The sequence below is a fragment of the Tabrizicola sp. genome (assembly GCF_036781545.1).
Taxonomy (GTDB): Bacteria; Pseudomonadota; Alphaproteobacteria; order Rhodobacterales; family Rhodobacteraceae; genus Tabrizicola.
Map to the genome: position 1 here is coordinate 1 of NZ_DAIQAT010000009.1, position 53,516 is coordinate 53,516.

Consider the following 53,516-nt stretch of genomic DNA (forward strand, 5'->3'; position numbering starts at 1 on the left):
CCCGCAATCGTGGATAGAAAAAGGAGACTTCCATGAAACGCATCGCACTTGTGCTTGCCCCGTTCGCTCTGGCTTCGGCCGCCTTCGCGCAGGCTACCCTGCCGGATGTGCCGGACACCGATGGCAACGGCAGCTGGTCGCTGGTCGAGCTTCAGGCAGTCTGGACGGATCTGACCGAGGACAGCTTCAAGGCCATCGACACCAATGCCGACGGCAACGTCGATGCGACCGAGTTGCAGGCCGCGCTGGACAGTGGCGCGATCAAGGCGCCGGAAGCCGCCACCAACGGCTGACGCCGCGCCTCGTCGTTCGACTTCGTCTTCTCCTCGGGCCTTGCGCGAGGGGGGGCGAAGTCACCGACGAGCGTTGCTAAAGCCCTGCCGCCAAGCGCGCGGCCTGATCAATCGCGCGCTTGGCATCCAGTTCGGCGGCCACATCCGCCCCGCCGATCAGATGGTGGGGGATGCCGCACCGGTCCAGCTCTGCCGAAAGCTTCCGTTCCGGCTCCTGCCCTGCACACAGCACCACGGCATCGACGGCAAGCAGTTCCAGCTGGTCGCGGTTTGGCCCGTGGCTGATCCACAACCCTTCCGGCACGATCCGCTCGTAGTTCACCCCGCCCTGCATCCGCACCCGTTTCATCGCCAGCGTGGCCCGATGGATCCATCCGGTCGTCTTGCCCAGATGACGCCCCGGCTTTTCCGCCTTGCGCTGCAACAGATGCACTTCCCGTGCCGGCGGCTGCGGCTGCGGCCCCTCGGGGGCTAGCCCGCCGCGGTCCTGCCATGGCGCGCTGACCCCCCATTCCTGCCGCCAGAGACCTGCGTCCAGCGTCGGGCTGACGCCATCCTCCACCAGCGTCTCGGCCACGTCGAAGCCGATCCCGCCCGCACCGACCACCGCCACGCGGCGGCCCACCGGCGCGCCCTTCAGCACGTCGATGTAGGACAGCGCCTTCGCCCCACCCTCGACCGGAATCCCCGGATCGCGCGGCGTGACGCCGGTGGCGATCACCACCTCGTCGAAGCCCTTCAGGTCCTCCACCGTCGCCTCATGCCCCAGTCGCAACGCGATCCCCGGCGCGCGCAGCATCGTGGTGAACCAGTCCACCAGCCCGTGAAACTCCTCCTTCCCCGGCACCCGCTTCGCCAGGTTCAACTGCCCGCCGACTTCGGCTGCCTTGTCGAACAGCGTGACCTGATGCCCCCTTTGACTGGCAACGATGGCGGTCATCATCCCCGCTGGCCCCGCGCCCACCACGGCCACCCGCTTCACCACCTGGGCGGGCGTATAGAGCAGTTCCGTCTCATGGCAGGCGCGCGGGTTGACCAGGCATGAGGTCAGCTTGCCGCTGAACGTATGGTCCAGACAGGCCTGGTTGCAGGCGATGCAGGGCGCGATCTCTGCCGCACGGCCTGACGCCGCCTTGACCATGAACTCGGCATCCGCCAGCCAGGGCCGCGCCATCGACACCATGTCCGCCACGCCCTCGGCCAGTAGCCGCTCTGCCACCTCCGGCCTGTTGATCCGGTTCGAGGTGATCACGGGGATCGAAACCTCCGGCCGCAGCCGCGCCGTCAGATGCGCAAAACCCGCGCGAGGGACCGAGGTGGCAATTGTCGGCACCCGCGCCTCGTGCCAGCCGATCCCGGTGTTCAGCACGGACGCCCCCGCCGCCTCCACCGCCTTTGCCAGTTGCACGACCTCGTCCCAGGTCGAGCCCTCCGGCACCAGGTCGATCAGCGAGATGCGATAGACCAGCACTGCCCCCGGCCCCATCGCCGCGCGCACCCGTCGCACCACCTCGACCGGCAGCCGCATCCGGTTCTCGTAGGGTCCCCCCCAGCGGTCCGTGCGGCGATTGGTATGGGTGACGAGGAACTGGTTCAGGAAATAGCCCTCCGACCCCATCACCTCGACGCCGTCATACCCAGCCTCGATGGCCCGCGCCGCCGCCGTGGCGATATCGGCGATCTGGGTCTCGATCCCCGCCTCGTCCAACGCGAGCGGGGCAAAGGGCGAGATCGGCGATTTCACCGCCGAGGGGGCCACGCAGTCCTTGCCATAGGCATAGCGCCCCGCATGCAGGATCTGCATCGCGATATGCCCGCCCTCGGCATGGACCGCCTCCGTCACCCGCCGGTGGTTGCCGATATCCTCGGCCGAGAACAGCCCCGCCGCGCCAGGAAACACCCCGCCTTCGCGGTTCGGTGCCATGCCCCCGGTCACGATCAGCCCCGCCCCGCCCCGCGCCCGCGCCGCATAGAAGGCCGCGACCCGGCCCCAGTCCCCCGTCTCCTCCAGCCCGGTATGCATCGAACCCATCAGGCTGCGGTTGCGCAGGGTCACGCCGCCCAGAGTGATCGGCGACAGAAGGTGCGGATAGCTGGTCATGGCGGTCTCTCCTCGCCGGGCAGAATGGCGAAGGCCGATCCTGCCGTCATCCGGAACGCGGCGTCACCGGCATCTTTCCTCGGCAGGAAGAGGGACGTGCAGCGGGATGGCCATGCTTTCCCGGCGCCAGCCGCAGACGAAGTTCCTCGCGGGCAATCCCCCGATGGCTTCACTCGAATCCGCCCTACAGCACCACCACTTGCGCGGGGTCCAGAAGCCAGGGCGCGATGATCCCGCAGGTCTCGGCCAGCGGCAGCAGGCTCTCCGGGACCTCCATCCCGATCACGCGGGCCATGAACTCCGCCCGCGCAGCGCAGCGCCGGGCGACGTTCGGGTGCGTCCGCGCCAGCGCCTCACGCAGGGCCGCGTCCGCGATGACATAGCCGTCCTCCATCCGGGTCGATCCCCAGCCCGGATGCGCCGGGATCACGTCCATCTGCATCGCCATGCCCGAGGCCAGCGGAATCTCCGACCCCGGCATGATGGGCGAGGACATCCATTCGTCCAGCCCGATCAGATGGCCGGGGTTCAGCGTGATGCCGAACCGGTCCGGCAGCCGGTCGTCGATCATCGCCCAGACCGCGCCGCCGGTGACGCCCGGCCGCATCATCGCGCACCAGCTGGACATGGCGCGGGCGTAGGGAAAGACGAACTCCTCCAGATACCCCGCCGCTGACGCAGGCAGGTCGCCCTCGCCCCGCGCCATCCAGCCCGCGCGGCAGATGTTCGACCCCCAATGCGCGATGTTGAAGCTGGCGGGCACGCCGCGACAGACCCTGTCGCCCACCGGCCCCGACAGCCCCGGCGTGTCGCCCATGGCAAAGGTCACATGGCAGCCGAGCGGCAGGCCCCCGATCCGCGCCGCCTCGACCGCCGCGAAATCGGTCATCCCCTCCTGAAGAGCAAAGACCATCCGCTTCAGCGCAGAAGCCGCCATGTGGTTGGAAAACTCCAGCCGGGCGATGTCGTCGACGTCGACCCGCGCCCGCAGCCCATGGCCGGGATGCATGAAAAGTGCAGTGGCATTCTCCACCCGCCCCGCCCGCTCGCGCAGCGGATCGGCCAGGAAGGCCGGGATGTCCAGTGCCAGCGCCGGGTCCGCGCCTAGCGGCAGCTCCTCGGCGCCATACCACTTCCAGCCCACCGCGCCGACCCTGGCCCCTGCCGGGATCGCCTCATCCAGCCACTCCCAAAGCCGCCGCGAGCCCCTCGGCTGGCTCGGCAGCGACAGCGAGGCGCAAAGCCCGGTCCGAACCCGTCCCGCCATGACAAGCGGCGACACCACCGTATAGGCCAGACATTCGTTCCCCGCGATCAAGAGCGCATCGCCCTCGGTCACGACCAGCACCGCCTCCTCGAATCGGGGATCGAATCCCGTCAGCCAGTGCAAGTTCGCCGCGTGCTCCCGGTCGCCATAGACCACCAGCGCCTGATACCCGGCCCCGGCCATCGCGCCCCTGACTGCGGCCAGCCGTCCCTCCGCCTCTGCCAGAGTGAAGGTGGGCGGCAGGTCCGGCGTTCCGTTGTCGGGCCAGTCCAGGCGCTGCAATCTGCTCATTCCGGCCTCCTCTCGCTGCTGCAAGACTGGACCAGGACACCTTGGCAAGGCAACGCCCATCACCTTCCTTGCCAATCCTGCCGCCCCCGCCTATATCACCCCGCGAGAGGTTGGCGCGGGCAGGCGCCTCGCCAACCCGGTCAGGTCCGGAAGGAAGCAGCCGTAACGAGCCCCGCTTGGGTCGTTGTCCAGCCTCTCACCCAATCACCCCCTACGGCGCGTGGCGCATCATGGTCGCCTCGGCGCGGTCTGGTCCTGACCGCATTTCGAAGAGGCGCCAGGGCAAGCGCTTGTGGCGCAGGTTGCAGCCCCGTCAAGGCCGGATGTCGACGCAGCCTTCTGCGAATTTCGCGCTGCAATGCGCGATCAGCCGTCGGGTATCGGCGGGCGTCCAACCCTCGGGATTGGTGACCTGCACCCAGGGGCCGATGTAGTCCCGCGCAAAGTAGGTATGGCCGTAACCGGGAGGGGCGCCGAAGGACAGCGCCATGTCCAGTGCCAGCTGGAACTGGGTGACGATCGGCACGAAGACGAAATAGTCGGACATGTCCGCAGCGGCCGGTTCACGCATCCACTGCGGGGCACGCCAAAGCGAGGCCGGATCGTAGAAGACCACCGGGTCGCTGGAATACTGCAGGAAGACGATCCGCATGTTGCCCCATTCCCCCTTCGCCTGCGAGGCATCCGCTGTATGCGAGGCGTAGCGGATCAACGATCCTTCCCCGATCTTGGGCAGAACCCAGGGGCTGCCGGGGTTGCGCTGGTTCTGGACGTAGTTCCAGAACCCGGACGGAAACGGCGGGCCAGCCCAGAAGGCGCCGTCGATCGGGTCGTCCAGCAGGCGGAAAATGTTCGTAGCATGCATCGACGACCAAGCCCCAAGGCTTAGGCCGTGGACATAGAGGCGCGGGCGGCTCTCGCGCGGGAGCGTCTTCCAGTAGCCGTGGACGACGTCCTGCAGGGCTATGGCCTGTTCCAGACCGGCATTGGTTTCCAGAATCAGGGCAAGGGGGGATTGCAGGTAGGAATACTGCACCGCCACGGTCGCGATATCGCCGCCGTGCATGAATTCGACCGGGTCCATGGCGCCGGGGTCCATCCAGCCGGTGCCCGTAGGACTGGCTATGATAAGGACCTTGCGCTCAAAGGCGCCAAGCCGCTGCAGTTCGGCTAGCGCCAGCTCGGCCCGCTCACGCGGGGTGTCGCCATTGGCGCGGCCGACATAGACGCGGATCGGGTTCAGCGCGGGCCGTCCCGTGAAGGCCTGGATGTCTGCGGCATCCGGGCCGGTGGTGATGTAGTCCCGCCCGGGCTCGCCAATCGCCGCCCAGTCGACAAGGGATGCCGCGCTTCCTGTCTTGCGCGGGTCGTCCGGCGGGGGCGGCGCTTTTTCGAAGAGGACTTGCGCGGTCTCGTAGCTTTCGTCGAGGCCCGCCACCACGCTATCCAGGATGCCGTCCCGGGTCACGACAAACAGGATCACCACGACTGCGACGAAGCCCAACACATTCGCCCGCCGGGGGGGCATCACGCGGTAAAGCCGGGACCGGATCAGGCGGAAGAACGAAGCGACCAGTCGGCCCAGCAGGAAGGCAGCGGCGAATATGGTGGCTGCGATCAGGATGATCGTTGCCAGATTCAACGCATCGGCGGGTTCCATTCCCATTTTGGCGCGCAGATCGTTCTGCCACCGCAGGCTGGACCCGAGGACCCAGAAAAACACCGCGCCGAGTCCTGCCGCGGCAATCCAGGTCATGATCTGCGCTGGTCGCCCGGACAGCCGGGGCAGGTCGGCGGCGCGCCAGAGAAGCGCGACGATCTGGCCCGCCAGATAGCCCATCGCCATCATCAGGCCGCCGAGCACGCCCTGAACCTCGGGCCCGCGGGGGATCAGCGACGGGGTCAGCGATGCTGCGAACAACATCAGCCCTATAAGCAGGCAGGGAACCGAGAGCGGCCCGATGATCCGGGCAAGAATGGCCTTGGTCATGCGCCTCTCCAACTCTGCCGTGACGGTCCTGCGAGGTGTTGCCCGGCCTTTTCCACATTGCATATGGTCAAGATGTTATGCCCGGGCTTTCGACTTGCCGACACTGATTTCAGGATCGCGTCAGATTCTCGTCTGAGGGAGCCCGCTAAATGAAGAATGCCCTAGCGCTCAAGGGCCTGGTGCCAGAGAAAGCTGGCACGAATGGGGAAGGCCCGATCTGCAAGTCCAGGGGGCCCATTCCTTTCTGCAATTTCCCGGGTCTTCGGCCAGGAGACCGGCGCGTGTCGGCGAGTGGCTAAGCCACCCGTCGTCCCTGGACCCAGACTCCGCGCACGGCTCCGGCACTTCCAATCCTCGAAACCCGGACGAGGTCGGCCCGTGCCTCCAGGGCGATCTTCCCCCGATCCAGCAGTCCCACGGCCTCGGCGGGGGCTCTGGTGACGGTGGAAACCCCACGGGAGATGTCGCCCCACAGATCGCCCAGCATCAGCGCGGCCGAGAGGAGCGATGACGGCACGTAATCAGAGGAGATGATGTCCAGAAGCTCGGCCTCGGCCAGATCGGCGGCGGCGACATTTCCGGAATGGCTGCCGCCGCGGATGAGGTTGGGCGCCCCCATCATCACCTTGATGCCGTGATCGTTGCAGGCCCGGGCGGCCTCGACGGTCGTGGGGAATTCGGCGAAGTGCACGCCGTGATCTGCCGAGCGGGCGACATGGCTGACGTCGGTGTCGTCATGGCTTGCAAGGACAGCGCCGTAGCGGCGGGCGGCGGAAACGGCGGCGGCTTCGTGGGTGGCGCCATGTTGGGCCGACAGTGCCTTCTGCGTCCCCACATGGGTCTCGAACTCGGCCTCGCTGATGCCGTGCTTGCCCATGACATATTTGCGCAGCTGGGTCAGGTCGCGGAACTGCCGCTCGCCGGGCGTGTGGTCCATCAGGCTCACGATGCCGATCCGGTCTTCGGGACCGAACTTGTCCAGCTCCTCGACCAGGGTCTCGGAACAGACCTCGGCCCTCAGGTGCAGGAAATGGCTGATCTTCAGCGCGCCCTCGGCCCGCAGGTCCAGGATCTCGTCCGCCAGGGCACGGGCATATTCGCCGTAGTTCGCCTTGGCGTTCGACACCACCGACCCCACGCGCAGGGCATCGAAGACCGTGGTGATGCCGACACTGGCCAGTTCCGCATCATGCGCGATGATCGCGGCGGCATGGGGCCAGTCGACCTTGGGCCGGGGCTCGATATGGCGTTCGAGGTTGTCGGTGTGCAATTCGATCAGGCCGGGTATCAGCAGGTCTTCACCGCAATCTTCCGCACCTGCGGGCACGGCCCGGCCTTCCGTAATATCCACGATCCGGCCATCGACGATCCGAATCTGCCCGTGCAAGATTTCCTCCGGCAGAACCAGGGTGGCATTGGCAAGGATGGTTTCGCGGGTCATCTGGTCCTCTGGGGTCTTGCAGTGGGAAATTCGCTGGCACCTGGTGACATGGTCCCGTCACACCGGTGTGACAAAAGCCGTCTACCCCGACCCGCATGGACCAGATGAAGCGCTATGCCGTCTACTATGCCCCACGTGATGGGGTCTTTGCCTACCGCGCCAACGAATGGCTGGGCCGTGAGCCCGGCAATGACCGCGACCTGCCGCAGCCGGTGCTGGCGGGTATTGGCGACCCCCATGCCATCACCGCCGAGCCGCGGCGTTATGGCTTCCACGGGACGCTCCGTGCGCCCTTCCGGCTGGCCGCGGAGGTGACGGAGGCTTCCGTGCGCCACTGTGTGGCCGAGCTTGCCGCGCGCCTTGCACCTGTCACCTGCGAAGGGTTGCAGGTCGAGGTGCTGCACGGCTTCGTCGCGCTGACGCCGGTGGGGTGCGAGGCGGCGCTCCTTGATCTTGGCGCGGCGGTAGTGGAGGCGACGAACGCCCTGCGCGCGCCCTTGAGCGAGGCCGAGATCGCCCGGCGTCGCCCGGATCGGCTTTCCCCCCGCCAGCGTGACCTGTTGGAGCGTTGGGGCTACCCTTTCGTGATGGAGGAGTTCCGCTTCCATCTGACGCTGACCGATCAGTTGGAGGCTCCCGGACCGGTCAGCGCCGCGCTGAAGATGTTCTTCACCCCTGTCCTGCCGCGCCCCTTCGTGATCGACGAGCTGTGTCTTTTCGGCGAAGACCAGTCGGGCCGCTTCCATCTTCTGCATCGCTACGCCCTCACCGGTTGAAGCGCAGCCAGGAGGCGGGCGGTCCCGGTCTCGGGCGTCGCGTCGTTCACCACGGCCTGGAATGCGATCCCCTCGGGCATCTGGAAAGCGGCGCGCGACAGACGGGCGCGGATATCCTCGGGCGTCTCGCGGCCACGAGCGGCAAGACGGGCGGACAGCACGATGTCCGGTGCGGTGACGAGAATCACGCGGAGCAGGGGGAATGTGCGGACGGCCAGAGGCAGGGCCGCCCGGCTACCGTTGAAGATCACGTCCCCGGGGCCGGAGACCTGGTCCTTGGGGATACCATAGGACAGGCCATGCGCCTGCCAGGTCAGGGCAAAATCGCCGCGCGCCTGACGGTGGGCAAAATCCTCCGGGGTGACGCCCTCGAAATCCTCGCCCCCGGCCTCGGTCGGGCGGGTGATGACACGGCGGACGAGGCGGAGGTCGGGCCGGGCGGTCATCGCCCCCCGGATCAGCGTGTCCTTCCCGGCGCCCGAGGGACCGACGATGGCAAAGATCATGCGGCAGCCTCAGGGGTGAAGCTGATGACATCGACCAGCCGGTCGCAGACCCGTGCCCGCGCGCCTTCGTCGTGGAAGATGCCCAGGATCGCTGCGCCGCGTGCCTTGGCTTCTTCGATCAGGGTCAGCACGACCTCCCGATTGGCGGCGTCGAGGCTTGCGGTGGGTTCGTCGAGGAGGAGCGCGGGGTAGGAATGGGCAAAGCCGCGCGCGATGTTGACCCGCTGTTGCTCGCCGCCCGAGAAGGTGGTGGGCGAAAGGGCCCAGAGGCGTTCGGGGATGTTGAGGCGTTCAAGAAGGCTCGCCGCCCGGTCGCGGGCCTCGGTTGCCGGGGTGCCGAGGACAAGGAGGGGCTCGGCCACCACGTCCAGCGTGGGGACACGGGGGACGACGCGCAGGAACTGGCTGACATAGCCAAGGGTATGGCGGCGAAGCGCGATGATCTGGCGCGGCTCGGCGGTGGCGACGTCGGTATCGCCCACGACAAGGCGCCCCCCGGCGGTCAGGTAATTGCCGTAGACCATCCGCATCAGGGTGGATTTGCCCGCACCCGACTGGCCGGTGAGGCCCACGCATTCGCCAGCCGATACGGTTAGCGACGCCCCGGCCATCACCGGGATCACCGCGCCGCCCTGATTGTGCAGGGTGAAGGACTTCGACAGGTTCTCGATACGGATCATGGGTCTACACCTGCAGGACGGAGGACACGAGAAGCTGCGTATAGGCATGCTGCGGATCGTCCAGCACCTGATCGGTCAGGCCCTGCTCCACCACCCGGCCCGACTTCATCACCATCAGCCGGTGCGCCAGAAGCCGCACCACCGCAAGGTCATGGGTCACGATGATCACCGACAGGCCCAGGTCCCGCACCAGCCCGCGCAGAAGGTCCAGAAGCCGCGCCTGCACGCTTACGTCAAGGCCGCCGGTAGGCTCGTCCATGAACACCAGCCGCGGCGAGGTGACGAGGTTCCGCGCGATCTGCAACCGCTGCTGCATCCCGCCCGAGAAGGCCGAGGGGCGGTCATCCACCCGGTCGGCGGCAATCTCGACCCGGCCCAGCCAGTCCACGGCCTTGCCGCGGATCTGCCCATAGTGCCGCGCCCCCACCGCCATCAGCCGCTCGCCCACATTGCCGCCCGCGCTGACGCCCATGCGCAACCCGTCGCGCGGATTCTGGTGGACATAGGCCCAGTCGGTGCGGCCAAGCCGCCGGCGCTCGGTTTCCGACATCGCCAGCACGTCACGGCCGTCGTAGCTGACGCGACCAAGGTCCGCCCGCTGGTGCCCTGCAAGGCAGGACAGCAGCGTCGACTTGCCAGAGCCGCTTTCGCCGACGATGCCCAGCACCTCGCCGGGGTAGAGATCGAAGGACACATCGGCGCAGCCGATCCGCGGCCCATAACGCTTGGTCAGCCCCTCGACCTTCAGCAAGGGCTGGTCGGTGGCAGCCACCTTCTCCATCACCGTCATGCCGCTCCCTCCGGCTCGGGCGCCCAGAGACGCCCCTTCATCCCCCGCGCGCGTCGCCCGGCGCAGTAATCGGTGTCCGAGCAGACGAACATCCGCCCGCCCTGGTCGTCGGTGATGACCTCGTCGAGGTAACTGTTCTTCGCGCCGCAGAGGTCGCAATCATGCGGGGCCTTCGAGGTCTCGAACGGGTGGTCGTCGAAATCGAGGCTCACCGCCCGGGTCCAGGGCGGCAGCGCATAGATCCGCTGCTCGCGCCCTGCGCCGAACAGCTGGATCGCCGGACTGCCCGCAAGCTTCGGGTTGTCGAACTTGGGGATCGGCGAAGGATCCATCACATAGCGCCCCTCGACCTTCACCGGATAGGCATACGAGGTCGCGATCTGGCCGTGCCTTGCGATGTCCTCGTACAGCTTCACATGCATCAGCCCGTATTCCTCCAGCTCGTGCATCTTCCGCGTCTCGGTCTCGCGGGGCTCCAGAAAGCGGAGCGGTTCCGGGATCGGGACCTGATAGACAAGGATCTGTCCCTTGGTCAGCGGCGTCTCGGGGATGCGGTGGCGGGTCTGGATGACCGTGGCCTCTGCCGTCGCCTCGGTCACCGCGACCCCGGCCGTGCGCTGGAAGAAGCGGCGGATCGAGACGGCGTTCGTCGTATCGTCCGCCCCCTGGTCAATGACCTTCAGCCGGTCCTCGGGCACAAGGCAGGCCGCCGTCACCTGCACCCCGCCCGTCCCCCAGCCGTAGGGCATCGGCATTTCGCGGCTGGCGAAGGGCACCTGATAGCCCGGCACCGCGATCCCCTTCAGGATCGCCCGGCGGATCATCCGCTTGGTCTGTTCGTCGAGATAGGCGAAATTGTAGGCCTCGGCTGCAAGATGTCTGGTCATTCCGCCGCCTCCTGCATCGCCCCGGCCTCGGCCCGCAGCTTGCGCACCAGTTCCAGCTCGGCCTGGAAGTCGACGTAATGCGGCAGCTTGATATGTTCGAGGAACCCGGTGGCCTGGATGTTGTCGCAGTGCATCAGGACGAATTCCTCGTCCTGCGCGGGGGCGCCGGTGAAATCCTCGCCCAGCTCCTGCCAGCGTAAGGTCCGGTCCACGAGGCTCATCGCGATGGCCTTGCGCTCGGACTGGCCCATCACCAACCCATAGCCGCGGGTGAACTGCGGCGGCTCGGTCTTCGAGCCCTTGAACTGGTTCACCGTCTCGCATTCGGTCAACTCGATCTCGCCGATCTCGACCGTGAAGCCCAGCTCGGGGATGTCGACCTCGACCGCGACCTTGCCGGTCCGCAACTCACCGACGAAGGCATGGGTCCGGCCATAGCCCCGCTGGGTGGAATAGGCCATCGAGAGCACGAAGCCCTCGTCGCCCCGCGTCAGCGCCTGCAGGCGCAGCGCCCGGTTGGCAGGCAGTTCCATCGGCTCGCGCGTCAGGTCTGGGGGCATCGTCTCGGAGAGCGCCTCTTCTTCGATAAGCCCATCCCGGTTCAGGAAGTCGGTCACATGCGGGACGTGGCTTTCACTTTCAGCGCTGCCTTGTCCCACAGGAGGAGAGGGCACCTTTTCGTTCGGTGTCGTGCCTTCGGCCATCAATGCAAAGTCCAGAAGACGGTGCGTATAGTCGAAGGTCGGCCCCAGCACCTGCCCGCCCGGCAAATCCTTGAAAGTCGCCGAGATGCGCCGGTCCACAGCCATCGCGCCGGTATCCACCGGGCGTGAGGATGCCAGGCGCGGCAGGGTGGTACGGTAGGCGCGGATCAGGAAGACCGCCTCGATCAGGTCGCCACGCGCCTGCTTGATCGCCAGCGCCGCAAGGTCTGGGTCGTAAAGCGAACCCTCGGCCATCACCCGGTTGACCGCCAGCTTCATCTGCTCGCGGATCTGGGGGATCGTCAGCTCCGGCACCGAAGGATCGCCCCGGCGCTCCTCGGCCAGCCACTCATGCGCATTGTCGATGGCGCGTTCGCCACCCTTTACGGCCACATACATCAGATTGCCTCCACGCGGGTGGACCGGGGCAAGCCGGCGATGCGGTCGCCGGCGGTGAAAAGCGTATCGAAGCCCAGGGGGAACAGCGCACGGTTGGCCCGAAAGGCCGCTGTCTCCGGCAGGTTCAGCCAGGTTGCCGTCTCGATCCCCGGGCCGGTCAGGCAGGCGCCGTGGTTCACCAGCCGGTCGCATTCGACGATCAGCGTGACCGAACGGTCGGGATAGTCGGGCTGGCCAATCCGGAAGCGGGAGACTGGCTGCAACGCCCCCCAGGTGCCAACTGCGAAGTCTGCCTCTTCGGCCGTGGCCAGCGGCGCACCGATGTGGAAAGCCACCCAGTCGCGCACAGCGGGGCAGTCGGCCCCGCCCGCAAGGTGCAGGCGCGTTGTCGGGTCAGTAAGGACCAGAAGCGCGACACCCGCCGCGATGGACAGGGGGGCGGGCGGTGTCGCCCCCTCGACCCGCCGGATCGTGCCCGGTCGCGCCATCGCTTCCAGAAGCTCGCGAAAGGCGCGGGCGGACTGGACGGGGGCCTCGGTGAAGCCGCCCTCAAGCACGTCGGCGATCATTTGTCCTCTCCCCGGACCATGGTGAAGAAATCGACCTTGGTGCCTGCGGCCTTCGCAGCACGGGCCGCGCGGGCGGCCCAGGCTTCAGCCTCCAGCGGCTGCAGCACCCGCACCATCAGGTCAGCGGCCTGCCCGGTCTGCATCAACGCATCCACCGCCGCCGCCCGCAGCGCGTGATCCTTGTCGCGGCCCTGCACCCAGGCGTGCCCTGCCTCGCCCGTCTCAAGCCTGACCGAGGCGCGCGTGACCGTCATTTCGCCAAGGTTGAAGGCCGCGCCGGTGGCACCGACACGCCCCCGCACCATCACCGCGCCGATCTCGGGCTGGCGAAGGACGGCATGCGCCGGAAGATCCGGCACAAGCGCAGCCAGCCGGGCTGGCGAAGCCTTGGCAAGCGTGGCCATCCAGGTCTTGCGGGCCAAGGGCGAGGCGTCGGTCATTTTTCATCTCGACAGGTTAAGGGGGTTGTCTAGGATACTAGACAACTATACAAATAATACCTGACGGTGGGCCGTCGGCCAACCGGAGAGTTGTGAATTTTTAGTGACAGGATAAGCTCTTGAAGGAAGCCATCTGGTCCGCCATCGCGGCGGCGCTGACCGAAGAGATCGCGGCGGGTCATTATCGTCCCGGCGACCGGCTGCCCACCGAGGCGGCGCTGGCGGCGCGCTTCGGGGTGAACCGCCACACCGTCCGCCATGCGCTTGCCGCGCTTGCCGAGCGTGGCCTCGTCCACTCCCGGCAAGGTGCTGGGGTCTTCGTGGCGCAGCGGCCGACTGACTATCCGCTGGGTCGGCGAGTCCGCTTCCACCAGAACGTGCTCGCCGCCGGGCAGACCCCCTCGCGCCGGATCAGCCGGACCGAGACGCGCCCCTGCGATCCCGGGGAAGCCCGTATCCTCCGCTTGAAGCCGGGCGATGCGGTGCATGTGGTCGAGGGAATCTCGCTGGCCGACGGGCAACCCATCGCAGTCTTCCGGTCGATCTTCCCCGCCGCCCGGTTTCCGGGTCTGCTGGCCTCGGTCCGCGAGACGGGCTCGATCACCCGTTCCCTCGCAGACGCGGGGCTCACCGACTACACCCGCGCCGAGACGCGGCTGACGGCGCAGCTGGCCGATCCGGTGCTGGCGGTGGGTCTGGCGGTGCGACCGGGGGCCGCTGTGATGCGGACGGTGGCGGTGAACGTGGATCCGGCCGGGACGCCCGTCGAGCTGGGCACGACCTGGTTCGCGGGCGAGCGGGTCACGCTGACGGTGGCGGATCAGCCCTGATATCTCTCCAGGAACGCCTCGGCCTTCAGCGACCGGAAGTCGAGAAGGGCGGCGCGGAGCTGGGCGTGGTTCCAGTCCCACCAGGCGAGCGCCATGAGGCGGTCGGCGATGCCGGGCGCGAAGCGGGGACGGAGGGGTTGGGCCGGGATGCCGGCCATGATCATGTAGGGTGGCACATCCCTGGTCACCACCGCGCCGGAAGCGATGATCGCCCCCGCGCCGATGGTCACCTCGGGTTTGACGATCACTCCATGACCCAGCCAGGTATCCGGGCCGATCACGGTGCGGCGGCCGGCGCGGTGGGCCATGAAATCGGCATCGTCGGCAATGTCGTCCCAGTAGCGGGTCGAGCGGTACAGGAAGTGGTGCAGGCTGGCGTTTTCCATCGGGTGGTCGGTCGGGCCGATCCGGGTCAGCGCGGCGATGTTGGCGAACTTGCCCACCGTGGCGTTGGCGATGTCGGACAGGCGGTCGCAGTAGGCGTAGGCTTCCAAAGTCGAGTTGAGGACGCGGCTGCCTTCGCCCACCTCGGTCCAGGGGCCGAAGGTGGAGTTCACCACCTGGCAGCCGGGATGAATGACCGGGCCATCGGCGGACAGGCGGTGCCCGCGCGCGGGCACTTGATCGGGGTCAATGTTTTCAATGCGTTGCTTCTGGGCATTCATGATCTTTTAACCTTCTGCAGCCCGCCCCATCCCGCCGTCAGCCTTGCGTGCCCTTGATCAGCTTGCGGCGCAGCCAGCCGGAGAGGCTGTCCATCGCCATGACCATCAGGATGATGAGGACCATGTAATAGGCGACTTCCTCCCAGTCCTTCTGCGTGATGATCGCCTGGGTGAGGAGAAGCCCGATGCCGCCGCCGACTATCGCGCCGATCACGGTCGCGCTGCGGGTGTTGGACTCCAGATAGTAGAGGATCTGGCTCAGGAGGACGGGAGTGACCTGGGGGATCACTCCGAACCGGGCGCGCTGCAGGCTGTTCGCGCCGGTGGACTGGATGCCTTCGACCTGTTTCTCGTCGATATTCTCCAGCGCTTCGGAGAAGGTCTTGCCGAAGGTGCCGGTATCGGTGATCGCAATCGCGATGGCGCCGGTCATCGGGCCGGGGCCGAAGGCGCGCGAGAGGATGATGGTCCAGATCAGGCCATCGACACCGCGGATGAAGTCGAAGACCCGGCGGGCGGCGAAGCGCAGGGGGCCGAGGGGATTGAAGTTCCGTGCGGCAAGGAAACCCAGCGGCAGGGCCACCAGCGCGGCGGTCATCGTGCCGAGGAAGGCCATGAGGATCGTCTCGAAAATCGCCCAGGCCACGTCGCCGTGCCGCCACATCTTGTTGGTCCAGAACTGGCTGGCCATGTAGCCGAGGTTCGACCGCGCCGGGTCGATCCGGTCGGCGCTGGTGGCAAGGGTGAACAGCTCGGTCCAGGATTTGCCGTAGAACGGGCTGTCGAGGGTGAAGAACCACAGCTCCCAGCCGGGTTCGTATTTGAAGGTTTCGACCTTCGAGCGGCTGTAGCTGAAGCGACCGTGGTCGGTGGTGGCGCTGACCTTGTTCTCGGAGACGGAGATCCAGTCGGGGATCGGCTGAGGCGCGGTCAGGACGGGCTTGCCGGCGACGGGGTGGATGTCGATGGTGCCGTAGCCGGGAATGACATAGCGCGCGCCCTGATCGTCATAGGTCACGATGTGGCCGTCGCCGAGGTCGATGGCGGTGGTGGTTCCGCTGATCATGACCCAGTCGGGGAGCATGCCGTCGGGGTAGGTGCCCTTGGCCTCGCCCTCAATGGCCACGGTAACGCGGTCGCTGCGGTTGTCGCGGGTGACATGGGTCTTGTACGACCAGAAGTCGCCCAGAAGAATCGCGGCATTGTCGAAGCGGGCACGCTGCATAAGACCGGCGATGTCGAAGCTGATAGCGGCATAGACGAGATAGGCCAGGATCGCGGCGGGGATGGCGAAGGCCATCCGGGTCCGGGACGCAAAGCGGCGGGTCACCGTGTCGGCGAGGCTGGGGGAGAGGGTGGCGGTCATCGGGTCGCCCCTTTGGATGATGGCGTTGGCGCGCCCACCCATCCCTCCCTCACGCGGGGGGAAGGAAGCGAGAGGTGGACACGGGCGCGCGGTAGACGGGCCGGGAGCCTCCGTTCTCCGTTGGTGGGGAGGGGACGGGGGTGGGGGGCTGCGGCGCAGATGTGGCGCATCGGTCAGCTCCCCCGGACCAGCTTCTGCCGGTAGCGGTCGGAGATCTGGTCGATCACGACGATGGTCAAGAACAGGAGGGCGAAGATGGCGACGACCTGATCGTAACGGCCCTGGCCCCATTGCATGGCGAGTTTCAGGTCGTAACCGATGCCGCCCGACCCTACGAACCCCAGGATGGCCGAGGCGCGGACGTTGATCTCGAACCGCAGGAGCGCGTAGCTGAGCCAGTTCGGCGCGACCTGCGGCAGGACGCCCAGCCACATGCGCTGGCCCCAGGTGGCGCCGACGGAGGCCAGGCCCTCGACGGGCTTGAGGTCGGCGTTTTCGGCCACTTCGGAGAAGAGCTTGCCGAGGGCGCCGCCGGTGTGAAGCGCAATGGCGATGACCGCGGGGACAGGGCCGCCGCCGAGGATGAAGATCAGCACCAGCGCGATCACGATTTCCGGCATCGCGCGCAGGGCGTCCATCGTGCGGCGGAACACCGGGATGAGGGCGGGCCAGCGGGCAAGGCCGCGGGTGGCAAGAAGCGAAAGCGTCATCGCCATCAGGGCGCCGACCAGCGTGGCGACGGCGGCGATGTTCAGCGTCTCGATCAGGGCGGGGATATGGGCGAGGAAGATGCCGGGCAATGCCGCCCGCTTCACCCAGGCTTCCGAGAGCACCTCGGAGGGGAAGGCGAAGATCTGGCCGAGCCCGTTCAGGAAGCCGCCGGCATTGCGGTCTTCGGCGAGGTTCCAGCCCGAGGCCATGAGCGCAACGAAGACGACGAGGAGAATGCCGCCATACATCCGCTTGCGACGGACCATGTCGAGATAGGCCTCGCGCGGGTCTGCAAGGTTCGGGCGGCGGCCCGGTTCGGGCCCGAAGGCGGCGTCTACCATGTAGCGGTCCGGGAAAAGGGAAAGGCCGGACCCCGGGGAGCATCGGGGTCCGGCCGGAAGGGAAGGATCAGCTGCCTTCCTGCAGACGCCGGGCGGCGAGGATGCCGTCATAGGCCGAGGCCTCGACCGGGACGAAGTCCTTCGCCTCGCCGGCGGCCACGCCATAGGCGCATTCGGCATCGGTTTCCCACAGATCGGCGGTCAGCTTGGTGACCTTGTCCTTCACGTCCTGCGGCAGGGCCTTGCGGACGACCATCGGGCCTTCCGGGATCAGGGTCGAGCGCCAGATTTCCACGATGTCGTTCATGTCGACGAGGCCCGCGTCGGCGGCCTTGCGGAAGGCGCCCGAATTGTAGCCGTCTTCCCAGTTGCCGACACCATCGGCCCAGGACACGCCCGCGTCGAAGGTGCCGTTGGCGACGCCGACGATGGTCTGCTCATGCCCGCCGGACATCTTCACTTCCTTGAAGAACGAGGGCAGGTCGCCGTAGGTGGCGGTCAGTTCCGCGCCGGGGACGAGATAGCCCGAGGTCGAGTTCGGCTCGGCGAAGGCGAAGACCTTGCCCTTGGCGTCCTCGATCTTGGTGATGCCGGAGTCCTTGCGGGCGAAGGCGATGGAATAATAGCCGGTCGAGCCGTTGGAGTTTTCCTTGGTCAGCTTGACCTCGACGGCTTCCGGGTCGGTCAACTGGATCTTGGCATAGGCGCTGGCACCGAGCCAGGCATAGTCGAGCGTGCCGCCGAGCAGGCCCTGGATCACGCCGTCGTAGTCGGCGGGGGTGAAGAGCTTGACCGGGACGCCGAGCTCGGCCTCGATCTTGGCGCGGAGGCATTCGTTCGAGGCCAGGCGGTCCTGGGCGTTCTCGCCGCCGAGGATGCCGATGTTGAATCCCTTGATCTCTTGCGCGAAGGCCGAGGTGGCCATGAGCGAGACAAGAGCGGTTGCAGTCAGCAGCTTTTGCATGGGGTCTCCATGAGAGTTAGGGCCTTGGCGGCCGGGAAGGATCGGGCGGGTCACGACAGCATGAGATCCGCGTAGCTGCGGTCCGGGCTGGTGTCGGAAGGGATGGCGGTCGAGGTGGCGGCCTCGTTGAAGTTGGCGTCGGCGCCGTAGATGTCGCGGGCGACGCCGGTGGACAGCTGGTCGGGCGTGCCGTCGAAGACGATGCGGCCGTCGCGCATGCCGATGACGCGGTCGCAGTAGCGGCGGGCGGTGTCGAGCGTGTGCAGGTTGGCGATGACCATGCGGCCGTCCTCGACATTGATGCGCTTGAGGGCGTCCATCACCACCTGCGCGTTCATCGGGTCGAGCGAGGCGATGGGCTCGTCGGCCAGGATGATCTTGGGGTCCTGCATCAGCGCGCGGGCGATGGCGACGCGCTGCTGCTGGCCGCCGGACAGGGCCTCGGCGCGCTTGGGCGCCTGTTCGGCGATGCCGAGGCGGTCGAGGATTTCCAGCGCCTTCAGGATATCCGCGCGGGGCCAGAGGTTGAACATGGTCTGGAGCGTGGAGCGGCGGTTCAGGATGCCGTGCAGGACGTTCGAGGCGACATCCATCCGGGGCACTAGGTTGAACTGCTGGAAGATCATCGCGCAGTGCGATTGCCAGGCGCGGGCCTCGGCGCCCTTCAGGGCGAGGACGTTGCGGCCCTCGACCAGAATTTCGCCCGAGGTGGCGTCGAGGAGCCGGTTCATCATGCGCAGGAAGGTGGATTTCCCGGCGCCCGAGCGGCCGATGATGCCGACGAAGGCGGGACGGTCGATCTGGAAGCTGATGCTGTCGACGGCGGCCTTCTGGCCGAACATCCGCGTCACGCGCTGCACATCCAGCATCGATGATCCCTTCGCTTTGGTCTGGGACGGTCCTAGCGGGCGGATATGACAGTCGTCCGAAGGGTGAGTGAACCTTGTGTGACGGCTACCACCTGATGTGGCTGGGCCAGATGTAGACCTCGTCTGGGTCAGCCAGCGCGGGGACGGCCAGCGCCATGCAGCGGCGGCGAAGCTCGGTTGCCACCTGGTCGCGGTCGATCCGGGCGAGGTCGGAGGCTGGGACCGGCGCGCCGATCCGCAATTCGACCGGCTGGCCCATCCGGCGGCGGGTTTCGTGGAAGACCAGCGCGACGCGGAGCGGATAGGAGGTGCGGCTCGCGATCTGGAAGAGGCGCGAGTTCTGGCCGGAGAAATGCACCGGCAGCGTGGTCACGCCGGGGATCGTCGCCAGCCGTCCGACGAAGGGATGCCAGGGCGAATCCACCGCGCGGCCCCTGAGCGGCCGGTTCGCGGTCGCGACGCCGCCCGCCGGGAACACCGCGACGACCTTGCCCGCCTGGAGAAGCGCCGCGGCCTGCCGCCGCGTCTCGGCCGTCAGCCTGCGCGCCTCGGGCGTGCCGGAGAAATTGACGGGGAGCAGGTGGGGATCGACCTCGGGGACGCGGCAGAGCAGGCTGTTGGTCAGGATGCGGACGTTGCCGCGAAGCTGCATCGCCAGATGGCCGATGGTCAGCCCGTCGACCACCCCGAAGGGATGGTTCGCCACCAGCAGCAATCCGCCCTTGGCCGGAACGGCCTGAAGATGCTCCGCGCCCGCCGCTATGCGGGGCTGGATCCGCAACTGGCCCAGGGCGCCCGCGAAGACCGGGACGCCGGGGGCGCGGTCGCTCCAGGCCCAGTTGAGGTAGAGGCGACGCAACTTCGGCTGCCCCGTCAGCATCTCGACCGCGCGGATCAGGCTGCGGCGGAAGAGCGACTGGCCCGGGTGGGAATAGGTGAAGTCGACCTGCGGTGCGACCGGGAGACTGTCGAAGTTGGCGAGCGCGTCGAGCATCCTGGGCTCTCCTCAGAGGGCGGGTTCGGGTTGAGGGATCGAGGGCAAGGCGGAATAGCCCGGACGGCCGGAGACCCAGGTGCGCAGCGGGGCCGGGGCGTGGCCTTCGGGCCAGTCGAGGAGGAGGAGGTCGGCGCGCTGGCCGGGCGCAATACGGCCCCGGTCGGCAAGGCCCATGGCCCGGGCGGGATTCAGCGAGACGAGGTTCCAGAGCGCAGGCAGCGGGGCCACCCGGTCGGCGTGCAGGCGGACCATCGCCCCCAGCATGGCCGGGTAGAAGTAGTCGGAGGCGAGGATGTCGCAGAGGCCCCGCGCAATCATCTGCGCCGCGCCGGGGCTGCCGAGGTGGCTGCCACCGCGCATCGCATTCGGCGCGCCGAGGACGATGGCATCGCCCGCCTCGCGCGCGGCAAGGAAGACGCGGTCATGCATCGGGAACTCGGCAACCATTGCGCCGAGGCCGCGGTAATAGCCGCGGGTTTCGGCCTGGCTGTCGTCGTGGGAAAGCATCGGCGCCTTGTGCGCCCCGGCCAGCGCGGCCATGCGGGCGATATGGGCCGGGACCTCTGCGCGCCGGGTCCATACGCCGGTCAGGAGGGCCGCGTAGTCTTCGGGCGAGACATGGGCGCGGCGGGCCTGGTCGGCCATCTTCTTCAGGAAGCGCGGGGCGTCGAAGGGCGTCACTGGATAGGGATCGACCTGGTCGAAGGGCCGATCCTGCACGGCCAAATCCGGATGCAACAGCATCGAGGTCGTATGGTCGTTGAACGCCAGCGCCGGACGGTCGGGGCCGGAGAGGACATGGGCGATCAGGGGTTCGGCCTCATGGCAGAACGTCTCCCACCGCAGTTGCAGCCGGTTCTCGGCAGTGAGGCGGGGGCGAAGGCGTTCCAGCGCGCGGACGATCTGCCAGCCGGTGTCGACGCTGCGCAGGCCCGGTTCCCAGGACAGGGTGAGGGCGTGGTAGGCGGTGGCGATGCCGTTCGAGGCAAGCTGGCGGTCGGTTTCCAGAAGCGCGGTTTCGACCGGGACCATGACGCCGGGGCGCGGCATGACCTGCCGCTCGAAGGCGTCGCCATGAATGTCGACGAAGGCCGGTGCCAGCAGGCGCCCGCGGGCGGGAACGAGGCTCGCCCCGTCGCGGGCCACGTCGATGCCGGTGATCCGCCCGCCCTCGATGCGAACCGAGGCGATCTCGACCCGGTCTTCCAGAATGACGCGGGCGCCTTCGATCAGTTCCGCGGTCATGCCAGACGCTCTGCCAGAAGATGCCAGTGCCAGGAGCCGGGCTTGACATGGGGCCGGTCGAACAAGGTGAAGACCTCGAACCCCCAGAGAAGCGATACGAGATCGGCGCCCGTGCAGAAGTAATGCGGATGGACCTTGTCGCCTTCGCTCTCGAAGACCCAGGTGTTGCGGCTGATCTCACGGCCCCTGGCCTTGGCCTTCTCGACCGGCAGGCGGCGGGCAGACAGCATTGTCGCCATGAATGTGCCGCCGGGCCGCAGGACGCGGGCCACCTCGGAGAGCGTGCGGCGCACGACGGATTCGTCGCCGTGGTAGATGACGTTCCAGGCCAGAACGTGGTCGAAGCTGGCCGTCTCGAAGGGCAGGTCGGTCATCGGGGCCTGCACCGTGTCGATGGTCAATCCCTTGGTGAAGGCCGCGGCGCCGACAGCGGCCATCGCGGCCTCGGACGCATCAAGCGCGGTGACGTGGTGTCCGGCTTCCGCAAAGGCCAGCGCGTGGCGGCCGATCCCGGCGCCGAGGTCCAGGATGCGCGCCCCTGGGGGGAATGTGCTGGCATGGTCGACGACCCAGGGCTCGGGCATCGCCCAGGGCGAAGTGCCGTCGGCCTTCTGCCATTCGGCGTTCCAGTAGAGATGCGCGGTGTCGGTGAGCATGTGGTTCATATCAGCTTCCTGCGGATCCAGCCCGAGCCCTGCTCGACGGCGATGACGAGGACGAGCATCATCAGGATGATGGCAAGGGCCTCGTCGTAGTTGAAAAGGTCGAAGGCGACCTTGAGGTCGACCCCGATGCCGCCCGCGCCGACAAGGCCCAGGGCGGCGGAGCCGCGCACGGACTTTTCCAGCGCAAAGAGCGAGGTGGCCGTGAAGGAGGGAAGGCAGGCGGGAATGATGGCCGAGCCGATGATGCCAAGGCGCGAGGCCCCGATGGCGCGAAGCGCATCCTGCGGGCCGGGGTCGGTTTCCTCCATCGCCTCGGCGAAGAAGCGGCCCGCGAAGCCGATCTTGTCGACCATGATCGCCATGACGCCGGCGGCGGGGCCGAGGCCGACGATGATGATGAAGATGATGGCCCAGACCAGATCCGGCACCGTGCGGAAAAGCGCGATGAGGGCCCGCGCGGCGTGGCGGACCAGCGGGTGCGGCGAGAGGCGGTCGGTGGCGAGGATCGCGAAGGGAAGTGCGAGGATCAGTCCGAGGAAGCACCCCGCGACGGCCATCTGCAGGGTTTCCAGAAGCTTCCAGCCGATGGGCACGATCCGGGTGAAGTCGGGCGGGAACATCCGTGTCAGCATGCCCGAGGGCGCGAAGAGCCGCGCGATGCCGCTGCCCAGCTTCTCGGGTGCGGGGGCCGTGGCGGCGAGCGACGTGACGACCAGTGGCAGCACGGCCAGGAGCGCCGCGTATTCCACGAAGCTGCGGTGCTGGAAGCGGGCGGGGGCAAGCGTGGTCATGCGGCCTCCGCATGGTCGAAGAACTGGCGCAAGCTGGCGGCATTGGCGCGCTGGGTGGCAAGGTCCAGCGCGATCCGGCCGTTTGCGAGGCCGAGGATGCGGTTGGAAAAGCGCAGGGTGTGTTCCAGCCGGTGCGAGATGACCAGAAGCGACAGCCCCTCTTCGCGCACCAGGCCGAGAAGGAGCGACATCACCTCTTCCCCGGTCTGCGGGTCCAGGCTCGCGTCGGGCTCGTCGGCAAGGATGAAGGCGGGGCGCTGCATCAGCATCCGGGCGATGGCGACGCGCTGCTGCTGCCCGCCCGACAGGCTGTCGACCCGCAGCAGCGCGCGGTCGGCAAGGCCCACACGGACAAGGCAGGCCATCGCCTCGTCCCGGACGGCCGCCGGGGCCAGCGACTGCGCCCAGGTGCGGGGACCGGACATCCGCGCCTGAACGCCGTGGATCACGTTCGACAGGGCCGAGAGGCGGGGCACAAGGTTGTGGCGCTGCCAGACGATGCCGACCTCGGCCCGCAGGCGGCGGAGCGCGCGGGGCGGAAGCGCGCGGATGTCCCGGCCGAGCATGCGGATATCGCCACCCGAGGGTTCGATCAGCCGGACGAGGCAGCGCAGGAGCGTGGACTTGCCCGAGCCGTTGGCGCCGATCAGCGCCGTCGCCTGGCCGGGGGCGAGCGCGAAGCTCAGGTCCTGCAGCACGGTGCGGCCGTTGAAATCCTTGGTCAGGCCCCGGACGGCAAGGACCGGCTCTGCCAGGGCAGAACCGGCCAGCGCCTGCGGGGGAAGCGGCGCATTCATCCGAGGCTCACTCGCCGACGAATTCGGTGAATTCGGTGATGCCGATGTTCTCGAACATCTTGCGCACCACGTCGTAGTCGGCGTCGGTCACGTTGGGGTTGAACGTGCCGCCGATATACTTGGCGTTCTCTTCGGTCGAGGTCAGCGCCGCCAGCATTTCGGCGCCGTGGTCGGCGAAGGTCTTGCGGACGGTGTCCACCACTTCGGGCGAGACCTTGGCCGAGGCGAGGAGGATGTCGTCGGGAAGCTGATCGCCCTTTACGAGAACCCGGAACTTCTGGTCGGGGAACTTCTTGCTGATCTTGTCGAAATGGGTGCGGTTGAGGCCGACCCCGGCGATATCGCCCTTGATCAGGGCCTCGACCGCGACGTTGCGGTTCAGGAAGACCGGCTGGTAATCTACCGCATAGGCCAGCCCCGCCTTGGCCAGCAGGTCGACCGGGCCGAGGTGCTGCGAGGTCGAGCCGATCTCGCCGAACGAGATGGTCTGGCCCTTCAGGTCGGCGGGCGTCTTGGCAGGGCTGTCCTCCAGCACCACGACGGTGGAGTAGTAGTCGGGGCGCACCCAGGTCACGACCGGCTGGGCATCGAGGCGCGCCTTGAACACGACATATTCCGCCGGGCCGGTCAGAACGAAATCGATCTGGTCCGCCGCCATCGCCTCGACCGCAACGGTGCGGCCCGAAACCGGGAAGAATTCGACCTTCAGGCCCGAGGCGGCTTCGAACGCCTCCTTGAACGGCCCCATCTCGCGCTGCAGCGCTTCCATCCCGTCGATGTCGGTGACGGCGAAGCGGATGGTCTCCTGAGCGGCGGAGGCGGTTGCCGAAGCGATTGCAACGGCAAGCAGGCCGGAGGCGAGAAGGTGTTTCATGGGGCGACGTCCTTTCAGTGAGCTGAGCGGACGGCTAGCAGTCAATGACTACAGTGGCGCGAAGGAGAGATCACAGGACTGCGACAGTCCTCAGGTGTCGTGGTCACGTCCGGCTGTGCAACGCGAGACCGGTGCGCAGGTCATTCCTTTTCCAGCGTGAAGACCGGCACGAAGCTCGCAGGGGCGAGCGAGCTTTCGGCAATGGCGTTTCCCACGGTATCCGGCGTCACGATCGAGATCGGCGGACCGGCATGGCGGACCGTCAGGCTGCCTTCCAGCGCCCGCACGGCCATTTCCAGGGCCAGCCGCCCCTGGACGACCGGCGAATCCGTGGGTGCGGCCAGGATGCGGCCGCGCGCGAGGCCCCGGTACACGGCATGGCTGAGATAGGTCGATACGACCGAAACCTTTCCCTCCAGCCCGTGCGCGCGCAGGATGGGGACGGCGGCCTCGGCCATGGGGCCGCTGCCGACGAGGTAGTCGATGTCGGGCATGGCCTCCAGTGCCTCCTCCACCAGCAGCACCTGTTCCTCGGTCCCGGTGTCGCCGAAGCGGGTCATGACGATCTGGGCGGAACTGTCGGCCAAGGCGGTACGGAAGCCGGCCTCGATGAAGCTGACCCAGCCCGCGCCGTGCGGGCCGGGGAACCAGGCGACGGTCACCGGCGGGCTGCTCCGGGGGTGACGTTCGGCCAGGAAGCGACCGGCCGCGGCGCCCATTTCCGTCCAGGGGACGCTGGCCTTGGCGGTGATGCCGCTGTCGTCGATATCGTTGACCGCGGCGATCACGGGCTTCAGCCGGGCGATCCGCTCGACCTCTGCCGTCAGCCCGGTGTAGGAGACCGTGCCCACGATCACCGCGTCGAATTCGTCGCTGGCGCAGCCCTTCAGCTGTTCGATCTGACGCGTGAGATTGGGGTAGCCCCCGGCCTCGAACACGTCGAAGGCAACGCCCAGGCGGCGGGCTTCCTCGACCATTCCGTAGTTGACCGACAGCCAGTAGGCATCCTTCAGATGCGGGTAGAGGATGCAGAAGCGCCAGGGTTTGGCCGCGTGGTCCAGCGGGATATAGTCGATGGGCACCGCCGGGCTTGTGTCATCGAAGGGAATCGAGCGTGCCTCGAGCTTCCAGACTTCGGCCTGCGCCGGTGGGGCGATAGCCGCCGCCAGAAGTGCTGCCGCCAAGGTCTTGCGCATCGCCTCTCCCCTTTCGCGGATAAGGTGATAGCCTGCCCGCATGTTTGATCCCCGGGGGCGAACCTTGCGGAAGTTCGGCTACAAGTCGAGTCTTGGCGGACGGCTGGTGATGGCCATCGTGCTGATCGCGGGCTTTCCGGTGGCTACCGGGGTTCTGGGCTGGTTCGAGCTGAAGGATGTGGCGGCCAACCAGTCGCGCGTCGTGACCGAGGCGATTCCGGCGATCTCCGAGGTGCGGGGCGTGGCGGAAGAGACGAGCCGGGTGGTCGCGGTCGCGCCCGAGTTGGCGGCGGTGACGGACGAGACGCAGCGGGCCGAGCGGGCGGCTTTTCTTTTCGATCAGGCCGGTGCGCTGCGCTCGCGGCTTCTGCGCCAGGAAGGGCTGCCAAAGGACGCCCTGGCCAATGCGCTGACCGCCGAGGCGGGCCTGCGCGAGGCACTGACCACGATCGACCGGCTGGTGCGGCAGCGGATCAGCCTGATTGCGCGGCGGAAAGACCAGCTTGACGCGGGCCTCGCGGCGGCGGCGGAACTGACGGAGATCGCGGATACCTTGGTCGCCAACGCCGAGATGGGGGCGTCTGCGGTCATCTCCAGCCTCTACGACATGGAGGGGCCGGAGCCTGAGCACGCCGCGACGCGGCTCGACACGTTGGACAAGCTGATCGAGGTCGACCTTTTCCAGCTGGGGTTGATGTTCGAGCTGCGGTCGCATGCGTCCGAAGTCGGGCTTCTGTTGAACCGGGTCGCCGGGGTCCAGTCGCCTGACGAGTTGCAAGCCTTGCGCGACGAGCTTGCCGCACGGGTCAAGGTCATCGCGAGGCGGCTGACTTCGGTACAGGATCCGCGCCGGGCGGACAGGGTGCGGGTGCTGCTGCGGGGGATCGGGGCCGCGCGCGCCGCGCCGCCCGAGGGCGCGGGTCTCTTCGAGACGGCGGCCCAGGTGCTGGAGCTGACCGGGCAGATCGCGAAAGCCGAGACTGATCTGCGCCAGGCGGCGCTGGAGCTGGAAAGCGCCGCAGCCGCGCTGGCGGACCGGATCGAGGAAAACGCGGTCGCCTCGGGGCGGTCGGCGCAGCAGGGCGTCCTAGCGACGCAGCAGCTGTACACCTTCTCGACCCTGCTGGCGCTGGTGATGTCGATGGGGGTGCTGTGGTTCTATGTCCGCGGCAACCTGATCCGGCGGCTGGATACGCTGTCGGCGCGGATGACCGGGCTGGCCGAGGGCGAGCTGGGCGAGGAAATCCGCCGCTCGGGCACCGATGAGATCGCCGGGATGGAGGGCGCGGTCGAGGTTTTCCGCCAGCAGGCCATCGCCAACCGCGAACTGGCGGCCGAGCGCGAGCGGCATCTGGAAGAGCTGCGCCGCCACCGCAGCGAGTTGCAGCAGCTGGTGGACGAACAGACCGAGCAGCTGCGGGGAGAGGTGGCCGCCCATGACGCGGCCCGCGACCGGGCCGAGGCGGCAGACCGGGCGAAGTCGGAATTCCTGGCGATGATGAGCCACGAGATCCGTACCCCGATGAACGGCGTGCTGGGCATGTTGCGCAACCTGCCGCGAGACGGGCTGACGCGCGAGCAGGTGGCGCGGCTGGAGGCGGCGCTGGCCTCGGGCAAGGGGCTGATGGGCCTTCTGAACAGCATCCTGGACTATTCCAAGCTGGGGCAGGGGCAGGTGGCCGACGAGATCGTGGATTTCGACCTGGCCCAGGCGCTGGCGGAGATCGCGCTTCTGATGGCGCCCATGGCCGAGGAGAAGGGGCTGCGGCTGGTGACGGCGCTGCCCGAGGTCGCGCTGCCGCCCCTGCGGGGCGATATGGGCAAGCTGCGGCAGATCCTGTTCAACCTGGTGTCGAACGCGGTGAAGTTCACCGACCGGGGCGAAGTCCGGATCGCCGTGGCGTTGCAGGGCCGGCCAGACGCCGACCCGCTGCTTCTGCGCTTCACGGTCAGCGACACCGGGCGTGGGATCGCTCCCGAGGCGCTGGAGCATATCTTCGCGGCCTTCCAGCAGGAGAATCCGCAGACCGCGCGGACGCATGGCGGAACCGGGCTGGGGCTGACGATCTCGCGGCGGCTTGCCGGATTGATGGGGGGCGTCCTGACCGTGGAAAGCCAGCGGGGGCAGGGGGCGACCTTCACCCTGCGACTGCCCTTCGACCGTGGGGCGGCGCTGCCCGCGCCAAGGGCGGCTTCGGCGCCGGACCTGCCGCCCCTCAGCGTGCTGTTGGTCGAGGATCACCCGGTCAACCAGGAGGTCGGTATGGGCTTCCTGACGGCGCTGGGCCACCGGGCGGTGATCGCCGCGACCGGCGAGGCGGCGCTGGACATGCTGGCGCGGGGCCGTTTCGACGCGGTGCTGATGGACGTCAACCTGCCGGGCATTTCGGGCATCGAGGCCACGCGCCGGTTGCGGGCGTTGCCGGGGCTGGCGCGGCTGCCGGTGATCGGCGTCTCGGCCCATGCCCAGCCCGAAGACGTGGCGGCCTGCCGTGCCGCCGGGATGGACGAGGTGGTGTCGAAGCCGCTGTCACCCGAGGCGCTGGCCGCGGCACTGGACCGGCTGTGCGGGACGGGAATCGCCCCCGCGGTACGCGAGACCCTGGCCGATCTTGGCCCCGCGGCGACGCGCGATCTGGTGCGCCTGATGCTGGACCGGATGGGTCCGGAGGTGCAGGCGCTGGCAGAAGCCCTGCGGACGGGCGCGGCGGGGGAGGTCGAGCACCGCGCGCATCAGCTGAAGGGCGCCGTGGGCAACTTCACCCTGCCGGAACTGGGCAAGGTGCTGGCCGCCCTCTCGCGCCGGGGCGCCAGACCGGGGCCCGAGGCCGTGGACCCCCTCTTGGCCGCGGCGGTGTCGGCGGAGCGCGAACTGATCCGCTCGCTGCAGGCGCTGGACGATCTGGCGGGGGTCAGGACAGCGGCGCAGTGAAGACGTAGCCCTCGCCATGCGAGGTGCCCAAGATGCGCGGCTGCTTCGGGTCGTCGCCGAACTTCGCCCGCAGCCGCTTGACCATCACATCCACCGTCCGGCTGCCGGTCAGGCTTTGCCGATGGGTGATGCTGGCCAGAAGCCGGTCACGCGAGAGGACGATGCCGGGGTTCAGGACGAAGGTGCGCAGAAGCTCGTATTCCCCCCGCGTCAGCTGCACGCCCGTCCCGTCGGCCCCGGCCACATGCCGGGCGGCGGTATCGAAGGTGAAGCCCGCGAAATGCACCACCCGCCGCGTCAGCTGCCGCATCGCCGCCGTCCGCCGCAACAGGTTCTTCACCCGCGCCAGCAACTCGCGCCGGTTGAAGGGCTTGCAGACATAGTCGTCGGCCCCGAGCTCCAGCCCGACGATCCGGTCCACGTCATCGGTGCGCCCTGACAGGAGGATGATCCCGATCTCGGACCGGGCCCGCTGTTCGCGGGTGATCTCCAGCCCGTCCTTGCCGGAAAGGTTGATGTCCACGATCAGAAGGTCGGGGTTTTCCTGCGCCAGCGTCTTTTCGGCCGCCTCGGCCCCGGCGCAGGCGGTGACGCGGTAGCCGAAGCTTTCCAGATAGCCCCCCAGCGCGGTGCGAGTCACCGGGTCGTCCTCGATAATGACGATATGGGCGGCAGGGGTCATGCAGGCGGCGTCCCGGGAAGTGGCGCGGCCTTGTTAACATTCTGTAACAACATTCTCCAGCCCGTTCATCGCAGGGGTCTGACACGTTCACATCCAGCCCATAACCTTGCCTCTCAGGAAAGCGATCGACTTTCCGAGGAAACGTCGGCGCCGCCCACGGCGCGACCTGAACAGGGATCGAACACATGAAACTGACCGGACTGCTTCTTGGCGCCGCGACCCTCGCTCTGACCGCGCCCGCCTTCGCCGAAGATTCTTCGGACCCGATCATCATCCCGACCCACAACTGGTCGAGCCAGATCGTGATGTCGAACGTGGTGGGCCAGATCTTTCAAAGCATGGGCGATTCTGTCGAATACGTCTCGACCGACAGCCAGGCCGTGTACGAGGCGGTGCGGCTGGGCGATGCCACGCTGGAAGTGGAAGTCTGGGAAGGCGCTTTCGGCAAGTCGTTCCGCGCTGCGGTGGAAAAGGGCGGCATCCACGATGTCGCCACCCATGCCGGCATCACCCGCGAAGACTGGTGGTATCCTATGTGGACGAAGGAGGCCTGCCCGGGCCTGCCCGACTGGAAGGCGCTGAACGATTGCGCGGCCAAGTTCGCGACCCCGGAGACCGGCGACAAGGGCCGCTTTCTGGGCGGGCCGGTGGACTGGCTGAAGCACGACCAGGAAAAGGTCGATGCGCTGGGGATGAACTTCGTGGTGGTGAATGCCGGGTCGGCGGCGGCACTTTGGGCCGAGATCGCGGCGGCGGAAAAGGACAAGACCCCGATCGTCGTCTTCAACTGGACCCCGAACTTCGCCGAGGCGGTCTGGCCGGGCGAATTCGTCGAATTCCCGGCCTGGGAAGAGGGCTGCGACACCGATCCGTCCAAGGGGCCCCTGCCCGACAAGACCTTCGACTGCGGCAACCCGGCCAACGGCTATCTGAAGATCGCGGCCTGGGACGGGATGAAGGACAAGTGGCCCGCCGCCTATGCCACCCTGCAGAAAGTGAGCTTCACCAACGCCCAGATCGCCGAGATGGCCAAGCTTGTCGATGTCGACGGGATGGAGCCAGAGGATGCCGCGACCGCCTGGCTGGAAGCGAACGAGGCGGTCTGGAAGCCCTGGACCGAATGATCTCCGAAGTCACCTCAGGGTGATGACTCACCTTGCCACCCGGAGTTTCCCTTCCGGGTGGCCTTTTCCATCGGAGGCTTCCCGTGATGACAAGCGATGTGGTGATTTCCTGCCGGAACGTCTGGAAGGTGTTCGGCGACCATCCCGAACGGCTGGGCTCGCGCCTGACGCCGCAGACGACGATGGAGGAGTTGCGCGCGACGAACCACATCGCCGCCGTGCGCGACGTGTCGCTGGACATCCGGCGCGGCGAGATGCTGGTGGTGATGGGACTTTCCGGATCGGGAAAGTCGACCCTGGTCCGCTGCCTGGCGCGGCTTCTCGACATCACTGCGGGCAAGGTCGAGGTCGAGGGGCGGGACATCGGCAAGCTGACCGAACCCCAGCTGATCGAGCTGCGCCGGAAGAAGATGGGCATGGTGTTCCAGAGCTTCGGCCTGCTTCCCCATCGCACGGCGCTTGAGAATGTGGCCTTCCCGCTTGAGATGCGGGGGCAGGACCGCGGGTCGCGGATCGCGCGGGCGCGGGACGTGCTGGAACTGGTGGGCCTGAAGGGCCGCGAGGGCTATTTCCCGCGCGAGCTGTCCGGCGGCCAGCAGCAGCGCGTCGGCATCGCCCGGTCGCTGGCGGTTGAGCCCGACATCTGGTTTCTGGACGAGCCGTTCAGCGCGCTCGACCCGCTGATCCGGCGCGAGATGCAGGACGAGTTCCTGCGGCTGAAGGGGATGCTGGCCAAGACCATCGTCTTCATCACCCACGACTTCGACGAGGCCCTGCGGCTGGCCGACCGTATCGCCATCATGAAGGATGGCGTGGTCGAGCAGATCGACACGCCGGAGCGCATCGTCATGGCCCCCGCGACGCCCTATGTCGCCAAGTTCACCGAGGCAATCGACCGCACCCGCGTGGTCCATGCCGGAGCGCTGGCGCTGCCGGTCGACGGCCGCGCCGTCGAAGGCGAGCCGCTTCCGGCTGGCGAGACGCTGCATGCGCTGGCCCGCCGAATCGTCGGCGACAGTCGCGCCTTGATCCCGCTGTCGGACAAGCGCGGCATCGCGGGGCTTCTCGACCGCAAGGCGGCGCTCGACCTTCTCTTGGGGCCGGCGGCATGATGGCGGCGACACTTCCCGAAACGCCGTTCCGCCTGGACCAGAAGCGCATCGCGCAGGCGATCCTGCTTGCCGCGCTGGTGCTGGTCGTCTGCCGCAATGTCCTGCCCGCGAGCCTGGTTCGCCTGCCCGAGGGTCTGGTTCTTCCCTTTGCCGACTGGATCAACGCCGCCTTCGCCTTTGCCCGTGACGATCTGGGACTGATGGCCTTCACCCGCGCCTTCTCGGACATGGTGGAGTTCTGCCTGGATGTGACTGCGAACCTTCTCTACGGCAAATCGCGCTGGCCCCATGTCGGGCCGATTCCCTGGGTGGTGATCGCCGCGACTGCCGGGATGGCGGGCTATGCGCTGGCGGGCTGGCGGCTGGCCGCGCTGGCTGCCGGGAGCTTTGTCTGGATCGCCGTGATGGGCCAGTGGAAATGGGCGATGGAGACGCTGTCGGTCATCGTCGTCGCCGCACCGCTTTCGGTGGCCCTGGGCCTTGCGCTGGGAACGCTCGCCTGGCGCTTCCGGACGGCCGAGCGGCTTCTGAACCCCATTCTGAACATCGCGCAGTCGCTGCCGCATTTTGCCTACATGATCCCGGTCGTGGTCTTCATCGGCGTGGGACCCAAGGCCGGGGCCATCGTCACGGTGATCTTTTCGGTTCCGCCGATGATCCGCATGACCTTGCTCGGCCTGCGCGGCGTCTCGCCCGAGATCATCGAAAGCGGCAAGATGAGCGGCGCCACCCGCTTGCAACTGATGACCCGCGTCCGCCTGCCCGCCGCCCGAACCGAGATCCTGATCGGGGTGAACCAGGTGATCATGCAGAGCCTGGCGATGGTCGTGCTGGCCAGCTTCATCGGGATGCCGGGACTGGGGCAGAAGCTTCTGCAACTCCTCCAGGCGTTGAAGATCGGCCTTTCCTTCGAGATCGGCGTCACCATCGTGCTTCTGGCCATCGTGCTGGACCGGATGTCGAAGGCCTGGGCCGTGAAGCAACCGGGACATGTCGATGGCCCCTGGCTGCATCGCCACCGCCTGCTGGTGATCTGGCTGGCCCTTGTCGCACTGGGCTTCGCGATGGCCTGGGCGCATCCCTATTTCGCCGAGGTCGAACGCAAGCAGGCCCTCAGCCTGTCGGGGCCGGTCGATGCCGCCGTCGGTGACTTCATCCAGTTCATCGGCCCTGTCACGGATTGGCTTCGCTGGTTCCTGATCAGCTGGGTGCTGATCCCGCTGCGCAACGCCTTCCTGTGGCTTCCGACCTCGGCCGTCCTCCTTGCGCTTGCCGGGATCGGCTGGCGGGTCGGTGGCCTGCGGTCGGCGCTGGTCTGCCTTGCATTCGCTGTCCCGATCGCGCTTTCGGGCTGGTGGGACCGGGCGATGATCACCGCCTATACCGTCTTCGTCTCGGTCTCCCTTGCGCTGCTCATCGGTGTGCCGCTGGGGCTTCTGGGGGCCGGGACAGAGACCCGCGCGCGGCGCTTTCTTCTGGTCTGCGACACGGCGCAGACCTTCCCGAGCTTCATCTACCTGATCCCGGTGATCATGCTGTTCGGCGTGAACGACGTGGCCGTCGTCGCCGCGGTCGTGGTCTTCGCCACGGTCCCCATCGTGCGCTACACCATTGAGGGGTTGCGGAGCATACCGCCCGAAATCGTCGAATCCGCCCAGATGTCGGGCGCGAGCCCGCGGCAGCTTCTGTGGCACGTCAAGCTGCCCCTGGCGGTGCCGACGCTGGTCGTGGGTGCGAACCAGTCGATCATGTTCTCGCTTTTCATGGTGATCATCGCGGCCTTCATCGGCACGCAGGATCTTGGCCAGGAAATGCAGCGCGCGCTGTCGTCGACGGATGTGGGGAAGGGACTGGTCCTTGGGCTTGCGGTGGCCTTCATGGGCCTGATGGCGGACCATCTACTGCTTTCCTTCGCTTCGCGACGGCGGTCTTCGACAGGCAACGCCTGAGCTCCTGCCGTCCGGGGTTTCCACCGATCGCGTTTTCTCGCTAGGCTCTGGCGATGAGCCGCCGCCCCTATGATCTTCCGTCGCTGAAGGCACTGGCTGCCTTCGAGGCCGTGGCGCGGCAGCGGAACGTCACCCATGCGGCGGCAGAGCTGAACGTGACGCCCGGCGCGGTCTCGCGGCAGGTGCGACAGCTGGAGGCTGACCTGGGGGCCACGCTGATGCTGCGGCGGCATGACGGGATCTCGATGACCAGAGAGGGCGAGGCGGTGGCAGCCAGCCTGTCCGAGGCCTTCCTCAAAGTGTCGACCGCGCTGCAGCAGGTGCGCGAGTCCGACCGGCACCATGTCGCGATCCTGTCCAACATGGCGACGATGCAGCTGTGGCTGATGCCCCGGCTGGGTGCGTTCTGGCGCCAGCATCAGGATATCGTGGTGGAGCATGTCATTTCGGAGCGCAGGCAGGAGGGACTGCGGCCGGACATCGACCTTTCGCTGCGCTACGGCGACGGCAACTGGCCGGGGGAACATGCGGCCCGGGTGCAGGACGAGACGATCATGGCGGTGGCAAGCCCCGGTTTCCTGGCGGCCCATCCGGTGGCGGGCGCGACCGAACTGGCGGCGGCGCCGCTCTTGTCGGTCGAGGGGCCGGACTGGGACTGGATGACCTGGGACGGATTCCTGCAGGCCGCGGGGGCCGTGCTGGAACGACCGAACATCCGCCGGTTCAATTCCTATGTCATCGCCCTGCAGGCGGCGCTGGATGGGCAGGGGATCGCGCTTGGCTGGTCCAGCTCGGTCAAGCCGCTGATCGCGAAGGCAGAACTCGTGCAGGTCACGACGACAGAGATCGCCGATCGCTTTGCGATCCATGTCACCTGGTCGTCCAGCCGCCCGCTGCGCCCGGAGGCAGAGGTCTTCCGCGATTGGTTGCTGTCCGCTCAAGCGTTGAGCTGACCTCAACGCTCCCCGGAAGTTTCCTCGCTTGCCTGAAGCGGGTGGGGGCCGTCATCTGAGGCACCGGCAAGCGTCCGGTGCTGACGAACGGGACCCCGATGATACCGAAGACGATGACCGCCGTGCTGCTGACCGGCCATGGGGATACCGACAGGCTGGTGCTGCGCCACGACGTGCCGGTGCCTGCGCCGCGGGCCGGAGAGGTGCTGATCCGCGTCGCGGCCTCGGCGGTGAACAACACCGACATCAACATGCGGATCGGCTGGTATTCCAAGAAGATCGGGGTCGAGACATCGGCGGCGGGCGGGATCGAGCCGGATGCGGAAGATGCCTCGTGGTCCGGCGTGCCGCTGCATTTCCCGCGCATCCAGGGTGCCGATGTCTGCGGCCATGTCGTCGCCGTGGGGGCGGGTGTGGACCCAGGCCGCATCGGCGAACGGGTGCTGGTGCGCAACATGCTGCGCTCCTACGTGGATTTCCGCCCCTACGAATGCTGGACCTTCGGCAGCGAGATCGACGGCGGCTTCGCCCAGTTTACGGTCGCCCCCTCGCGTGAGGTCTATGCGGTGAACTGCGACTGGTCGGATGCCGAGCTTGCCTCGATCCCCTGCGCCTGGTCCACCGCTGAGAACATGCTGCACCGGGCGGGTGTCGGGGCCGAGCGGGTGCTGGTGACCGGCGCGTCGGGCGGGGTCGGATCGGCGGCAGTGCAACTGGCCAGGCGGCGCGGGGCGACCGTGATTGCGCTTGCGGGTGCCGCCAAGGCCGATGAGGTGCGCGCGCTTGGCGCGGATCAGGTGATCGACCGCGGGGCCGATCTGGTCAGGACGCTTGGCCGCAATTCCATCGACGTGGTGATCGACATGGTGGGTGGCCCGGGTTTTCCGCAGCTTCTGGACGTGCTGCGCCCTGGAGGCCGCTATGCCGCCGCCGGGGCCATCGCGGGGCCGATCTGCAGCCTTGATCTTCGCACCGTCTATCTCAAGGACCTCACGCTTTACGGCTGCACCTTCCAGGAGGACGCGGTCTTCGCCAACCTGATCCGCTACATCGAGGCGGGCGAGATCCGCCCCGTTGTCGCCCGCACCTATCCGCTGGCGGAAATCGCGCGGGCGCAGGCGGATTTCCTGACCAAGGCCCATACCGGCAAACTTGTCCTCATCCCCCCGAAGGTGTCCGAATGAAGATCGCCAAGATCGAGCTTTTCAACGTCCATCTGCCCTATTCCGGCGGCATCTACCTGTTGTCCGGAGGCCGGGAATATACCGGGTTCGACGCTGCCATCCTGCGGATCGAGACCGATACCGGGATCGAGGGCTGGGGCGAGACGACGCCCTTCGGTGCGACCTACATCGCCGCCCATGCCCGGGGCGCCCGTGCCGGGATCGAGGAGATCGCCCCGCATCTCATCGGTCGCGACCCGCGCCAGCTGGACCGGATCAACGACAGGATGGACGACGCGCTGGTCGGCCACCATCACGCCAAGACCCCCTTCGACATCGCCTGCTGGGACATCCTTGGCAAATCGGTGAACCTGCCGGTCTGCGAGCTTCTGGGCGGTGCCACCGGCAAGCGGCTGCCGACGATTTCGTCGATCTATGCGGGGCCGCCGGACGAGATGCGCCAGCGCGTCGCGGCACACCGGCAGAAAGGCTATCTGGGTCACTCGATCAAGATCGGCGCGCTCGACAGCGAGGGTGGCCCGGCGCTGGATGCCGAACGTATCGCCGCCTGCCTGGCCGACCGTCGCCCGGGCGAATTCTTCCTGGTCGACGCCAATGGCGGAATGATCCCGGAAACCGCGCTCAGGATGCTGCGGATGCTGCCGCAGGGCCTGGACTTCGTGCTGGAGGCGCCCTGCGCGACCTGGCGCGAGACGGCATCCCTGCGCAAGCGCTGCAGCGTGCCGATCATCCTGGACGAGCTGGCCGAACTGGACGGCGACATCGCCCGAATCCTGGCCGAGGACATCGCCGACGGCATCGGCCTGAAGATTTCCAAGGCCGGGGGGCTGACGCGCGGCCGCCGTCACCGCGACATCTGCCGCGCGGCGGGGCTGACCCTCAGCGTGCAGGACACGGTCGGTTCCGCCATCGCCTTCGCCGGGATCGTGCATCTGGGCGCGACCGTCCCCGAACGCAACCTGCGTTGCGTGCTGGACTGCCGCGACATGGTCACGCTGGAGACCGCGACCTTCGACGCGCCGGTGCAGAACGGCGGTGTCCTGGCCCCGAACGCCCCCGGCCTGGGCGTGACCGTCAACCGCGACATCCTTGGCGATCCGGTCGCGAGCTGGAGCTGACCCCCGACGGAAAGAGCGCGGCTGAACGCGCCGAGACGACGAAACCCCAACATGGAGACCGCAATGAAACATCTGACCCTGACGACCGCGCTGGCGCTGCTTGCGGCGCTTCCCGCGCTGGCCAACGACCGGCCCGGAGAGGGCGTGACCGTGCGCCCGGTGATCCAGCCCGCGCTGGAAGAGATGTTCCAGGCCCGCATCATCTTCCGCGCGCTGGAAGATCTGGGCTACACCGTCGCCACCCCGAACGAGGTGATCGCCCAGCAGGCGCATCTGGCCGTCGGCACCGGTGACGCGGACTTCTTCACCGACACATGGGACACGCTGCATGCGGCCTTCGTCGAGGAAGCGGGCGGCGATGCGGTGATGACCAAGGTCGGCATCCTCTCCAAGGGAGCGCTGCAGGGCTATCTGGTCGACAAGGCCAGCTACGATGCCGGGATCACCGACATCTCGATGCTGAAGGACCCGGCAGTGGCGGCCAGGTTCGACGCCGATGGCGACGGCAAGGCCGACCTCGCCGGTTGCGTGCCCGGCTGGGGCTGCGAGCGGGTCATCGAACACCAGCTGACCGAATATGGCCTGCGCGACACCGTCACCCACAACCAGGGCGAGTACAACGCCATCATCGCCGATGCCATCGCCCGCCATGCCGGTGGCCAGCCGATCCTGTACTACACTTGGACGCCCTATTGGGTGTCGGGCGCGCTGGTTCCCGGCAAGGATGTGGAATGGCTGTCGGTGCCCTATACCTCATTGCCCGACGGCGGCACCGGCGTGACCGAGTTCGAGGGCAAGAACCTGGGCTTCGCCGTCGACAACCTGCGGATCGTCGCCCGCAACGACTTTCTGGCTGCCAACCCCGCCGCGGCCAAGCTGTTCGAAGTGGCCGAGATCAGCATCAACGACATCTCTGCCGAGAACAAGCTGATCTCGGACGGCGAAGACAGTTCGGCCGCCATCGACAAGCATGTCGCCGACTGGATCGCCGCCAATCGGGCGACCTACGACGGCTGGCTGGCCGAGGCACGTCAGGCCGCAGAATAATCCTTTATCCTGCCGGGCCGTTTCCGGCAGGTTCCTGTCGTTGCCCACTTCCAAACCCGGGAGCTTCCCGTCAGATTGCGAAACGTGCACGGGAGCTGGCCAAAGCCTTCGTCACGGGAAAGGGGAGACCTGCAGATGACCACGATGACCGCCCGGTCCGAAGGAGCGACATTCCTGCCGCTTCTGGTCATGCTGGGGCTGACGCATTTTCTGAACGACCTGATCCAGGCGCTGATCCCGGCGATCTACCCGATCCTGAAGGCCGAGTTCGCGCTGGACCTGGTGCAGATCGGGATGATCACCCTGACCTTTCAGATCGCCGGGTCGCTGTTCCAGCCGCTGGTAGGGCTTTACACCGACCGGCGCCCGCTGCCGTATTCCTCGGCGGTGGGGATGGGCTTCACGCTGGCGGGCATCACCGCGCTGGCCTTCGCGCCCAGCTATGGGATGATCCTTGCTTCGGTCGCCTGCATCGGCATCGGCTCGTCGATCTTCCACCCCGAGGCGACGCGGATGGCGCGCTATGCCGCGCAGGGACGGGCCGGGTTGGCGCAGGGCATCTTCCAGGTCGGCGGACAGGCCGGCGGGGCGGTGGCGCCGCTGGTCGCGGCCCTGGTCATCGTGCCCCTGGGGCAGGTGAGCCTCGCGGGCTTTGCGGTGGCGCCGATCCTTGCCATGCTGCTCTTGATCCGCATCGCGGGCCAGCACGACCGCCTGCGCGCGGCGTTCCATACGGCGGCAGAGGCGGCGCGGTCCCGCGCGACGTCGGCGCTGACGCCGCGCCAAGTGCGGCTGGGGCTTTTGATCCTGGTCGTGCTGATGACCTCGAAGCTGGCCTATCAGGAAAGCTTCCGGTCCTTCTACACCTTCTATGTCATCGAGACCTTCGGCGTCTCGATCCCGCAATCCCAGATCCTTCTCTTCGTGATCTTCATCTCCTCGGCCATTGGCGCGCTTCTCGGTGGCATTGTGGGGGACCGGATCGGGCGGCACCGGATCATCTGGATTTCCATCCTTGGCCCCCTGCCGATGACCCTGCTTCTGCCGCATGTCGGGCTGGCGGGGACGGTCGCGCTGACCGTGCTGATCAACCTGATCATGGCCAGCGCCTTCGCCTCGATCATGCTGTACGCGATGGAGCTGATGCCGGGCCGCATCGGCCTGATCGGCGGGGTCTTCTATGGCCTCAACTTCGCGCTGGGCGGGCTGGCGGCGGCGCTGTTGGGGGCGCTTGCCGACCGGATCGGGCTGCATGAGGTCTATGTGATCTGCTCGTTCCTGCCGCTCGTCGGGCTTGTCGCCTGGTTCCTGCCGAAGACCGAGGCCTGACGGCCTACGCGGCGACGGTGTGCTTCTGCTGTCGCGCGACCCGGGTTTCCTGCGGTGCGGCGCGCTGCCCGCTTGGCAACCCCAAAATCCGCTGCTAGCGTGATTTCGCTTTGGTCCGGGCGGCTTGCCGTCCGGTTAATAGGGAACGTGGTTCGGCGTAGCCAACAGGCACCAAATCCACGACTGCCCCCGCAACTGTAGGCGGAGAGCGAAGCCGGAATACGCCACTGCGGCCCCAAGGGCTGCGGGAAGGTCCGGTCTAGCTGCGACCCGCAAGTCAGGAGACCTGCCAAGGCATTCACCCTGTTCGGACGCGAGGGGCGTTCGGGCTGCGGACCTTCCGCACGTGGTGACTTCACCGTCTGCGGGGGGCTTCCGTCCTCTCCTGACATTCGTTCGGACTGCGGCCCTGCGGGGCCGTTCTTGGGGGGTATAAATGAACCGCTTCGCTCTGCTGGCCTCGGTGGCCGCATTGTCCTTTCCTGCTGCACAGGCCAGCGCGGAAGATGTCTTCAACCTTGGACAGATCATCCTCTCCGGCGGGCTCTCGCCCATCGAGGCCGAGAAATATGGCCGCGCGGTCAGCGTCGTGACCGCCGAGGAGATCAAGGAGCGCGGCATCACCAGCGTGAAGGATGCCTTGCGGGCCTTGCCGGGCGTCTCGGTCAACGGCTCGGGCATCAGCTTCACCCAGGTCCGCATCCGCGGCGGCGAGGGGAACCATACGCTCATCCTGATCGACGGGATCGCGGCTGCGGGGGGCGACGGCGAATACATCCTCAGCGGCCTGGAAACCGCGAACATCGAACGGATCGAGGTCCTGCGCGGGCCGCAATCGGTGTACTATGGATCGAATGCCTCGGCCGGGGTCATCAACATCATCACGCGCAAGGGAGGCGAGGGCACCACGGCCCATGCCAGCCTGGAAGTCGGGGCCGGAACCATCGCCACCGCCTTCCTTTCGCGGCGCAATGAGCGGGGCGGGGTGTCGCTGGCCCTCTCCCGCACGGTGGACAAGGGTTTTGACGAATCCGGGGACGGCGGCGAGAAGGACGGTCTGAACAGGACCACGGCGATCCTGTCGGGCGACTATCTGGTGACGGATGTGCTGAAGCTGGGCTTCACGCTGCGGCGGTCCAAGGAAGACTACGCTTATGACAGCAACAGCTTCGTGGCGACCGACGCCGCCTCCTATGTCGTGGACGACCCGACCCAGTTCGCCGACCGGGACGAGCGCACCGCGGCGATCTTTGCCGAGCTTGCCATGCTGGACGGGCGGCTGACCCATCGTCTTGCCGTCGAGAAGACGCAGAACGAGCAAAGCAACAACGGTGGCGCGGCGACCGAGACGACGACCGATGCCCTGAAATACCGGCTGAGCTACGGCATCGACGGCACGGTCGAGGATGCCAGCCATCTGCTGAACTTCCTTCTGGAGAACCGGGAGGATTCCAGCAGCTCGAACCCGGGCTACAAGCGCGAGGCAACCTCGGCGGCGGTGGAATACCGCGGCAGCCTCGCCTCCGGCCTTGACCTGCAGGTGGGGGTCCGGTTCGACGACAACTCGGTGTTCCGGGATGCGATGACCTGGAACGTCGGCCTGTCCTACAAGCTGGCAAACGGGATCCGCCTGCACGGCTCGGCGGGGACCGGCGTGGTGAACCCGTCCTATTTCGAGCTTTATGCGGCGGCCTTCGGCTACTTTGGCAACCCCGACCTGCAGCCTGAACGCAACCGCAGCATCGACTTCGGCGTCGAATTCCCGGTCTTCTCGGATCGCGGCACCTTGGACGTGACGCTGTTCCGCGAGGCGCTGACCGACGAGATCACCGCCGTCAGCACCGGCCCCGGGACCTTCTCGTACATCAACCAGGCGGGCGACAGCGACCGGCAGGGGGTGGAAGTCCGTGGGCAGATGCAGGCGACCGACGACCTGTCGCTGCGCATGGCCTATACCTACCTTGACGCAAGCAATCCCGACTCCAGCGTGGAAATCCGCCGTCCGCGCCACGAGCTGACGCTTGGCGCAACGCTGGCGGCCTTCGGTGGCCGCGGCTCGGTCTCGGCGGACCTGCGCCATGTCTCCGGCAACTACGACACCCAGTTCTGGGGCGCCTACGAGACGGTCGAGCTTCCCGCTTTCACCACGGTCAACCTTGCCGCCGGCTATGATCTGAACGACCGGGTGCGGCTGACGGGGCGGATCGAGAATGTCTTCGACACGGACGCGACCGATGTCTGGGGCTATGCGACCCGGGGTCGAGCGATCTATGTGGGGATCGATGCCAATTTCTAGGAACCTGATCCTGGCGAGTCTTCTGGGGGCGCTTTGCGGCGCCCCCCTGATGGCCGAGGTCCCGCAGCGGGTGGTGTCGATGAACCTTTGCACCGACCAGCTGGCCATGATGCTGGCGGCGCCCGGCCAGCTGCTTTCGGTGTCTCACCTTGCTTCCGACCCGCGCGGCTCGGCCATGGCCGACGAGGCGAAGGCCTATCCGCCGAACCATGGGTTGGCCGAGGAGATCTATCTCATGCAGCCCGATCTGGTGCTGGCAGGCTCTTTCACCTCGCGCGCGACGGTGGCGATGCTGCAGCGTCTGGGCGTGCGGGTCGAGATTTTCGAGCCCGCCTACGGGCTGGACGAGATTCCGGGCCAGATCCGGCGCATGGGCGCGATTCTGGGGCGGGAGGACGAGGCGCAGACGATGCTTGAGACCTATGAAGCCGATCTCGCCGCCTTTCAGGACGAGGTGACGCGCAACCCCCGCGCGGCGATCTATGCCGCCAACGGCTATACGCAAGGCGACCGCAGCCTGTCGGGGCAGATCCTGATCGCGGCGGGCTTCGCCAATGTGGCCGAGGAGGTTGGCTTTTCCGATGGCGGGATCATGCCTTTGGAGCAACTGGTGATGCTTGCCCCGGAAGCGGTGATCACCAGCCGCCCCTATCCGGGCAATTCCCGCGCCGAAGATGTCATGCTGCATCCCGCCCTGATCGCCAGTCAGGACGATCTGGCGCGCGGCACGTTTTCCGACCGCGATTGGGTTTGCGGCACGCCCTTTGTTCTGCGGGCGGTGACCGAAATGGCTGCGCTGCGCCGCGCCTTGACCTCAGACAGGGGCAATTGATGCGCCTTTTCCTCGTTCTTGCGGCTTTGGTATTCATTCTGTTTCTGGGTGCGCTGGTCATCGGCCCTGCAGGCATCGGCCCGATAGAAAGCCTGCGGGCGCTGGTCTTCGGTGGAGAAGGGCCCTTGCCTCTGGTCATGCAGGAAATCCGCCTGCCGCGCGCGCTGTTGGGGCTGATGATCGGTGCCGCGCTGGGCCTTGCCGGGGCCGCGATGCAGGGCTATCTGCGCAACCCGCTGGCCGATCCGGGGCTGATCGGCGTGTCGGGCTCGGCCGCGCTTGGCGCCGTGATCGCGCTGCAGACCGGCGTTGCGGCAAGCACCACCCTGGCCCTGCCTTTCTCTGCGCTGGCGGGGGCTGTCGTCGGTGTGGTGCTGGTCCTGGTGCTGGCCGGGCCGCGCGGTGGATCGCTGACCCTGATCCTGGCCGGGATCGCGATCTCGGCGCTGGCGGGGGCCTTGACCTCGCTGGTGCTGAACCTGTCGTCCAATCCCTTCGCCGCGAACGAGATCGTCTTCTGGATGATGGGCTCGCTGGCTGACCGGTCGATGACCCATGTCTGGATCGCGCTGCCGCTGATCCTTGCCGGATCGCTGGCTCTGGTGACACTGGGACGGGGCCTCGATGCGCTGACCCTGGGCGAGGACGCGGCCGAGGCGATGGGCGTCCGGCTGACCCGGCTGCGGCTGGTGCTGATCTTCGGCACGGCGGCGGTGGTCGGAGCCTCGACCGCCGTCGCCGGGGCCATCGGCTTTGTCGGGCTGGTGGTGCCGCATGTGCTGCGCGGCTTCGTGGGCGCGCGACCGGGGCGGCTCCTCTGGGCCTCGGCGCTTGGCGGGGCGGCGATGCTGCTGGCCGCCGACATCGCTGTCAGGGTCGTCCTGCCCGGACGCGATCTGAAGCTTGGCGTCCTGACCGCGCTGGTCGGTGCGCCGCTGTTCCTGCACCTAATCTACCGCACGCGGAGGGCGGCATGACCCTTCTGTCCGTCGAGAATCTGGGCGTGTCGCGGCGGGGTCGCCCGGTGCTGCAGGATGTTTCCCTGCAAGTCGCCGAGGGCGAGCTTGTCGGGCTGATCGGCCCCAACGGCGCGGGCAAGACCACGCTGATGCGGGCGGTGCTGGGGCTTCTGCCGCATTCCGGCCTGTCCTCCCTCGCCCAGCTTTCGCCGCGCGACCGGGGCCGCCGCGTCGCCTGGATGCCGCAATCGCGCGAGATCGCCTGGCCGGTCTCGGTCGAGACGCTGGTCACGCTGGGCCGGATCCCGCATCTTGCGCCCGGCCAGCGCATCACCGAGGCCGACCGCTCTGCCATCGACCGCGCCCTGGCCCGGATGGAGCTTCAGGACTTCCGCCAGCGGCAAGCCACCGCGCTGTCCGGCGGCGAGCAGGCGCGGGTGCTGATTGCCCGCGCGCTGGCACAGGAAACCCCGCTGCTGATGACGGACGAGCCGATTGCCGGTCTGGACCCCGCGCACCAGATCTCGACCATGCGGGCCTTTGCGGCGCTTGCCGCCGAGGGTCGGGCCGTGATCGTCTCGCTGCATGACCTGGGCCTTGCAGTCCGGCACTGCTCGCGACTGATCGTGGTGGACGGGGGCCGCATCGTCGCCGACGGCCCGCCGCTTTCGGTGCTGACGCCCGACCGCCTGCGCGCCAGCTTCGGCATTTCTGCCTGGTTCCAGGATACCGACCAAGGTCCCGTCTTCCAGCCGCTGGAGGTTCTGGGATGACAGCCGTCATGCTGGAGCGGCCCTGGCTGATCTTCGATCTCGGGCAGGAGATGCAGGTTCTCAGCTGGGCGCTGAACCGGCCGGGCTTTGCCATGGCACGGCACATCCTGTGGCGCGAGGTCCGCAACGCCGACCTGCCCGAAGGGTTCGACGCGCGGGGCTGGCTGATCGACGAGGTACATCACCGGGGCCTGCCCGATGCCGTGGCCTTCCTCACCTCGCGCGATGTCACGCGGCACCACCGGGCCAGCGCGACCATAGGCGAGGATCAGGCCGATTGCCTGGCGACCGTGGGTTTGGCGAATGCCGAGCGCGTGGGTCAACGCCGGGATTTTGCCGCGCAGAACTGGGGCACGATCAACATCGCTGTGCGTCTGACGCGGGGGCTGACCCAAGCCGGTCTGATCGAGGCCCTGAGCATCGCCGCCGAGGCGCGGACCGCCGCGATCATCGACGCTGCCCTTGCCCTGCCCGGGGGGCTTGCGACCGGGACCGGCACCGATTGCCTCGCCATCGCCGCGCCGCCGGGCGCTTGCGACCATGCCGGGCTTCACACCGCCGCGGGCGAGGTGATCGGAGCCGCAGTCTATCGTGCGACGCTTGAGGGCGCACGCGCCTGGCAGGCAGAGCGCCAACACCAGAGGGGATGACTGATGGAACCTGACCTGCAAGAGATCGTCGAACGCGGTCTGGCCGATGCCGAGACCGGCTGGAACATGGGGTCATTCGGTGCGGTGGCCGAATTTCACCATGTCGGGGATGAGGTGCCCCAAGCCCTGGCCGCACCGTTGACCCAGGTCACGCAGCGCGGCGGTGTGCGGATCGCGCGGCTGGCCGGGGTGCGCCCGCTGGCCTACGAGATGCTCAGCCCCAAACCGCATCGCTGGTCGCAGGCCGTGGCGCTGTGCCTGCCCGAGGCCGAGGCAGCCATGCAGCGCCGTGATGTGCTGACCGAGCTTGGCCCCGACAGCCAGGCCTTGCGCCCCGGCGACCGGGAGGCAGTGCTTTTCGATATGGGGCTTGCCCAGCCGCAGGTGGATTTCTGCATCCGTACGGCGGACCCCGAGCTTCTGGCCGAGTTGCGCGCCCATGCGGGCCGGTCGCTGTTCGACCATGACAACCCGGTGATGATGGCGATCCTCAAGGCGCATCCGCATCGGGTGGCGCTGACCCGGCTGGGGCGGGTTGAGGTCTATCAGAAGATCGGCGGGCCGGACACCGGCGGGGTCTCGCCCGAAGGGCCGCATACGCATGTACTGCCGAAGCTCCTGCGCGCGGGACGCACCCATTCCGCCAATGCGCCGATTCCCGCGGGCTGGGTGCCCTGCGCCAGCTTCCACCCGGAAAACCCGGTCATCGGTCGCATGGGCGAGGAGAAGGATTTCGACCCCCGCAGCTTCGATGCCTTTCAAGCCCTGCTGCGCGCTTGGGGGCCGGAGGAGTACCTTGCCGCCAAATCCGCCGTCTGGGCCGAACTCGCCGCCGGTCGGGGCCCTGAGAGCTTCACCGCGCCTGCCAGCCGCACCGGCCGGACCGGCCTGCGCAACGGCTTGCGTCAGTGGCGGCGCATGAAGGGCGACAACGATTGTCTTGCTGCTTGGACGGCGGCTTTCGACGCCTCGGCCGAAGCCGATGACAGCGCCGAGGATGAAAAGCCGGGCCACTGATCGACCGGCCCGCGGGACACGGCGTCAGAAATCCCAGTCGGCATCCTCGGTCGCCACCGCCTTGCCGATGACATAGCTGGACCCGGAGCCCGAGAAGAAATCGTGGTTCTCGCTGTCGGGGCTGAGCGCGGCGAGGATCGCCGGGTTCACCTCGCAGGCGGCGGGCGGGAACAGGGGCTCATAGCCAAGGTTCATGAGCGCCTTGTTGGCGTTGTAGTGCAGGAAGGCCTTCACGTCCTCGGTCAGGCCGATGCCGTCGTACAGCTCGGCGGTATAGCGCGCCTCGATGTCGTAGAGGTCGAAGATCAGCGCGAAGGCATAGTCCTTCAACTCCTGCCGCCGCGCCTCGCTCTCGCGCTCCAGCGCGCGCTGGAACTTGTAGCCGATGTAATAGCCATGCACCGCCTCGTCCCGGATGATCAGGCGGATCAGGTCGGCGGTGTTGGTCAGCTTCGCGCGGCTGGACCAGTACATCGGCAGGTAGAAGCCGGAATAGAACAGGAAGCTTTCCAGGAAGACGCTGGCGATCTTGCGCTTCAGCGGGTCGGCGCCGGGGGCATAATCGCCCAGGATCAGCCGGGCCTTGGCCTGCAGATGCGGGTTCTCCTCGGACCAGCGGAAGGCCTCGTCCACCTCCTTGGTCAGGCAGAGGGTGGAGAAGATCGAGGAATAGGACCGGGCATGGACCGCCTCCATGAAGGCGATGTTGGTCAGCACCGCCTCTTCATGCGGGGTCTGCGCGTCGGGCAGCATCGCGGGCGCGCCGACCGTGTTCTGGATCGTGTCCAGAAGCGTCAGCCCGGTGAAGACCCGGATGGTGAGCTCCCGCTCTTCTGGCCGCAGGGTCGCCCAGGACTGCACGTCGTTCGACAGCGGCACCTTTTCCGGCAGCCAGAAGTTCACCGTCAGACGGTTCCAAACCTCCAGGTCCTTGTCGTCCTGCAACCGGTTCCAGTTGATCGCAGCAGGCACGCGAAGCGGGGTGATCAGGTCTTTCATCGCGGCCTCACAAGGTGCAGGAAACACAGCCCTGCACTTCCGTCCCCTCGAGGGCGGCCTGGCGCAGGCGGATGTAGTAGATCGTCTTGATGCCCTTCTTCCAGGCGTAGATCTGCGCCCGGTTGATGTCGCGGGTCGTCGCCTCGGCCGGGAAGAACAGTGTCAGCGACAGGCCCTGGTCGACGTGTTCGGTCGCCGCGGCATAGGTGTCGATGATCGCCTCCGGCCCGATCTCGTAGGCGTCGCGGTAATAGTCGAGGTTGTCGTTGGTCATGAAGGCCGCCGGATAATAGACCCGACCGATCTTGCCCTCCTTGCGCACCTCGACCTTGGCGACGATCGGGTGGATCGAGCTGGTCGAGTTGTTGATGTAGCTGATCGACCCGGTGGGCGGCACCGCCTGAAGGTTGCGGTTGTAGAGGCCGTGGGTCATCACGTCGGCCTTCAGCTTCGCCCAGTCCTCGCGGTTGGGCAGGCTGATCCCCTCGAACACACGGGCCACATCGGGCAGCGTCGGCAGCCAGTCGCGGCTGGTGTATTTGTCGAAGAACGACCCGTCGGCATATTTCGACCTGTCGAAATCCTTGAAGGTCGCGCCATGTTCCTGCGCCAGGAGGCAGGAGGCGCGGATCGCGTGATAGGCCACCGCGGCGAAATAGACCGAGGTGAACTCCACCCCCTCGGCGCTGCCGTAGTGGATGCGTTCCCGAGCCAGAAAGCCGTGCAGGTTCATCTGGCCCAGCCCGACCGCATGGGCCTCGTCGTTGCCGCGCCGGATTGAGGGAACGCTGTCGATGGCCGACATCTCGGAAACCGCGGTCAGCGCACGGACCGAGGTCTCCACCGTCGCGCCGAAATCCGGCCCGTCCATGGTGGCTGCGATGTTCAGTGACCCGAGGTTGCAGGAAATGTCGGTGCCCATCCGGGCATAGGACAGGTCCTCATTATATTCCGAAGCCTCGTTGACCTGCAGGATTTCAGAACAGAGGTTCGACATGGTGATGCGCCCCGCGACGGGGTTGGCGCGGTTCACCGTGTCTTCGAACATGATGTAGGGGTAGCCGCTCTCGAACTGGATTTCGGCGAGGGTCTGGAAGAATTCCCGCGCGTTGATCTTCTTCTTCTTGATCCGCTTGTCGTCCACCATCTCGGCATATTTCTCGGTCACCGAGATTTCCGAGAACGGGACGCCATAGACCTTGGCCACGTCATGGGGCGAGAAGAGGTACATATCCTCGTTCCGCTTCGCCAGATCGAAGGTCACGTCGGGGATGACCACCCCCAGCGACAGCGTCTTGATCCTGATCTTCTCGTCAGCATTCTCGCGCTTGGTGTCGAGGAAGCGCAGGATATCGGGGTGGTGCGCGTTCAGGTAGACCGCCCCGGCCCCCTGCCGCGCGCCCAGCTGGTTGGCGTAGCTGAAGCTGTCCTCCAACAGTTTCATCACCGGGATCACGCCCGAGGACTGGTTCTCGATCCCCTTGATCGGTGCCCCCGCCTCGCGCAGGTTGGTCAGCATCAGGGCCACGCCGCCGCCCCGCTTCGACAGTTGCAGGGCCGAGTTGATCGAGCGACCGATCGACTCCATGTTGTCCTCGATCCTGAGGAGGAAGCACGAGATCAGCTCCCCGCGCGAGGCCTTGCCGGCGTTCAGGAAGGTGGGCGTGGCAGGCTGGAACCTGCCCGAGATGATCTCGTCCAGGAACCGCAGGGCCAGTGCCTCGTCGCCCCGCGCCAGCGTCAGGGCGACCATCACCACCCGGTCCTCGTAGCGTTCCAGATAGCGCTGCCCGTCGCGGGTCTTCAGCGTGTAGGAGGTGTAGTATTTGAACGCCCCCAGAAAGGCCGGGAACCGGAACTTGCGCTTGTAGGCCTCGTCCCAGATCTTGCGCTGGAAGTTGCGCGAATACTGGTCCAGCACCGCGGCCTCGTAATAGCCCTCGCTGACCAGATAGCCGAGCTTTTCATCAAGGCTATGAAAGAAAACGGTATTCTGGTTGACGTGCTGCAGAAAATACTGCCGCGCCGCCATGCGGTCGGCCTCGAACCGGATGCGGCCCTCCGCGTCATACAGATTCAGCATCGCGTTCAGCGCGTGATAGTCGAGCGAGGGGTTCAGGCCGCCGTCGGGCATTCCATTCTCCAGAACTGGTCAAGCCCGGCGCGGATGCGGGCGATGTCGGCCTCGGTTCCCGCCAGCTCGAAGCTGGTCAGCCAGGGCACGTTGCATTTCTCGGCAATCACCCGGCCCGACAGCGCGAAGGTCTGGCCGAAATTGCGGTTGCCCCCGGCGATGACGCCGCGCAAGAGCGCGCGGCGGGCCGGGTCGTTCAGGAAGGCGATGACCTGCTTCGGCACCGCGCCCCGGCCAAGGCCATCGGCGTAGGTCGGGCAGATCAGCACATAAGGCTGGCCGGGCGCAGGCATGGGGTCGGCGGCCCGGACCGGAATGCGCAGGGCGGGCAGGCCCAGGCGATCCACGAAGCGTGCGGTATTGCCCGAGGCCGAGGAGTAATACACCAGCCCGCCCATGTCGATCAGGCCAGGCGGCCGATCATGTCGGGCCGGAACCCCGCCCAATGTGCCTCGCCCGCCACCACGACGGGGGCCTGCCGGTAGCCCATCGCCGTCACCCGTTCCATCGCCTCGGCATCCGCTGTCAGGTCGATCAGGCTGTAAGCAATGCCCTTGGCATCCAGCGCGCGGGTCGTGGCGGTGCATTGCACGCAGGCGGGTTTGGAATAGACGGTGATCATGCTCTCTGTCCCTTGTCTTGTGTGTCTTGCGGGAAGGAGGCATGGACGAAAGGGGCTAAAGCCCTTCCAGTCACGCCCCCGTGCCCGCCGCACGGTTTCGTCTCTGCTGTCAGGGCCGGTCTCCTGGCTTGCGGGTCGGGGCTTGGCTGGTCTTCCCAAGGCGCACAGGCCCCAGTGACGTTTCAGCTTCGCTCGCCGCTTACAGTTGCGGGGGCAGCTCCGGTATCGCACCGGCTTCCCGTTTCACCCGCGAGTCGCCCCGCGAGAACCTTGACCCCAGCATTAGGCATTTGTAACGCCGGGAAGTCAACATCTTGTGGCGTCTATTCCGCCGCAATCTTGACCTCGCCCTGCGGGACGTAGTTCAGCACCGGCGCCAGCCAGCGTTCCGCCTCGGCCAGGCGCATCCCCTTGCGCGCGGCATAGTCCTGCACCTGGTCGCGTTCGACCTTTGCGACGCCGAAGTAATAGGCGTCAGGGTGCCCGATGTAGAGGCCCGAGACCGAAGACCCCGGCCACATCGCCATGCTTTCGGTCAGCTGCACGCCCGTGGTCGCCTCGGCATCCAGCAGCCGGAACAGCGTGAGCTTTTCGGTGTGGTCGGGCTGGGCCGGATAGCCCGGCGCGGGGCGGATACCGCGATAGGGCTCGCCGACCAGTTCGTCAGGCGCGAAGCCCTCGTCCGGCGCGTAGCCCCAAAGCTCGCGCCGCACCTTCTGGTGCAGCATCTCGGCCATCGCCTCGGCATAGCGGTCGGCCAGAGCCTTCACCAGGATCGCGGAATAGTTGTCGTTGGCCCGGTCAAACCGCTCGGCGATCTCGGCTTCCTCCGGTCCCGCGGTCACCACGAAGCCGCCGACATGATCCGCCACCCCGACTGGAGCGACGAAATCGGCCAGTGCCACGTTCGGGCGCCCCGCGCGCTTCGAATGTTGCTGGCGCAGTGTGTGCAGCGTTGCCAGCGAGGTCCGCCGGTCCTGGCCGGTATAAAGGAGGATGTCGTCTCCGACGGCATTCGCGGGCCAGAACCCGACCACGGCTTGCGGTTTGAACCACCGCTCTGCGATGATCCGCGCCAGCATCGACTGCGCATCCGCGAACAGCGCCCGCGCCGCGTCACCCTGTTTCGGATCGTCGAGAATCTTCGGATAGATCCCCTTCAGCTCCCATGTCTGGAAGAAGGGCGTCCAGTCGATGAACCGCGCGATTTCCGCCAGATCCCAGTCCTGGATCACCTGCGTCCCAAGGAACCGGGGCGGGCGTGGGCTATAGCTCTGCCAATCGATCTTCATCGCATTGGCGCGGGCGGTGGCAAGGGGGACGCGCTCCTTCGCCCGCTCGGCACGTTCGTGGCGCTCGGCCACTTCGCGGTATTCGGCGCGGATGCCTTCCGTGAAACCGGCCTTCTGGCTATCCGACAGCAGGCTGCCGACCACGCCCACCGCCCGGCTGGCGTCCAGCACATAGACCGCGGGGCCGGAATAGCGCGGCGCGATCTTGACCGCCGTATGCACCTTGGAGGTGGTTGCCCCGCCGATCAGCAGCGGGATGCGGAAGCCCTCACGCTCCATCTCGGCGGCCATATGGACCATCTCGTCCAAGCTGGGCGTGATCAGGCCGGAGAGGCCGATGGCATCAACCTTCTCGGTCCGTGCGATCTCGAGAATCTTCTGTGGCGGCACCATCACGCCCAGATCGACGATCTCGTAGTTGTTGCAGGCGAGGACCACGCCGACGATGTTCTTGCCGATGTCATGCACGTCACCCTTCACGGTGGCCATCAGGATCTTGCCCGCCGACTGCCGCCCGGTGCCGCCGGTCAGGCGCTTCTCCTCCTCCATGTAGGGCAGGAGAACCGCCACCGCCTGCTTCATCACCCGGGCCGATTTCACCACCTGCGGCAGGAACATCTTGCCCGCGCCGAACAGGTCGCCCACCACGTTCATCCCGGCCATCAGCGGGCCCTCGATCACGTCCAGCGGACGGGAGGCGGCCAGTCGCGCGGCCTCGGTGTCCTTCTCGATGAACTCGGTGATGCCGTTCACCAGCGCATGTTCCAGCCGCTTCTCCACCGGCCAGTCGCGCCAGGCCAGGTCGCGCGCCTTTTCCTCGCGCGCGCCACCCTTGTAGCGGTCGGCCAGTTCCAGCAGCCGGTCCGTCCCGTCGGGGTGGCGGTTCAGGACCACGTCCTCGCAAGCCTCGCGCAGCTCCGGGTCGATCTGGTCGTAGACCGCCAGCTGACCCGCGTTGACGATGCCCATGTCCATGCCCGCCCCGATGGCATGATACAGGAACACCGCGTGCATCGCCTCGCGCACCGGCTCGTTGCCGCGGAAGCTGAACGACAGGTTCGAGACCCCGCCCGAGATATGGCAATGCGGCAGGTTCGCCCTGATCCAGCGGGTCGCCTCGATGAAATCGACGCCGTAGTTGTTGTGCTCCTCGATCCCCGTGGCGACGGCAAAGATGTTGGGGTCGAAGATGATGTCCTCGGGCGGGAAGCCGACCTCCTCTGTCAGGATGCGATAGGCCCGGGCGCAGATCTCGGTCTTGCGGGCGAAGGTGTCGGCCTGGCCCTGCTCGTCGAAGGCCATGACCACCACAGCCGCGCCATAGGCGAGGCACAGCCCGGCATGGTGCCGGAAGGCCGCCTCGCCCTCTTTCATGCTGATTGAATTGACGATGGGCTTGCCCTGCACGCATTTCAGCCCGGCCTCGATCACCTCCCATTTCGAGCTGTCGATCATCACCGGGACGCGGGCGATGTCCGGCTCGGCGGCGAGGAGGTTCAGGAACTCCACCATCGCCTGCTTCGAGTCGATCAGCCCCTCATCCATGTTGATGTCGATGATCTGCGCGCCGTTTTCGACCTGGTCGCGTGCCACCTCCAGCGCGGCGGCATAGTCGCGGTTCACGATCAGCTTGCGGAACTTCGCGCTGCCGGTGACGTTCGTCCGCTCGCCGACGTTCACGAAGGGAATGTCCGGCGTCAGGACGAAGGGCTCCAGCCCCGACAGGCGCAGGTGGCGGCTCAAGCGACGGCCCTCGGCGTCTGGCCCGCGACGGCGTCGGCGATCGCGCGGATATGCTCGGGCGTGGTGCCGCAGCAGCCGCCGACCACGTTCACCAGACCCTCCTCTGCGAAACGGGCGATCTGGGCGGCGGTCTGGTCCGGGGTTTCGTCATACTGGCCGAAGGCATTGGGCAGCCCGGCATTCGGATAGGCGCAGGTGAAGGCGGTGGCCACACCCGCCAGTTCGGCCAGGTGCGGTCGCATCGCCTCTGCCCCCAGCGCGCAGTTCAGCCCCACGGTAAAGGGCCGCGCATGCATGACCGAGTGCCAGAAGGCTGTGGGGGTCTGCCCCGACAGCGTACGCCCCGAGGCATCGGTGATCGTGCCCGAGATCATCAGCGGCAGGCTCACGCGGGTGGCCTTGAAGGCTTCGAGACAGGCGAAGATCGCCGCCTTGGCGTTCAGCGTGTCGAAGATCGTCTCGATCAGGATGATGTCGGCCCCGCCCGCGATGAGCCCCGTCACCTGCTGGCCATAGGCGATCCGCAGGTCGTCGAAGCTGACGGCGCGATAGCCCGGATCATTCACATCGGGCGAAAGGCTTGCCGTGCGGTTGGTCGGCCCCACCGCGCCGGCCACGAAGCGGGGCCGCCCGTCGATGGCGGTGGCGCGGTCCATCGCCCGCCGGGCGATCCGCGCGCCTTCCGAGTTCAGGTCGTGCACAGCCTTCTCCATCCCGTAATCGGCCTGCGCGATGGTGGTGGCTGAAAAGGTGTTGGTCTCGACGATATCCGCGCCTGCCATGGCATATCGGAAATGGATCTCCTCGATCGCCTGGGGCTGGGTCAGGATCAGAAGGTCGTTGTTGCCCTTCTGCGGGTGGTCGGAATGGTGCGGGCAGGCGCAACCCGAGCCGCGGCCGAGGAAATCCTCCTCTGACAGCCCGAGCCCCTGGATCTGCGTTCCCATCGCCCCGTCGAGGATCAGGATGCGGTGCCGCGCGGCGGCATCCAGCGCGGAAGGAAGGCGGACGGGATGGGAGGAAAGGATCGTCATGGCTCTGCTCGTTCAGGGGCAAAGCGTCTCATATCCGGGAAGCGTCCCGGCGAAAAATTCATGTTTCTCCAGAAGATCATGAATCCGGTGCATGTACCGCGGGCGGCCGTGATGGCGAATCCGGTGGCGGTCCTGCCGCTTTTGGATTTGACAGCATTTCGCAGCTGCGGCAAAACGTGAGGTGATGGTTCCCGGCCGATGGTCGGGTGAAAAGGGAACACGGTGCGGCGCAACAGCGCCAAATCCGCGACTGCCCCCGCAACTGTAAGCGGCGAGCGATCCCCGATGCC

Annotated in this window: 48 protein-coding genes, 1 other RNA gene and 3 riboswitches; of the genes, 19 read left to right on the forward strand and 30 right to left on the reverse strand. The window is 67.2% G+C overall.

The genetic code is table 11. From position 1 onward, the window contains the following. Positions 1–32: 32 nt before the first annotated feature. A complete protein-coding gene (locus V7Q39_RS03260; RefSeq protein ID WP_333814960.1) occupies positions 33–293 on the forward strand; it encodes an EF-hand domain-containing protein in 261 nt (86 codons plus the stop codon). A gap of 76 nt (positions 294–369) precedes the next feature. Here the strand turns inward: V7Q39_RS03260 and V7Q39_RS03265 are convergent, their stop codons facing one another. Together V7Q39_RS03265 and V7Q39_RS03270 are read right to left on the reverse strand one after the other, a co-directional pair. Beyond that, positions 370–2,394 carry an NADPH-dependent 2,4-dienoyl-CoA reductase gene (locus V7Q39_RS03265; RefSeq protein WP_333814961.1) on the reverse strand — a complete coding sequence of 675 codons (2,025 nt, stop codon included), beginning with the start codon at positions 2,392–2,394 and terminating at the stop codon, positions 370–372. A 184-nt stretch (positions 2,395–2,578) separates the two neighbouring features. Further along, complete coding sequence (locus tag V7Q39_RS03270; RefSeq protein WP_333814962.1) at positions 2,579–3,952, reverse strand: hypothetical protein; 1,374 nt, start codon at positions 3,950–3,952, stop codon at positions 2,579–2,581. 104 nt (positions 3,953–4,056) lie between these two features. Between V7Q39_RS03270 and ffs the strand changes: the two genes are divergently transcribed. Then, an RNA gene (gene ffs, locus V7Q39_RS03275) (signal recognition particle sRNA small type) lies at positions 4,057–4,153 on the forward strand. Between the two features lie 112 nt (positions 4,154–4,265). On the opposite strand, the gene V7Q39_RS03280 is transcribed toward ffs, so the two are convergent. Continuing rightward, positions 4,266–5,942: an alpha/beta hydrolase gene (locus V7Q39_RS03280; protein WP_333814963.1), complete on the reverse strand. Its 1,677-nt coding sequence runs from the start codon at positions 5,940–5,942 to the stop codon at positions 4,266–4,268. Between the two features lie 295 nt (positions 5,943–6,237). Beyond that, positions 6,238–7,383, reverse strand: a complete 1,146-nt coding sequence (locus V7Q39_RS03285) for an alpha-D-ribose 1-methylphosphonate 5-triphosphate diphosphatase (protein WP_333814964.1) — start codon at positions 7,381–7,383, stop codon at positions 6,238–6,240. A gap of 104 nt (positions 7,384–7,487) precedes the next feature. Here V7Q39_RS03285 and V7Q39_RS03290 point away from each other — a divergent pair, with 104 nt between their 5' ends. Beyond that, complete coding sequence (locus V7Q39_RS03290; RefSeq protein WP_333814965.1) at positions 7,488–8,159, forward strand: DUF1045 domain-containing protein; 672 nt, start codon at positions 7,488–7,490, stop codon at positions 8,157–8,159. On the opposite strand, the gene phnN is transcribed toward V7Q39_RS03290, so the two are convergent. The 7 genes from phnN to phnG are packed head-to-tail and all read right to left on the reverse strand — an operon-like array spanning position 8,141 to position 13,134. Continuing rightward, positions 8,141–8,665, reverse strand: a complete 525-nt coding sequence (gene phnN / locus V7Q39_RS03295; protein ID WP_333814966.1) for a phosphonate metabolism protein/1,5-bisphosphokinase (PRPP-forming) PhnN — start codon at positions 8,663–8,665, stop codon at positions 8,141–8,143. The two genes, V7Q39_RS03290 and phnN, sit on opposite strands and share 19 nt — an antisense overlap. Beyond that, complete coding sequence (gene phnL / locus V7Q39_RS03300) at positions 8,662–9,345, reverse strand: phosphonate C-P lyase system protein PhnL (protein WP_333814968.1); 684 nt, start codon at positions 9,343–9,345, stop codon at positions 8,662–8,664. Before phnL ends, phnN begins: the two co-directional genes overlap by 4 nt. A 4-nt stretch (positions 9,346–9,349) precedes the next feature. Further along, the gene (gene phnK / locus V7Q39_RS03305; protein ID WP_443082484.1) at positions 9,350–10,126 is read right to left on the reverse strand and encodes a phosphonate C-P lyase system protein PhnK; all 777 of its coding nucleotides are present in this window, start codon (positions 10,124–10,126) and stop codon (positions 9,350–9,352) included. Positions 10,127–10,131: 5 nt separating this feature from the next. Beyond that, the gene (locus tag V7Q39_RS03310; RefSeq protein ID WP_333814970.1) at positions 10,132–11,022 is read right to left on the reverse strand and encodes an alpha-D-ribose 1-methylphosphonate 5-phosphate C-P-lyase PhnJ; all 891 of its coding nucleotides are present in this window, start codon (positions 11,020–11,022) and stop codon (positions 10,132–10,134) included. Then, positions 11,019–12,125, reverse strand: a complete 1,107-nt coding sequence (locus V7Q39_RS03315) for a carbon-phosphorus lyase complex subunit PhnI (protein ID WP_333814971.1) — start codon at positions 12,123–12,125, stop codon at positions 11,019–11,021. Before V7Q39_RS03315 ends, V7Q39_RS03310 begins: the two co-directional genes overlap by 4 nt. Then, complete coding sequence (phnH, locus tag V7Q39_RS03320; protein WP_333814972.1) at positions 12,125–12,694, reverse strand: phosphonate C-P lyase system protein PhnH; 570 nt, start codon at positions 12,692–12,694, stop codon at positions 12,125–12,127. Before phnH ends, V7Q39_RS03315 begins: the two co-directional genes overlap by 1 nt. Then, positions 12,691–13,134 carry a phosphonate C-P lyase system protein PhnG gene (gene phnG / locus V7Q39_RS03325; RefSeq protein WP_333814973.1) on the reverse strand — a complete coding sequence of 148 codons (444 nt, stop codon included), beginning with the start codon at positions 13,132–13,134 and terminating at the stop codon, positions 12,691–12,693. The genes phnH and phnG overlap by 4 nt, the downstream gene beginning before the upstream one ends. Positions 13,135–13,253: 119 nt before the next feature. On the opposite strand from phnG, the gene phnF reads away from it, so the two are divergent. Beyond that, positions 13,254–13,964: a phosphonate metabolism transcriptional regulator PhnF gene (gene phnF, locus V7Q39_RS03330; protein WP_333814974.1), complete on the forward strand. Its 711-nt coding sequence runs from the start codon at positions 13,254–13,256 to the stop codon at positions 13,962–13,964. Here the strand turns inward: phnF and V7Q39_RS03335 are convergent. The 12 genes from V7Q39_RS03335 to torT all read right to left on the reverse strand — a co-directional run bounded on the left by V7Q39_RS03335 (position 13,955) and on the right by torT (position 25,445). Then, complete coding sequence (locus V7Q39_RS03335) at positions 13,955–14,629, reverse strand: chloramphenicol acetyltransferase (RefSeq protein WP_333814975.1); 675 nt, start codon at positions 14,627–14,629, stop codon at positions 13,955–13,957. The genes phnF and V7Q39_RS03335 overlap by 10 nt on opposite strands. A gap of 37 nt (positions 14,630–14,666) precedes the next feature. Further along, the gene (gene phnE, locus V7Q39_RS03340) at positions 14,667–15,995 is read right to left on the reverse strand and encodes a phosphonate ABC transporter, permease protein PhnE (RefSeq protein WP_333814976.1); all 1,329 of its coding nucleotides are present in this window, start codon (positions 15,993–15,995) and stop codon (positions 14,667–14,669) included. Between the two features lie 173 nt (positions 15,996–16,168). Further along, positions 16,169–16,972, reverse strand: coding sequence for a phosphonate ABC transporter, permease protein PhnE (gene phnE, locus V7Q39_RS03345; protein WP_443082485.1), 804 nt, complete (start codon positions 16,970–16,972; stop codon positions 16,169–16,171). A 142-nt stretch (positions 16,973–17,114) separates the two neighbouring features. Beyond that, a complete protein-coding gene (gene phnD / locus V7Q39_RS03350; RefSeq protein ID WP_333814978.1) occupies positions 17,115–18,011 on the reverse strand; it encodes a phosphonate ABC transporter substrate-binding protein in 897 nt (298 codons plus the stop codon). Between the two features lie 50 nt (positions 18,012–18,061). After that, positions 18,062–18,880, reverse strand: coding sequence for a phosphonate ABC transporter ATP-binding protein (gene phnC / locus V7Q39_RS03355; protein WP_333814979.1), 819 nt, complete (start codon positions 18,878–18,880; stop codon positions 18,062–18,064). 85 nt (positions 18,881–18,965) lie between these two features. After that, entirely contained in the window at positions 18,966–19,874 is a 909-nt protein-coding gene (locus tag V7Q39_RS03360) for a lysophospholipid acyltransferase family protein (protein ID WP_333814980.1), read from the reverse strand. Between the two features lie 12 nt (positions 19,875–19,886). Continuing rightward, positions 19,887–21,122: an alpha-D-ribose 1-methylphosphonate 5-triphosphate diphosphatase gene (locus V7Q39_RS03365; RefSeq protein WP_333814981.1), complete on the reverse strand. Its 1,236-nt coding sequence runs from the start codon at positions 21,120–21,122 to the stop codon at positions 19,887–19,889. Beyond that, a complete protein-coding gene (locus tag V7Q39_RS03370; RefSeq protein ID WP_333814982.1) occupies positions 21,119–21,787 on the reverse strand; it encodes a class I SAM-dependent methyltransferase in 669 nt (222 codons plus the stop codon). Before V7Q39_RS03370 ends, V7Q39_RS03365 begins: the two co-directional genes overlap by 4 nt. Further along, positions 21,784–22,578: a phosphonate ABC transporter, permease protein PhnE gene (gene phnE / locus V7Q39_RS03375; protein ID WP_333814984.1), complete on the reverse strand. Its 795-nt coding sequence runs from the start codon at positions 22,576–22,578 to the stop codon at positions 21,784–21,786. The genes V7Q39_RS03370 and phnE (V7Q39_RS03375) overlap by 4 nt, the downstream gene beginning before the upstream one ends. Next, positions 22,575–23,375, reverse strand: a complete 801-nt coding sequence (locus V7Q39_RS03380; RefSeq protein ID WP_333814985.1) for a phosphonate ABC transporter ATP-binding protein — start codon at positions 23,373–23,375, stop codon at positions 22,575–22,577. The genes phnE (V7Q39_RS03375) and V7Q39_RS03380 overlap by 4 nt, the downstream gene beginning before the upstream one ends. Before the next feature lie 7 nt (positions 23,376–23,382). Next, on the reverse strand, positions 23,383–24,249 hold the full coding sequence (locus V7Q39_RS03385) for a PhnD/SsuA/transferrin family substrate-binding protein (RefSeq protein WP_333814986.1): 867 nt from the start codon (positions 24,247–24,249) through the stop codon (positions 23,383–23,385). Positions 24,250–24,389: 140 nt separating this feature from the next. After that, positions 24,390–25,445 (reverse strand): TMAO reductase system periplasmic protein TorT, encoded by a 1,056-nt coding sequence (torT, locus tag V7Q39_RS03390; RefSeq protein WP_333814987.1) that lies wholly within the window; start codon positions 25,443–25,445, stop codon positions 24,390–24,392. Positions 25,446–25,485: 40 nt separating this feature from the next. Between torT and V7Q39_RS03395 the strand changes: the two genes are divergently transcribed. After that, positions 25,486–28,377: an ATP-binding protein gene (locus V7Q39_RS03395; protein ID WP_333814988.1), complete on the forward strand. Its 2,892-nt coding sequence runs from the start codon at positions 25,486–25,488 to the stop codon at positions 28,375–28,377. Here V7Q39_RS03395 and V7Q39_RS03400 read toward each other — a convergent pair. After that, positions 28,358–29,059 carry a response regulator gene (locus V7Q39_RS03400; RefSeq protein WP_333814989.1) on the reverse strand — a complete coding sequence of 234 codons (702 nt, stop codon included), beginning with the start codon at positions 29,057–29,059 and terminating at the stop codon, positions 28,358–28,360. The two genes, V7Q39_RS03395 and V7Q39_RS03400, sit on opposite strands and share 20 nt — an antisense overlap. Positions 29,060–29,244: 185 nt before the next feature. Between V7Q39_RS03400 and V7Q39_RS03405 the strand changes: the two genes are divergently transcribed. From V7Q39_RS03405 to V7Q39_RS03470, 14 genes are all read left to right on the forward strand, one after another. Further along, entirely contained in the window at positions 29,245–30,183 is a 939-nt protein-coding gene (locus V7Q39_RS03405; RefSeq protein ID WP_333814990.1) for an ABC transporter substrate-binding protein, read from the forward strand. Positions 30,184–30,269: 86 nt separating this feature from the next. After that, positions 30,270–31,295 carry a quaternary amine ABC transporter ATP-binding protein gene (locus V7Q39_RS03410; protein ID WP_333814991.1) on the forward strand — a complete coding sequence of 342 codons (1,026 nt, stop codon included), beginning with the start codon at positions 30,270–30,272 and terminating at the stop codon, positions 31,293–31,295. Beyond that, the gene (locus tag V7Q39_RS03415; RefSeq protein ID WP_443082483.1) at positions 31,292–33,244 is read left to right on the forward strand and encodes an ABC transporter permease; all 1,953 of its coding nucleotides are present in this window, start codon (positions 31,292–31,294) and stop codon (positions 33,242–33,244) included. Before V7Q39_RS03410 ends, V7Q39_RS03415 begins: the two co-directional genes overlap by 4 nt. Before the next feature lie 53 nt (positions 33,245–33,297). Next, positions 33,298–34,197, forward strand: coding sequence for a LysR substrate-binding domain-containing protein (locus V7Q39_RS03420; RefSeq protein WP_333814993.1), 900 nt, complete (start codon positions 33,298–33,300; stop codon positions 34,195–34,197). A gap of 113 nt (positions 34,198–34,310) precedes the next feature. Beyond that, on the forward strand, positions 34,311–35,381 hold the full coding sequence (locus tag V7Q39_RS03425) for an alcohol dehydrogenase family protein (protein WP_333814994.1): 1,071 nt from the start codon (positions 34,311–34,313) through the stop codon (positions 35,379–35,381). Then, positions 35,378–36,499 (forward strand): mandelate racemase/muconate lactonizing enzyme family protein, encoded by a 1,122-nt coding sequence (locus tag V7Q39_RS03430; protein WP_333814995.1) that lies wholly within the window; start codon positions 35,378–35,380, stop codon positions 36,497–36,499. Before V7Q39_RS03425 ends, V7Q39_RS03430 begins: the two co-directional genes overlap by 4 nt. 63 nt (positions 36,500–36,562) lie before the next feature. After that, a complete protein-coding gene (gene proX, locus V7Q39_RS03435) occupies positions 36,563–37,546 on the forward strand; it encodes a glycine betaine/L-proline ABC transporter substrate-binding protein ProX (protein ID WP_333814996.1) in 984 nt (327 codons plus the stop codon). 135 nt (positions 37,547–37,681) lie between these two features. Then, a complete protein-coding gene (locus V7Q39_RS03440; RefSeq protein ID WP_333814997.1) occupies positions 37,682–38,875 on the forward strand; it encodes an MFS transporter in 1,194 nt (397 codons plus the stop codon). A gap of 94 nt (positions 38,876–38,969) precedes the next feature. Next, positions 38,970–39,183: riboswitch (cobalamin riboswitch) on the forward strand. A gap of 128 nt (positions 39,184–39,311) precedes the next feature. Further along, on the forward strand, positions 39,312–41,171 hold the full coding sequence (locus tag V7Q39_RS03445; RefSeq protein ID WP_333814998.1) for a TonB-dependent receptor plug domain-containing protein: 1,860 nt from the start codon (positions 39,312–39,314) through the stop codon (positions 41,169–41,171). Between the two features lie 49 nt (positions 41,172–41,220). Continuing rightward, entirely contained in the window at positions 41,221–42,003 is a 783-nt protein-coding gene (locus tag V7Q39_RS03450) for an ABC transporter substrate-binding protein (RefSeq protein WP_333814999.1), read from the forward strand. Next, the gene (locus tag V7Q39_RS03455) at positions 42,003–42,980 is read left to right on the forward strand and encodes a FecCD family ABC transporter permease (protein WP_333815001.1); all 978 of its coding nucleotides are present in this window, start codon (positions 42,003–42,005) and stop codon (positions 42,978–42,980) included. The genes V7Q39_RS03450 and V7Q39_RS03455 overlap by 1 nt, the downstream gene beginning before the upstream one ends. Continuing rightward, positions 42,977–43,735, forward strand: a complete 759-nt coding sequence (locus V7Q39_RS03460) for an ABC transporter ATP-binding protein (RefSeq protein WP_333815002.1) — start codon at positions 42,977–42,979, stop codon at positions 43,733–43,735. The genes V7Q39_RS03455 and V7Q39_RS03460 overlap by 4 nt, the downstream gene beginning before the upstream one ends. Next, a complete protein-coding gene (locus V7Q39_RS03465) occupies positions 43,732–44,385 on the forward strand; it encodes an adenosylcobinamide amidohydrolase (protein ID WP_333815003.1) in 654 nt (217 codons plus the stop codon). The genes V7Q39_RS03460 and V7Q39_RS03465 overlap by 4 nt, the downstream gene beginning before the upstream one ends. A 3-nt stretch (positions 44,386–44,388) precedes the next feature. Next, complete coding sequence (locus V7Q39_RS03470; protein ID WP_333815005.1) at positions 44,389–45,402, forward strand: DUF6925 family protein; 1,014 nt, start codon at positions 44,389–44,391, stop codon at positions 45,400–45,402. 24 nt (positions 45,403–45,426) lie between these two features. Here the strand turns inward: V7Q39_RS03470 and nrdF are convergent, their stop codons facing one another. The 6 genes from nrdF to V7Q39_RS03500 form a co-directional block, all read right to left on the reverse strand. Continuing rightward, positions 45,427–46,401, reverse strand: a complete 975-nt coding sequence (nrdF, locus tag V7Q39_RS03475) for a class 1b ribonucleoside-diphosphate reductase subunit beta (RefSeq protein ID WP_333815006.1) — start codon at positions 46,399–46,401, stop codon at positions 45,427–45,429. A gap of 7 nt (positions 46,402–46,408) precedes the next feature. Next, positions 46,409–48,535, reverse strand: coding sequence for a class 1b ribonucleoside-diphosphate reductase subunit alpha (gene nrdE, locus V7Q39_RS03480; RefSeq protein WP_333815008.1), 2,127 nt, complete (start codon positions 48,533–48,535; stop codon positions 46,409–46,411). Next, positions 48,517–48,933: a class Ib ribonucleoside-diphosphate reductase assembly flavoprotein NrdI gene (nrdI, locus tag V7Q39_RS03485; protein WP_333815009.1), complete on the reverse strand. Its 417-nt coding sequence runs from the start codon at positions 48,931–48,933 to the stop codon at positions 48,517–48,519. Before nrdI ends, nrdE begins: the two co-directional genes overlap by 19 nt. A 5-nt stretch (positions 48,934–48,938) precedes the next feature. Further along, complete coding sequence (gene nrdH, locus V7Q39_RS03490; RefSeq protein ID WP_333815010.1) at positions 48,939–49,157, reverse strand: glutaredoxin-like protein NrdH; 219 nt, start codon at positions 49,155–49,157, stop codon at positions 48,939–48,941. 96 nt (positions 49,158–49,253) lie between these two features. Beyond that, a riboswitch (cobalamin riboswitch) is annotated at positions 49,254–49,445 on the reverse strand. 35 nt (positions 49,446–49,480) lie between these two features. Further along, the gene (gene metH, locus V7Q39_RS03495; protein WP_333815012.1) at positions 49,481–52,192 is read right to left on the reverse strand and encodes a methionine synthase; all 2,712 of its coding nucleotides are present in this window, start codon (positions 52,190–52,192) and stop codon (positions 49,481–49,483) included. Continuing rightward, entirely contained in the window at positions 52,189–53,226 is a 1,038-nt protein-coding gene (locus V7Q39_RS03500; protein ID WP_333815014.1) for a homocysteine S-methyltransferase family protein, read from the reverse strand. Before V7Q39_RS03500 ends, metH begins: the two co-directional genes overlap by 4 nt. 168 nt (positions 53,227–53,394) lie before the next feature. After that, positions 53,395–53,516, forward strand: a riboswitch (cobalamin riboswitch). This riboswitch is flagged as partial in the annotation.

Bases quoted from the DNA above. Each gene is read 5' to 3' on its own strand.
- phnH (WP_333814972.1), bottom strand. From the start codon at position 12,694: ATGATCGCCGACGTGCTTGAGGGCGGCTTCACCGAGGCCCCCGTCCAG.
- V7Q39_RS03415 (WP_443082483.1), top strand. From the start codon at position 31,292: ATGATGGCGGCGACACTTCCCGAAACGCCGTTCCGCCTGGACCAGAAG.
- phnC (WP_333814979.1), bottom strand. From the start codon at position 18,880: ATGCTGGATGTGCAGCGCGTGACGCGGATGTTCGGCCAGAAGGCCGCC.
- V7Q39_RS03445 (WP_333814998.1), top strand. From the start codon at position 39,312: ATGAACCGCTTCGCTCTGCTGGCCTCGGTGGCCGCATTGTCCTTTCCT.
- V7Q39_RS03460 (WP_333815002.1), top strand. From the start codon at position 42,977: ATGACCCTTCTGTCCGTCGAGAATCTGGGCGTGTCGCGGCGGGGTCGC.
- V7Q39_RS03410 (WP_333814991.1), top strand. From the start codon at position 30,270: ATGACAAGCGATGTGGTGATTTCCTGCCGGAACGTCTGGAAGGTGTTC.
- V7Q39_RS03315 (WP_333814971.1), bottom strand. From the start codon at position 12,125: ATGTATGTGGCCGTAAAGGGTGGCGAACGCGCCATCGACAATGCGCAT.
- phnN (WP_333814966.1), bottom strand. From the start codon at position 8,665: ATGATCTTTGCCATCGTCGGTCCCTCGGGCGCCGGGAAGGACACGCTG.
- V7Q39_RS03380 (WP_333814985.1), bottom strand. From the start codon at position 23,375: ATGAATGCGCCGCTTCCCCCGCAGGCGCTGGCCGGTTCTGCCCTGGCA.
- V7Q39_RS03465 (WP_333815003.1), top strand. From the start codon at position 43,732: ATGACAGCCGTCATGCTGGAGCGGCCCTGGCTGATCTTCGATCTCGGG.
- V7Q39_RS03310 (WP_333814970.1), bottom strand. From the start codon at position 11,022: ATGACCAGACATCTTGCAGCCGAGGCCTACAATTTCGCCTATCTCGAC.
- proX (WP_333814996.1), top strand. From the start codon at position 36,563: ATGAAACATCTGACCCTGACGACCGCGCTGGCGCTGCTTGCGGCGCTT.
- V7Q39_RS03270 (WP_333814962.1), bottom strand. From the start codon at position 3,952: ATGAGCAGATTGCAGCGCCTGGACTGGCCCGACAACGGAACGCCGGAC.
- phnE (WP_333814976.1), bottom strand. From the start codon at position 15,995: ATGACCGCCACCCTCTCCCCCAGCCTCGCCGACACGGTGACCCGCCGC.
- V7Q39_RS03285 (WP_333814964.1), bottom strand. From the start codon at position 7,383: ATGACCCGCGAAACCATCCTTGCCAATGCCACCCTGGTTCTGCCGGAG.
- torT (WP_333814987.1), bottom strand. From the start codon at position 25,445: ATGCGCAAGACCTTGGCGGCAGCACTTCTGGCGGCGGCTATCGCCCCA.
- phnG (WP_333814973.1), bottom strand. From the start codon at position 13,134: ATGACCGACGCCTCGCCCTTGGCCCGCAAGACCTGGATGGCCACGCTT.
- V7Q39_RS03430 (WP_333814995.1), top strand. From the start codon at position 35,378: ATGAAGATCGCCAAGATCGAGCTTTTCAACGTCCATCTGCCCTATTCC.
- phnD (WP_333814978.1), bottom strand. From the start codon at position 18,011: ATGCAAAAGCTGCTGACTGCAACCGCTCTTGTCTCGCTCATGGCCACC.
- V7Q39_RS03455 (WP_333815001.1), top strand. From the start codon at position 42,003: ATGCGCCTTTTCCTCGTTCTTGCGGCTTTGGTATTCATTCTGTTTCTG.
- V7Q39_RS03500 (WP_333815014.1), bottom strand. From the start codon at position 53,226: ATGACGATCCTTTCCTCCCATCCCGTCCGCCTTCCTTCCGCGCTGGAT.
- V7Q39_RS03335 (WP_333814975.1), bottom strand. From the start codon at position 14,629: ATGAATGCCCAGAAGCAACGCATTGAAAACATTGACCCCGATCAAGTG.
- V7Q39_RS03400 (WP_333814989.1), bottom strand. From the start codon at position 29,059: ATGACCCCTGCCGCCCATATCGTCATTATCGAGGACGACCCGGTGACT.
- nrdF (WP_333815006.1), bottom strand. From the start codon at position 46,401: ATGAAAGACCTGATCACCCCGCTTCGCGTGCCTGCTGCGATCAACTGG.
- V7Q39_RS03290 (WP_333814965.1), top strand. From the start codon at position 7,488: ATGAAGCGCTATGCCGTCTACTATGCCCCACGTGATGGGGTCTTTGCC.
- phnE (WP_333814984.1), bottom strand. From the start codon at position 22,578: ATGACCACGCTTGCCCCCGCCCGCTTCCAGCACCGCAGCTTCGTGGAA.
- V7Q39_RS03370 (WP_333814982.1), bottom strand. From the start codon at position 21,787: ATGAACCACATGCTCACCGACACCGCGCATCTCTACTGGAACGCCGAA.
- V7Q39_RS03360 (WP_333814980.1), bottom strand. From the start codon at position 19,874: ATGCTCGACGCGCTCGCCAACTTCGACAGTCTCCCGGTCGCACCGCAG.
- phnK (WP_443082484.1), bottom strand. From the start codon at position 10,126: ATGGAGAAGGTGGCTGCCACCGACCAGCCCTTGCTGAAGGTCGAGGGG.
- phnL (WP_333814968.1), bottom strand. From the start codon at position 9,345: ATGATCCGTATCGAGAACCTGTCGAAGTCCTTCACCCTGCACAATCAG.
- V7Q39_RS03425 (WP_333814994.1), top strand. From the start codon at position 34,311: ATGACCGCCGTGCTGCTGACCGGCCATGGGGATACCGACAGGCTGGTG.
- V7Q39_RS03260 (WP_333814960.1), top strand. From the start codon at position 33: ATGAAACGCATCGCACTTGTGCTTGCCCCGTTCGCTCTGGCTTCGGCC.
- V7Q39_RS03365 (WP_333814981.1), bottom strand. From the start codon at position 21,122: ATGACCGCGGAACTGATCGAAGGCGCCCGCGTCATTCTGGAAGACCGG.
- V7Q39_RS03405 (WP_333814990.1), top strand. From the start codon at position 29,245: ATGAAACTGACCGGACTGCTTCTTGGCGCCGCGACCCTCGCTCTGACC.
- nrdI (WP_333815009.1), bottom strand. From the start codon at position 48,933: ATGGGCGGGCTGGTGTATTACTCCTCGGCCTCGGGCAATACCGCACGC.
- V7Q39_RS03450 (WP_333814999.1), top strand. From the start codon at position 41,221: ATGGCCGAGGTCCCGCAGCGGGTGGTGTCGATGAACCTTTGCACCGAC.
- V7Q39_RS03470 (WP_333815005.1), top strand. From the start codon at position 44,389: ATGGAACCTGACCTGCAAGAGATCGTCGAACGCGGTCTGGCCGATGCC.
- V7Q39_RS03395 (WP_333814988.1), top strand. From the start codon at position 25,486: ATGTTTGATCCCCGGGGGCGAACCTTGCGGAAGTTCGGCTACAAGTCG.
- nrdE (WP_333815008.1), bottom strand. From the start codon at position 48,535: ATGCCCGACGGCGGCCTGAACCCCTCGCTCGACTATCACGCGCTGAAC.
- V7Q39_RS03440 (WP_333814997.1), top strand. From the start codon at position 37,682: ATGACCACGATGACCGCCCGGTCCGAAGGAGCGACATTCCTGCCGCTT.
- nrdH (WP_333815010.1), bottom strand. From the start codon at position 49,157: ATGATCACCGTCTATTCCAAACCCGCCTGCGTGCAATGCACCGCCACG.
- V7Q39_RS03280 (WP_333814963.1), bottom strand. From the start codon at position 5,942: ATGACCAAGGCCATTCTTGCCCGGATCATCGGGCCGCTCTCGGTTCCC.
- phnE (WP_443082485.1), bottom strand. From the start codon at position 16,972: ATGGTCCGTCGCAAGCGGATGTATGGCGGCATTCTCCTCGTCGTCTTC.
- V7Q39_RS03385 (WP_333814986.1), bottom strand. From the start codon at position 24,249: ATGAAACACCTTCTCGCCTCCGGCCTGCTTGCCGTTGCAATCGCTTCG.
- V7Q39_RS03265 (WP_333814961.1), bottom strand. From the start codon at position 2,394: ATGACCAGCTATCCGCACCTTCTGTCGCCGATCACTCTGGGCGGCGTG.
- V7Q39_RS03420 (WP_333814993.1), top strand. From the start codon at position 33,298: ATGAGCCGCCGCCCCTATGATCTTCCGTCGCTGAAGGCACTGGCTGCC.